This is a genomic window from Chitinophaga sp. RAB17, assembly GCF_052114225.1.
Classification (GTDB): Bacteria; Bacteroidota; Bacteroidia; order Chitinophagales; family Chitinophagaceae; genus Chitinophaga.
The window spans coordinates 115,343-173,013 of the sequence record NZ_JBFREI010000014.1; the positions used below are offsets into that span (position 1 = coordinate 115,343).

A 57,671-nucleotide genomic window follows, 5' to 3' on the forward strand; every position below is an offset into this window, starting at 1 on the left:
GCTTCCTGGTCAATATTATAATCGCCCTTACCGGTAAGCATAATTACCGGCAGCTGACTGGGCATTTGCTGTATGCGGTGCAGAATGTCTATACCGGTGTTCGGCCCCAGGCGGTAGTCCACAAGGAATACATCATGTGTATTAGTTTCAAGTGCAGCGATACCTTTCTGGTAGGTAGATGCCCATTCCAGTATGTATTGTCCGGGTGAAATGTCGTGCAGCAATTCCGTTACGAGAAAGAAATCATCTTCGTCATCATCTATCATTAAAATGTGTATCGGGCGCTCGCTCATCGCTTAAGATTAGTAGTTAGGCAATAAAAGACAAGAGTCACAGCAATAAAGATGCTAGGCTTTTAATCGTTTTCGTGATCCGCCGTTTTGGGCTTTTGTTTCAGAGGTAATATGATCACAAAGGTTGCACCTTTGTCAGGCTCGCTATAAGCCTGTATATAACCATTATGACTATCTACTATCTTTTTGCAGATAGCCAGGCCTATTCCTGTTCCTGAATATTCGCTGATGCCATGCAGTCGCTGAAAGATGAGGAAGATGCGCTCGGCATAGGCCTGTTCGAAACCGATACCGTTGTCATCAAGACTGATACGGCAAAAAGCCTCGTTTCCGCGGCTTTCCTTCGCTATGCCCAATTCCTTCCCTGTAAGGATCTGATGATGGATATTGATGTTCAGTGGCCGGTCTGGACTGGCAAATTTAATGGAGTTGGCCAGCAGGTTTTGAAAAAGCTGATGGAAAGAAGTATCACTGCCTTCAATTACGGGCAGCTGATCATATTTAACCTGTACATTCTTTTCTTCCAGTGTTACTTCGAGGTCACTGAGAACTTCCTGTAGCAGTTTATTCATATTTACAGGTGTAATGCTTTCCGGTGTAATACGGCCTGCCCTGGAAAAAATGAGCAGATCGTTGATGAGCACCCGCATCCGTGACACGGCAGATACCATGCGATCTATCAGTTGCGTGGCATCCGGAGGGAGTTGTTCCTTATATTTCATTTGCAGCCGGTCGCTGAAAGTGGAAATTTTCCGCAGGGGTTCCTGCAGGTCATGTGAAGCCACGTAGGCAAATTGCTCCAGTTCCTGGTTGGTTTTGTTCAACAGGGAAATGTTTTGTTGCAGGTCCCGTTGATAGGACTTCATCCGGCTTTCGATATGCAGCTGTAGTTTGAATTCTCTTGTAAGGGTAATATAGGAGTAGATGCCGATTAAAATGGCTACCAGCGAGGAAATGAAGATCATGGGCACCCACATTACAGCAAAGAAATGAAACAGTTCTGATTTTTCCTGTACCAGGTTTTCTTCAATGCGGATCATGTCCCGCACCTTATTGTCGATGAGGTCCATTGACTTTTCCCCTTCTTTTACAGACAACGATTGCTTCAGTTGCGTAGCGTTTTCTCCTCCCGCTTTCAGTTGCTGATACTTGATTTCCAGCAATCGCCGGAGCGTATCCAGGTGCCGTTGTTGCACCGGGTTATCGGCGGTGATTTTTCTTAGCAGCAGGTATTCCTTTTCGATCCGGTTACTGCGTTCCAGCATACTGGGGTCCAGAAAGGAGCTGTCTTTGGTAAGGCCATAACCACGGATGGCAGCTTCGGCCTCTTTCAGCTGACGGGTAATGACTTCCAGCCTTTTAGACACCTCTATTGCATGATTAAGTCTGCCCGCATTGTCCAGCAGGTTCTTGGCCACCAGGTAAGAGAACACCGAAGCGGCAACGATTACCGTGAATGCAATAAAAAATCCAAGTCGTATTTTCTTGTGTACTGAAAAATGCATCTGATTGTATGGGATGTTGAGAAAGCATTTCAAGTTACTATTTATGTATGAAATTTAAGATTAAAAAAGAGAGTTTTTTCCCGCAATGTGATGCTGAGCAACATATTCCACAGAATGCCATTTAATTCTACAAGCGTTACGAACCCTGCAGGATGAGAACATGAACAACATTACCGCAGAGATAGAAGCACCTTGTAATGCTTGTCTGTATTGGATTTTATGAAGATGTATTACACAGTGGCCATGCCGGTTGTCCGTCATTGGAATGAACTTTGGATAACTAACAGTAGTTCTTTACCAATAAAAAATTGAGTTATGAATAATCCGGATAAAAATAAACAGCCTATCACTGATCCTGCAGCTCCAGACAAACAACAGCCCGGAAAAGAAGATCCAACACCGGTACAACCACCACCGGATAAACCCGAAATAGCACCCATTCCAGAAGAGTTGCCGGAGAGGGATAATCCCCGGAAACCTGCAGATCCGCAGGCGGGAGAAGAAAAAGAACAAGCTTTTAAAAGACAATCACCTGGTAATCATTAACCATTCTTAAAAAAATCTGTTACAATGCCTACTACAAAAACAGCCACCAATGGCACTGCAAAGAAAGCCGGCAGCGAAAAAATGTCTGGTTCCAAATTTCATGAACTTTTTATGGATGAACTGAAAGACATTTATTGGGCTGAGAAAAATCTTGTGAAGGCACTGCCTAAGATGCAGAAAGCTGCTACCTCCGCTGAATTAACAACCTGCATAGGTAATCACCTGGCAGAAACGAAAGAACACGTAGTAAGGCTGGAACAGGTATTTGAACTGTTGGGCAAAAAGCCGCAGGCAAAGAAATGCGAAGCCATGGAAGGTCTGATTGCAGAAGGACAGGAAGTGGTGGCAGATACAGAAGAAGATACCGCTGTTAGAGATGCAGGTATCATCATTGCTTCCCAGAAAATTGAGCACTACGAAATATCTGCCTACGGCAGTTTACGAACACTGGCCAATGTAATGGGGCATACCGCAGTAGTGAAATTACTGGAGCAAACTTTAAAAGAAGAAAAAAATGCTGACAGCTTACTCACAGAAGTAGCTGAATCTACGGTGAATGAGGCAGCGGCAGCAGAATGAGTGAATGAAGACTCTATAATTGTTAATGGAAAAACTGCAAAAAGGTCCCTGGTTTTTCGGGGGCCTTTTTTAAATCTGATTGTATGCAAAAAACAAATACTAAAAAGGCAGTAAGACCCGCCCGCCAACAACCCGTGCAACCCGGACTGGAAGAAGAAATGGACCCTTCACCGGTATTTGAAAGGGCAAATGAAAAAAAGGGGAAGCTCTATAATAAAGTTGCCCTGATCACCGGCGGAGATAGCGGCATCGGTCGCGCGGTGGCGGTTGCATTTGCCCGGGAAGGCGCCGATGTAGCCATTGCCTATTTTAATGAGCATACAGATGCGGAAACTACCTGCGAGCACATTACCCTTTCCGGAAGGAAATGTATGCTCATTGCAGGCGATATTGCGAAAGAAAAGCATTGTACAGACATTATCACACAGGTAATAAAGAAATTCAAAAAGATAGATATACTTGTTAATAATGCAGCGGTACAGTATCCGCAAAAAGGTATTGAAGACATTACGTCCACACAGTTGCATAAAACATTTGAAACCAATATTTACCCGCATTTCTATCTGACAAAGGCAGTATTGCCACATCTCACCAAAGGAAGCAGTATCATCTGTACCACCTCTGTTACCGCTTACCGCGGAAGTAGTCATCTGATAGATTACAGCGCCACCAAAGGGGCCATCGTTTCTTTTGTCAGATCATTATCCGCATCACTGGCGGACAAAGGTATACGGGTAAATGGTGTTGCGCCCGGGCCAATCTGGACGCCATTGATACCAGCTACCTTTACCCCTGAAGAAGTGGCCACATTTGGAACAGATGTACCATTGAAACGTGCCGGACAGCCGGTAGAAGTGGCACCCTGCTACGTATTCCTGGCCAGCGATGACGCCAGTTACCTCACCGGACAAATCCTGCATCCCAATGGAGGGGAAATCGTAAATGGTTAGCATTGATCAGATCACAGACCCCATAGCAGTAGCCAAATCCGTAAAGCTTCGCTACGTAAAAGCAGATATGCCGGGATACACCCGCGTGCGCAAAGGAAAGGATTTTATTTACCAGGATAGCAAAGGTGCTGTGGTGAAAGATGAGGAGGTGCTGGCCCGCATCCGTGGACTGGTACTGCCTCCTGCCTGGGAAAATGTATGGATCTGCACCTGGCCCAACGGCCACCTGCAGGCCACCGGCATCGATGCAAAAGGTCGTAAGCAATACCGCTATCATACTACCTGGGGCAAGGCCCGCAATGAAACGAAGTACTATCGTCTCCGCCAGTTCGCTGAAAAATTACCTGTTATACGGAAACGAATACACGAAGATTTGAAACGACCGGCACTGGATAAGGACAAGGTTATTGCGATTGCATTATCTGTGATGGAAGAAACACTCATCCGGGTGGGAAATGCTTCCTACGAAAGGTTATACGGCTCACATGGATTAACCACGCTGCGGGATAAACATGTGAAAATAAACGGCAGCAAAGCCTTCTTCCAATTTCGGGGCAAAAAAGGTGTAGAACATAAAATTGAACTGCGTGATGCTGCCCTGGCAAAATTGCTTAAAAAAGTACAGGATGTTCCAGGACAGGTATTGTTTCAATACTACGATGAAAACGGAGACCATAAAGGACTGGATTCCGGTGAAGTAAATGACTATATCAAACAATGCTGCACGGAAGATGAATTTACCTGCAAGGATTTCCGTACCTGGGCAGGTACTGTAAATGCACTAAATCTTTTGGCAGATCTTACACCCTTTGAATCCGTGACGGAATGCCGCCGGAATATTGTAGCAATAATAGACGGTGTGGCGGGCAAATTGGGGAATACCCGCGCCGTGTGCAGGAAATATTACATCCACCCGCAAATCCTCGACAGTTACGAAAAAGGTGATCTGGAGCCCTGGCTGCAACAGCTGCGTGCTAAACGCAGTAAACCCGCCAGTGGCGGGTTACATGCGGATGAAAAAGTACTCTTGGAATTTCTTAAGAATGCCTGATCAGGCTTCCGTAAAATAAGCGTAAAACAAGCTATGAAAATAGGAGCTGTTCCTCTCTGTCTTCGACTTTAATCTTCTGAATAAATTCATCAAATCCTGCCTCTTCGTGCATACTGTAAGCGCCGTAAGCGTCCAGTACGTAGCCCTTCTGCCCGTCTTTGTCTTCCAATACATACAGAATAGAGGAATCTGATGGATCTGACTCTCCTTCAAAACGATACGTTTTAATGATAGTCAGGTCTTCCGGATTATAAATCTTCTGCGCATCCTTATTCTGTAATCTGCCATGATCACTCATATTTAATTCATGATCAAAGCCTCTCTCATGCAGTTTTTCCATCACTCTTGATAAAGTTGTCATTTCACCTGGCTTTTCCATAAAAAAAGGGTTTTAGTTGAAATGTCAAAAACCAAAAGTTATGCCGCGATGTTTTATGAGAGTGGTACTATTTGTGTTAACTTTTTATTAATACCAAAACTATTACATCATGCGTGCAATATGGTCAGGATCTATAGGATTTGGACTGGTAAATATTCCAGTGAAACTATTTAGCGCTACGCAGGACAGCCGCCTGGACCTGGATATGCTCGACAGCAAAGACGGAGCGCATATCAAATTTAAACGCGTAAATGAAAACTCAGGTAAAGAAGTCCCCTGGGAACAGATCGTGAAAGGATATCTCTACAAAGATGAATATGTAGTGCTGGAAGATGAAGACTTCGAAGCGGCCAGCCCGAAGAAAAGTAAGATCATAGAAATCGAATCCTTTGTGGAAGAAACAGATATAGATGACATCTATTTCGAATCTGCTTACTTTATTGAACCGGCAAAAGGAGGAGAAAAAGCCTATTCTTTATTGCTGCAAACCCTCGAAAAAACCGGCAAAGCAGGCTTAAGCCGCTTTGTACTGCGCTCGCAGGAACACCTCTCTGTTATCCGTCCACGCGAAAATTACCTCCTATTACAGCAGCTCCGCTTTGAAGAGGAAGTAAGGTCATCCAAAGATCTCACACTTCCGGCTAATGTTAAATTCACCAAGAAGGAGCTGGATATGGCCATGGAACTGGTAAAACAATATACCGCCGACTTTGATATTACACAGTATAAAGATGAATATAAGGCAGAGCTGCTTAAAATAATCAAAGCCAAAGCCGGTGGTAAGAAAACAGTTGTGAAGAAAATGCGGGTAGTGCATACCAAGAGCGATGACCTCTTTGATCAGTTGAAAGCCAGTCTCGGGAAACCAGCGGCTAAAAAACGTGCATCATGACCCTGTCTAAATACAAACAAAAAAGGAACTTCTCTGAAACCACAGAACCCACCTCCGGCAAGGCTGTGCAAGGGAAACATATTTTTGTGGTGCAACGTCATCATGCCTCCCGTTTGCATTATGATTTCAGACTGGAAGTAGACGGAGTACTCAAAAGCTGGGCAGTGCCCAAAGGACCTTCCATGAATCCGGCAGATAAACGTCTGGCTATGGAAGTGGAAGATCATCCGTATGATTATAAAGATTTTGAAGGCACCATCCCGGCGGGCAACTACGGCGCCGGTACGGTATACATCTGGGATAAAGGCACCTTTGAGCTGATGAATCCCAATGGCAGCAGCTTTGATAAGGAAGCACTTAAAGAATTAAAATCCGGTGACCTGAAAATAGTGATGAAAGGTAAGAAGCTGAAGGGCGAATTCGCGCTGGTGAAAATGAAAGGGAAAGAAGAAAACGCCTGGCTGCTGATTAAACACAAAGATAAGTACGCTGTAGAGGGGTATAACAGTGAAGACTATACGCCGGAAAAAATAAAAGCCCAGGGATTAAAAGAAAAGGCCGCTGCTAAGCAGGTGGCAAAAAAAAAACCGGTAGTACGCTTAAGCTCTTCCGTTGAAGCACCTGCATCTTCCCGAAAAAAAGCAAAGAAAACTGCCATTAAAAAAGTATACAAGCCCATGCTGGCAACACTGGTAAGCGATGCCTTCGATGGCGCTGAATGGCTGTTCGAAACCAAATGGGATGGCTATCGTGCCATTGCCAGTGTGAACAATCATAAAGTAGCCCTTTACTCCCGGAATGAGAAATCCTTCCTGAAGGATTACCCTCCGGTAGTGGTTGCCGTGGAGAAAATTTCGCACAATGTGGTACTGGACGGAGAGATCGTTGTACTGGATAAAAAGGGGAGCTCCAGCTTCCAGTCGCTGCAAAATTATAAGACTACGGGCAAGGGTAATCTCGTATATGTAGTGTTTGACCTGCTGCACCTGGACGGCCACGAATTACAGCAACTTACGCTATTGGAAAGAAAAAGTTTATTGAAAGACCTGGTAGCCGGTCTGGATGATAAAACAATCCGCTTTTCAGCACATGTATTAAAAAATGGACTGCGCTTCTTTAAAAAGGCACAGGAGAAAGAATGGGAAGGCATCATCGCTAAAAGAGCGGATAGTATTTATGAAGAAGGCAGGAGAGGAATGTCGTGGTTGAAAATTAAGATCGTTAATGAGCAGGAAGCATTGATCTGTGGCTATACGGCACCCCGCGGCAGCAGAAAGAAAATAGGCGCCCTGGTACTGGGAATGTATGAAGGCAAAAAGCTGAAGTACATCGGGCATTGTGGTGGAGGCCTGAATGAAGCCACTATCGGAGATCTCTACGACAAGCTACAGCCATTGGTCGCCCAAACCTCACCATTCGAAGAAAAGGTAGCTACCAATATGCCGGTAACCTGGGTGAAGCCAAAGCTGGTATGCCAGGTGAAATTCCAGGAATGGACCGGCGACGGACATTTAAGACAACCCATTTTCCTTGGATTACGGGAAGATAAACCAGCAAAGGATGTACATCCGGAAACGGCTAAAAAAATTTAACCATGGCAACACCTGAAAAAGAACGCATACTGACTTTAAACAGTAAAAAAGTAACGCTGACAAATCAGTCAAAGCTGTACTGGCCGGACGAAAAAATTACCAAAGGGCAGTTGATTGATTATTACCTGTCGATATCGAAATATATTTTACCGCATCTGAAAGACCGTCCTTTATCGCTGCATCGCTTCCCCAATGGCATCGATGGGCCTTCTTTTTATCAGAAAGACCTGGACCTGACGCAAACCCCCTCCTGGATTAAGAGTGTACCGTTGCTGGCCGATTCTACCGGTAAAAATGTGGATTACCTGGTGTGTAATAACGAAGCTACGCTGGCATATATGGTAAATCTGGGCTGCATAGAAATAAACCCATGGCTGTCCAGGGTGAACACCCTTGACAATCCGGATTTTATCATACTGGACCTCGATCCTGAAAATATTGATTTCAAATATGTGGTGGAAACTGCACTGCATATTAAGGCTATGCTCGATAATTTCAGTATCACTTCCTTCTGTAAAACTTCCGGCTCTACTGGTTTACATATTTATATCCCAACGGGAACGGCTAAAGTGAGTTACGACAGTAGCCGTTTGTTTGCGGAATATATTGCACGGCATGTTAATGAGGAGTTGCCTAAAAGCACCAGCGTAGTCAGGGCAAAGGCTGCCAGGAATAAAAAAGTATACATTGATTTTTTACAGAACAGCCGTGGTCAAACGGTAGCGGCTCCTTATTCCGTTCGTCCCAAACCTGGTGCCACCGTATCTATGCCGTTATTATGGAAAGAAGTGACAGAGAAATTAAGCATCAGTGATTTTGAGATATTCAACTCTCTGACACGTATAAACGAAAAGGGTGACCTGTGGCAGGATATCAGGAGTGTAAAGAATGATTTGCGTAAAGCCATTAAGGAAATAGAAAGCCAGGTAAAGGTATAACTTCAAAAAACGACCTTATCCAACGAGCCATAGGAACTATTATCTTTGCAGGGCTATGTCTAAAGGCCACATTTTAATTATCGATGATGAGGACCAGCTCCGGAAGCTTTTAAGCCGCCTGCTGGCCCTCGAAGGATATACCCTTCATGAAGCCTCCAATATAAGGGCTGCCATGAAGATCCTGGAAAAGGAAGAAATACATGTTATTCTTTCTGATGTAAAGCTACCGGATGGTAATGGGGTAGAACTAGTGGGCAATATACGCACCAGGTACCCCGAAATTGAGACGATTGTACTCACGGCATATGGTAACATCGCCGATGGGGTACAGGCCATTAAAAACGGCGCATTTGACTATATTACAAAAGGAGATGATAACAACCGTATCCTGCCGCTGGTGAGTAAGGCGATGGATAAAGCTCATCTCCAGGTCCGCATCCGTGATCTCGAAAAGAAAATTGGTGGAAAGTACCAGTTTGATAATATTCTGGGAGAATCTCCCGAAATACGTGCTGCCATTGCTTTGGCCGAAAAAGTAGCGCCATCGGATATGACAGTGTTGTTATTAGGGGAAACCGGTGCCGGAAAGGAAGTGTTTGCCCAGGCCATTCACCAGGGCAGCCAGCGCCGGCAGCAACCATTTGTGGCAGTGAATTGCAGCGCCTTTGGCAAAGAAATACTGGAAAGCGAATTATTCGGACATGTGGCAGGCGCCTTCACCGGCGCAGTAAAAGATAAAAAGGGCTTTTTCGAAGAAGCCCGTGGAGGCACCATCTTCCTGGATGAAATAGGAGAGATGGCCATAGAGCTACAGGCCAAGATGCTGCGGGTACTGGAAACACAGGAGTTCTATAAAGTAGGGGAGTCCAAACCCACTAAAACAGATGTTCGCATTATTGCCGCTACTAACCGGCTGCTGGAACAGGAAATTGCCGCAGGGCATTTTCGGGCCGATCTGTACTATCGCCTGTCTGCTTTCCAGATATCGTTGCCTTCCCTGAATGAACGTCGCAAAGATATTCCCCTGCTGGCGGCCTGGTTTCTGCAACAGATAGCACCCAAAATGAATAAACGGATTACCGGCATGACCCCGGCTTTCCTGCAGGCGTTGCAGCAACACAGCTGGAAAGGAAACATCCGTGAACTACGTAATGTAATTGAAAGAGCCGCCATTCTAACGGATACGGATATATTGGATACACCGGTATTACCGCTGGATTTTCAGCAGGGAGGCGCCGAAGAACATTCATCATTACGACTGGCAGATATGGAAAAGAAGCATATTATCCGGGTACTGGCACATGCCAAAGGAAATAAAACAAAGGCGGCAGAGCTGATGGAGATCGGTCTAACCACCCTTTATAATAAAATTAAGGAATACAATATCATCACGTCATAGTAACCAGCCCAACAACAGGCACGCCAGTACGATAAAGGGAGAAGGCACCCTTGTAAGGCATAACAATGCCAGCGTACTGGCCATAATCAGCAGGTTATACCAGTTGATGGGTATCACAAAAAAGAGGATCATCGTAGCTGCCCACATAATTCCCACCACTACAGCATTGATGCCTTCCAACGCACGATATATCACCACATATTTCTTCAGGTTATTCCAGATAGGGAAGAAGAATAATACCAATAATAAGCTGGGTAAAAAAATAGCGATAGGCGCCAGTATACAGCCCAGAAACTGGTAGCCCATGCCCAGGTTACGCATAGCCATACCGCCTACATAGGCGGAAATGGAAAAGGTAGGACCAGGAAGTGCCCGCATAATACCGGCCCCGGTGAGCAATTCTTCTGCAGAAAGGTATTGCGATTTTGCGCGCGTAACATACTGTTCCAGCATCATGGCGATGAGGATATCGCCGCCGCCAAATACAAGGCTGCCGAATCGGTAAAAGTTCTCAAATAAGTTAAAAGGCCGCCTGGTGATCCATTCATGGGAACGGGCCAGCTCAGAAAAGATACCTGCGAGGATAAACAGGGATACAAATAACCAGATATTTCCCCACTGTATCTTCCGGGGCTTTTCAGCTACGCCGGGAATACGTTTGTTACTGAAATTGGACACGATGCCCCCAAGGATAATCAGGGCAGGAAATGTCCAGGGTGATTTAAGATAAAAGGCAGTAAACATAGATACCACCATGATGGCAAAGGTGGCCACATTGTTAATACTGATACGAAAAGCACGGATACCTCCATAGGCCAGAAAGCCTACCGCCATCGGCTGTACATATTTGAATATGTCTGTATTCAGTGCATTCCTGCCGAAATACTGTAGTAAGAAACTCAGCGAACCCATAATCAGGCAGGCCGGCGTTATCCATATCAACAGGGTAATGATGGCCAGTATGGCACCACCCCGTTTATAGCCTATTAAGGTAAGGGTTTGGGAAGATGACGCCCCCGGTAGTAACTGGCAGAAAGCATTGTACTCCATCAGTTCCTGTTCGGTTACGTCCTTACGTTGCTGTACAAATGTTTTCATCATCATGGCCAGGTGGCCTTGCGGCCCTCCGTAGGCGGTGATGCTATGTAATAGCACAGCTTTTAAGAAAGGAATATGACGTAGAAGCACAGTGAATTTAAGTGAATTCCGATTGGACGAATTTATAAGGTAATCAAATATCCGGACAAAATACAACCATGTTGCTAATATTGAGCATCCCCTGAATTAATAAAGGCACAATACTTGTAATATCGGTATCCGTTATAACGAATATGGCCTTTTGTCCGTTGTGATCAGTTTTGTTACTAGATAGGTTAATCACCCACCAACATCGAAGAATGTTCGGATCTAAAGAATAACCATATTGAGAAAACCATTAAGGAATGACTTGCTTATACGCAGGATATTTGTAAAGTCCCGGAGACGTTAGTTTCCCGGGACTTCGCTATTTTTAGCCTATTTCTTTAACCCTATTTCACGTAAACGCTCATCCAGGTATTCACCGGCTGTAACTGGCTCATAAGCCAGCGGATTCGCTGCAGTTATACAGCTGTCCAGACAATCCAGTTTCACATTTGATTTGGGGTGCAGAAAGAAAGGGATGGAATAACGGGAAGTATTCCACTTTTCGCGGGGAGGGTTCACCACCCGGTGAGTAGTCGATTTCAGGCGGTTATTGGTTAAGCGTTGCAGCATATCCCCAACATTTACCACAATTTGTTCCGGCAGGGAAGTAACCGGTACCCAGTTGTCCTGCTTGTCCAGGATCTGTAAACCGTCTGCAGAGGCGCCTACCAGTAAGGTAATCAGATTGATGTCTTCATGTTGTTCAGCCCTGATAGCGGATTTAGGCTCCTGTGTAATAGGAGGATAGTGGATCGCTCTCAGGATAGAATTACCATTGTGTATTTTATCGTCAAAATAGTTTTCGTCTAAACCCAGGAACAGGGCAATTGCCTGCAACAGGTATTTCCCCGATTGTTCAAACCCACGATATGCTTTGAAAAAAGTAGGCGTAAATTCAGGCACTTCTGCCACCTGCACATTTTCCGGATATTCAGCACTGATAGGATCATTATCTTCCACTGTTTGTCCGAACTGGAAAAACTCTTTCAGATCTGGTGCATCATAGCCTTTGGCGTGTTCTTTTCCAAAAGAGGTATAGCCACGCTGACCGGCCAGTTCCGGAATCTCGTATAAATGTTTGGTGTCAAAAGGAAGCTTAAAAAATTGTTGTACATAATTGTAGAGGTCTGCAATCAGCTCGTCAGGAATCCCATGATTCTTTACCGCTACAAAACCAACTTCTTCATAAGCCTTACCTAACTGCTGCACAAAGGCAGCTTTTCGTCCTGCATCTCCGGAAGTGAAGTCTGCAAGATCCACTGAGGGGATAGAGTGGGTTGTTGCCATATCTTGAATTGTTGTTTTGGAGCGATAAAGGTAGGGAAAAATAGCGAGCCAGCTTGATTCAGCAGTTAGCCATTAGCTTTTAGCTTTTAGCAAATGCAGCGAAGAACATCATCTATATGTTTATCACCGCTGCATTTGCTAAAAGCTAAAAGCTAATGGCTAACTGCTGAATCAAGCTGGCTCGCTATTTAAAGTACTGTTCCTCAGCAGGGGTGATATCCACCATAGCATAGCGGTCTACCTGGCTGATCAGCATCTCATCCATGATATCCACCACATTTTTGTAGTTCGAACTTTTATCTGCTTTGATCAGCACCATCAAATCATTTTTATGAAAAGCCTGGAGTACAGCATTCTTTTTATCAATGATAATGTCACGGATGCCTGCATGATTTGAATAGCTACTATAGTGCACCTGTGGGGGGATGGCAGGGTCATTGCCTATACCTTCATACCAGGCAATACGATTGTCGGGACCCAGTATTACGGTGAGCGCTTTTTTTGCGGGCAATGACATAGAATCGCCGTCATCTTTCGGCATAAAAAGGTCCATGGTTTTAGGCTGCGCCATGGTGGTGGTTAACATGAAAAAAGTAATGAGCAAAAAGCCCAGATCCACCATGGGCGTCATGTCTACGCGGGTAGATTTTTTATTACTATGGGTGCCACGGCTACCGCTTTTTTCAGAAGTATTTATTTCAGCCATCATTAACGGTTTAGGTTAAACGAAAAGTGGTTGAAAGCGCTTTCAGATATTAGATGCAGCCGTGAAGAGATTCCATACGCGAATTTTTGTCTTGATCAGGATTATACTGATTTAGATGATTATCCCGATATTGTTTTTCCGGATTAAAAAAAGATTAGCGAAGATCGATGTGGATATCCGCATTAATCTTCGCTAATCTTTTTAATCTTATAAAATCCCAAAAAAATATCGGGATAATCATCTAAATCAGTATAATCCTGATCAAGGCAAAAATCGTTTAAAACTCAGCACTCTTCGGTGTTCTCGGGAATGCAATCACATCGCGGATATTCGTCATGCCGGTAACGAACAGCATCAGGCGTTCAAAACCAAGGCCGAATCCGGCGTGTGGTGCAGTACCATAACGGCGGGTATCCAGGTACCAGCTTAATTCATCTGCCGGCACGTGCATTTCCCCCATACGTTTTACCAGTTTGTCGTAGTCTTCTTCACGTTGGGAACCACCCACCATTTCGCCAATGCCCGGGAACAGGATATCCATTGCCCTTACGGTTTTGCCGTCATCATTGAGCTTCATGTAGAAAGACTTGATTTCTTTAGGATAGTCGGTTAAGATCACCGGTTTCTTAAAGTGTTTTTCTACCAGGTAGCGTTCGTGTTCGCTCTGCAGATCAGCGCCCCAGTCTTCAATCAGGTACTGGAACTTTTTGTTTTTATTATGCTTGCTGTTCTTTAGAATGTCGATGGCTTCTGTATAGGTAATACGTACAAACTCGTTGTGCAGTACAAACTCCAGTTTTTCTATGAGTCCCATTTCACTGCGTTCGAGCTGTGGTTTCTGTTTATCTTCTTCTACGAGGCGGCTGGCCAGGAAGTCGAGGTCATCGCGGTTGTTATCCAATACATATCCTATCACAGATTTAATGAATGCTTCCGCCAGATCCATATTGTCTTCCAGTTCATAGAAGGCCATTTCCGGTTCAATCATCCAGAACTCAGCCAGGTGGCGGGCTGTATTGGAATTTTCTGCACGGAAAGTGGGGCCGAAAGTGTAAATATCTCCGAAAGCCATCGCTCCCAGTTCTCCTTCCAGCTGTCCGGAAACCGTTAGGTTAGTGGATTTTCCAAAGAAATCTTCTTTGTAATCAATCTCGCCATTCTCTGTCCGTGGCGGGTTTTTCATGTCCAGCGTGGTTACGCGGAACATTTCGCCCGCACCTTCTGCATCAGATGCAGTAATAATAGGTGTATGCAGATACACAAATCCACGCTCATTAAAGAAGCGGTGTACGGCAAATGCAAGGGCATGACGTACGCGGAAAATGGCGCCGAATGTATTGGTACGGAAACGCAGATGTGCTATTTCACGCAGGTATTCCAGGCTGGGCTTGTTTTTCAGCTGTAATGGATATTTTTCCGGATCACAGTCGCCCAGTATTTCCAGGGTAACCGCCTTCAGTTCTACTTTCTGGCCTTTACCCAGGGATGGAATAATTTCGCCGGTAGCGCTGATAGCTGCTCCCGTGGTGATGCGCTTCAGCAGTGCTGCATCTGTATTTTCGGTATTGATAACTATTTGTAAATTATTATTGGTAGAGCCATCGTTCAACGCTATAAACTGATTGTTGCGGAATGAACGCACCCAACCTTTAACCGTTACTTCGTAATGCGCCTTGTCGTCTGACAAGATTTGCTTGACTTTCACCCTTTGGCTCATAATATATTATATTTTAGGACTGCAAAAATAAGCGGAAAACTTCATAGTATATAGTCCGGGGTCCCGCCTTTTTCCGTGGCAGGTATGCCAATGAAATGTTAAAAATGGCTGGATAGGTTGGTCAGAATCAATAGAAACAGGGTTTTGAGCGTCCCGCTGACAGTCTTTTACAGCCCGGGGAAGACTGTATTACAGGCCGCTTTGGGGCAATTCAGCCCTAAATATTTTTGGATAATAGTAAAACTTGTTTTAATCTTGCGGTATATTCTGCCTGATTAAGTTCATTTTCACATCTTCATCAGCAGTTCCTAAACTCAATCATTCCCTATCAAATTTAATAAGCTAATTAAATTTATTGACTCAAAAACAATTATTTGTAATTGGTGTATGTTGGTATGCAGTGGTACCCGCCTCACAACACTTCTAAAATTTGACAACACAGATGATGTACGACATCTTACAACTGAACGACATGCTCGTTCCTGAGCTGCTTGATATTGCAGAGAAACTGGACGTTCCCAACGCAAAAAAACTGAACAAACAGGACCTTATCTACAAAATTCTTGATAAACAAGCAGTATTAGCCTCAGAAGATAACCAAGCCAACGGAGACGAAAAAAAAGCACGTAAACGCAAACCTGTAAAGAAAGAAGACGGTAACCACGGTGCTGAAGAACCTGCTCACGCTGAAGAAAAACCAGCTGCTAAAAAACCAGCTGCCAAAAAAACTACCGGTACTAAATCAAAAGATCATGATGCGGATGAAACCCCGGTGAATACTAATTCTGCAAAACCTAAGATTAAAGATTTTGAGATAGACCTGGACAGCATTCCTTCCCTCACCTTCGATGATGATGATGATATCATCATCCCTTCTTTTACAGAAGATGAAGAAGCAGAGGAGGAAGAAGAAGTGGTAACAATACCTGCCGCAGAGGAAGATGAACAGGACGATGATGATTTTGTAGTGCCCGGAGAAATTCCAATTGCACCTGCAGCGCAGAAGAACCGCTACCCAAGCAAGAAAGAACCAGTTTTTAATATAGAATTTGATGGTGTAATAGTAAGTGAAGGCGTACTGGAAATGATGCCCGATGGCTACGGTTTCCTCCGCTCTTCCGATTATAACTACCTCAGTTCACCGGATGATATTTATGTATCTCCTTCCCAGATAAAACTCTTTGGTCTTAAAACCGGTGATACCGTGAAAGGCTCTGTACGTCCACCTAAAGAAGGAGAGAAGTACTTTGCTTTATTGAAGGTAGAAACCATCAATAACAAATCACCGGAAGAAGTACGCGACCGTGTACCTTTCGACTACCTGACCCCACTGTTTCCTTTTGAGAAACTGCGATTAACTACTACTTCCAATAACTACTCTACGCGTATCATGGATATGTTTACGCCTATCGGTAAAGGACAGCGTGGACTGATTGTTGCGCAACCTAAGGTGGGTAAAACCATGTTACTGAAAGAAGTAGCAAATGCGATTGCCACTAACCATCCTGAAATTTACCTGATGGTAGTATTGATAGATGAGCGTCCGGAAGAGGTAACAGATATGGAACGTAGCGTAAAGGCAGAAGTAATTGCTTCTACTTTCGATGAACCAGCTGAAAAACATGTGAAAGTATCTGCTATCGCACTGCAAAAAGCAAAACGCCTGGTAGAATGTGGTCATGATGTTGTAATCCTGCTGGATTCCATTACCCGTTTGGCAAGAGCTCACAATACCGTGGCACCGGCTTCCGGTAAAGTATTGAGTGGTGGTGTGGAAGCAAATGCGATGCAGAAACCTAAACAGTTCTTTGGTGCGGCCCGTAAAATTGAACATGGTGGTTCATTAACCATCCTGGCTACCGCATTGATTGATACCGGTTCTAAAATGGATGAAGTTATCTTTGAAGAATTCAAAGGTACCGGTAACATGGAACTGTTGCTGGATCGTAAACTGGCTAACAAACGTATCTTCCCGGCTATCGATGTTTCTGCATCGTCTACCCGCCGTGATGATCTGTTGCTGGATAAAGATTCTCTCAAACGTATCCACATCCTGCGTAACCACCTCGGTGATATGAACACAGATGAGTCTATGCACTTCATGCTGCAACATATGCGCGGAACAAAAAACAACGAAGAATTCCTGATCTCTATGAACAGCTAGGATCGGTTAAATATTATAAAATAAGAAATCCCGCTATTTAGCGGGATTTCTTATTTTATAATATTTAACCGGATACCTTAAAACTGCTTATAGGTAACAGTCAATATGCCGCAGTCTACTGGTACAAGAACATCTAAGTCTTTATGCCCTGGATAAGAAAGTGCAGGTAAGTCTGCATTGATAACTTTGGAGAACCCCATTGAGGTGGTTATTTCTATAATACCATTAACTCCGGTGGAAGAGGAGGGATAATCAATACGAATGCTCATCTGGTAATATCCAACAGTAATGATATCGGGATAATTAAATGATCCAATTTCCGTGCGTGCAGTAAATAATAACGGAGAACTGGGCCCTCCCGTGAGAAGGACCGAACTGATATACGCCCGGCCAAACATGTTGTTATTTAGCGTTAAAACAGCTCCACATCTTTTGGCGGGAATATAATTTTTGTGTGTAGCGGAATTTTCTTTTACAGACGCAATTGAGCAGAAAAAGGATACGCAGAGAAATACAATTAAACAAAGTGATTTTTTCATAGATTTTCAGGATAAGTTACTTAAACAAAAAAACAATTGTACTCCGATAAAGGAATACAATTGCCTGATGTAATTATTTTACGCAATTCATATTCGAAGCAATTAGAATATCCAGTTAACTCCCAGAGAGAATTCTTTAGGGAAGTTAAAGTCAAATTTGCTAGTGTTTGCTTTAGCACCGTTTGCTTCCAGTTTAGTTTGGTCGTAGCCATAGCTTAAACCACCAAATGCTCCTTCAACCATGAAGTGTTTGGTAACAAAGTAAGTGATACCGGGAAGTACATTCACTTTAAAACCGTTAACAGTGCTGATTTTGTTGTCATTAATTTTTGTATTACCAAAATGGTAACCAGCGTTGGCTTCTGCGAAGAATGCAAATTTGCTCTGACCAATCATGTGGTAGTTACGAACAAATATACCTGGGGTGATATCCAGTGTTTTGGTTTTAACACCTTCAAAAGTTTTATCGGAACCAAATTTTGATTCTGCAAAAATACCGATTACCCAATTGGAGTTCAATGCCACACCTACTTTAGGGCTGATACCAAATTTAGTATCTGTTTCTTTTTTGTCAGTGTCTTTTGCTTTTGTGTTAGTGGTAGAAACATTCAGATTACCGCCTAAAATTACATCGCCTTTCGAAAACTGAGCCTTTGCTACTTGTGTGCCGAACAGTGCTACTGCGGCCAATACAATCAACTTTTTCATCTGTCGTTAAATTTAAATATTCATTAAAACTATTCCTGTGTTATTGATTCTTCTACATACGTTCTAGCAATCCAGGTTGATGTTTGGTCGATATCTTAGTCCATTAAAGAAAATGGTCAATACTTGTTTTTCACGTGCCATGAAGCATTTCAGCGCGTTCCGGTCGTGAGGATCAAAGCCTGCCGCCTGCCACTTGCACCATATTACCCATAAACCGAATAATACATTTACCAGTAGCTGCGCGGTTAGTTCCGTATCCGTGTCTTTGTGGAGTTCTCCGCTTTCTATCCCTTTGGAAATAGTAGCTGAGAGAAAAGCAATTTCTACCTGCTGCAATAACTCAATGGTTTGCCGCATCAGGCTGGAAGGAACATCTTTAATCCATTCGTTTACACCAAACAGAAAGTGATATTCCAGCAGCATCTTCTCTTTTAACTCCAGGTAACGGTCCATGATAGCGGTGGTAGACGGTGCTTCTTCTACATATGCAGACATATCCAGGAAGCATTCGGCTATCATACACTCCACTACCGCTACGTATATGGATTCTTTATCCGAAAAATAATAATACAAAGAGCCTTTTGAAATCTCCAGATCCCTGGCGATTTCCTCCATGGTAGTTTTAGACAAGCCAAACCGCTTGAAGCGCTTTAATGCCGCTTCCAGAATCATAGTTCGTTTCTGGTCCTGTTCTGCCATAAAGTATCATGCTAACAAAATCTGACTGTTTGACTATTTTGTTTTGCGGGTCAAATGTACAACCAAAAGTAATTCCACCAAATTTTTTTGTTAAGAAATTGTTACGTACCCTTCGCGCAAAAGATTAAAAAGGAGGAAATGGAAAGGAAATACGCGTCTTAATAAAAAACGCAGGCATAAACATTAAATAAATCGAAAGCAGGACCCCGGAAAATTTGAAAATGTATAATTACCGGGAAAGGGTACACGTAGTTCCCTGTTTTATTTATGATTCATTTTGAGTAACAAATCACGTTGTCTTCTTTCCGTAATATCCAGTACTATACCGCTTTTCAGCACTACTTTGCCGGCAGCAGCATCCAGGTGACTGATATTGGAAATCTGAATCATCTGGCTATTATTGATCTGGTAGAAACGAAGAGAGCCGAAAAGATCCGCATAGTACCGGAATGACTGTACGGCAGTAATGAGTAGCCCGGTGTTTAAACGGAACAGGCAATTTTCGGCCATTGCTTCCAGGTATTCGATGGCAGGAATATTTATAGTGTAAGCTTCTCCGTTAGTTGCCGGTATAAGCAGCTTCCAGGCTACCGGCTTGCTATGATTGAAATTTTCAAGGAGTACATCATAGCGGTCTTTTTTGCTGCCGGAGTTAATACGTGCTGTTACCAGTGCAACTGCCTGTAATAAACTTTCCTTATCTATCGGTTTTAATATTAGTTCCACATCACTGAAACGGATCACGTGCAGGAATTTTTTTTCAAATGCGGTAACAAACACCGCTTCAAAAGGAATGTCGGGCATGGTACCCGCCAATACATCAAACCCGGTGCCATCAGGCATTTCAAGGTCCAGGAATACCAGCTCCGGCCGGTGCGTTTTTATTTTTTCAATTCCATCTGTACAGTCCGAGGCCGTACCGGCAATGGTGATCTCCGGACAATATTTTTCCAGCATTAACGCAATAATATCCCGGCTGTTTCGCTCGTCGTCTATAATAATAGCCTTTATCATAAAATAACATTAACGGATACACTAATTATAACTGCGGGATCAGTATTTTAACTATCGTGCCGCTATCCGATTCATCTTCTGATGATCTGTCTATAATTTCTATTTGAATTTCTGTGTTATACATTTTGTTCAGCAACTCAGCGCGGTTCTGGCTGATCTCCATTCCGGACGACTGGTGATGTTTTGGCAGCATACGCAGGGATTTGGAGCGGGCAATGCCGATGCCGTTATCTGCTATGATGCACTCCAGCATGTCGGAGGCTACCTGGTTAAAGAAGATAGAAAGCTTGCCGGTAGGCTGTTGGGGATTCGTCATCCCATGTTTTACCGCATTTTCTACATATGGTTGTAACAGCATGGCCGGGATTTCCAGTTCTGCGGTGGCGATCACCGGATCTACCACTATCTCATATTCCATCCTGTTTTCAAAACGCATCTTTTCCAGTCCCAGGTAAGTATTCAGGTAAGTGATTTCATCTGCCAGCGAAATAAAATTACGCCGGGAGAAATCAAGTGTTTTGCGGATCAGGTAAGAGAAGTCAGACAGGTATTTCTGCGCATATTCATAGTCGCGCTGCATCACAAACAGCTGAATGGAGTTCAGACAGTTGAAAATGAAATGAGGATTTATCTGTGCACGTATCGCTTTCAGCTCAATCTCCGTCAGCTTCTTATCGTATTCTGTTTCCAGTTGTTTCTTGCGTTGTTCTTCCAGTTCCTGCTTTTTGCGCAGGATTTCGGTGGTCTGTTCTTTTACCAGTTCTTCCAGTTGCTCATTCAGTTTACGTTGCAGCTCTTTATTTTTATTTAGTTGTTTGATGAGCAACTCCTGTGTACGGGTTCTTTCGAGATGCACCAGTTTGTTACGATAGCTTAATCCTGCCAGGAAAAACATGGCTTGTAACAATACGCCGCCGATCAGCAGCATAGTAGGGGCGGCCAGCTCTCCCAATGCACTGAGCAGGCCCAATGGGCGCACATGCATTAAAAAGGAACCGAAACAGGCCAGGTACAGGCACACAGATCCATAGAGGAAAAACCGGACCAGCGGATGATGCCTGGAGCGCCTGGCCAGGGCCACAAATACCGCCAGTAAAGGCACGAGGGTGATGAAATATACATAGCTGTATATAATAGTGGGCAAATGATATTGTTCTTCTGCAATACAATACATACACAGAATAATCAGGCCGCCCACTACCGCGGCTACCCAGGTAAATACCCGCTCCATAAAGGGATAGCGCTCTGTCAGGTTGAGGAAGGTATTACCGAATAACAGGTACATCAGGTAAAAACAGAACAGCAGCCCTGGAATGTCCCAGTAGTATTTCAGCATCGGCCACCGGTGAAAGAACGACAATTGATAAGGCTTGCTCTCCAGTCTTAGTGCAAAAAAAAGAATGAGCCCCAGCACATAAGCGGCAAAGTAGATGTAGGATCTGTCCGGTAGCTGTATATAATTAATAATAGAAATACTGAAGAAGACCATCAGCATACCGAGTAGTACCTGTATGATGACTGCTTCTTTACGATAGGTATCCAGTTGTTGGTCCCGGAATGCGGCATACGCTACTGTGCTGAAGAGCATAGGCATCAGGGCATTTTCATTATATGATTTATTGATAATATGCAGGTAGAAGGTGCGGATCTGACCGGAGGGTACATTTACATTGAAAGCGTAGTGATTCCATCTTTCCACACCACCATTGTCTAACATCAGGCCGGTTTGCATGAGCAGTTGCGGGGTATCTCCGGGGGCCTGCATGTACCAGTACATATAGTCGTGCCAGCCTGAAAACAGCTGGCAGGAAAGGATTTTATTGCTTTGGTTTTTGATGGTAAGCCGCAGCCAGCAATTGTTTACACGGCCATTGTTTTTAGGATTATTATGGAATAATTTTTCCTGGTGTATGAATGGAAGTTGACTCACCTGTGCCATGGTCAGGTGTTGATTGTCGTCTGTAAGGATGTTGATATAGGGGCGCAGATCCATATTCGCAGGTGCGAATGTAGTATCTGTAATCAGTGTATCTACTGGGGTACGATCCGTATTGGCAAAGGATTCTGCAGTGTAACAGTACAACAGCAGCATTAAAATAATGCGCTTCACAAAGTGTTATATAAATTTAGTTAGAGCAATTTGTCAATAGCTTTTGCCATTGCCTCATCCTTAGCAGTAACAATATTTCCTGCATCATGTGTGCTCAGAAATATTTCTACTTTATTATAAACGTTGGTCCAGTAGGGGTGATGATCCATTTTTTCCGCGACCAGTGCGACTTTTGTCATAAACGCAAATGCATCCCGAAAATCCTTGAATTCAAATGCCCGGTAAAGCTGTTTATTTTTTTCTTCCCACATAAAATAACAGGGGTTTTAAAATGTAAAACTGGGGTCCGTCACTGAATCTGGTCAAATTATTAAGCGCTGCTGTGCTGTGCCTATCCTAAAAAATAAGGTTCATCTTATTTTTGATCTCTCTGATATCCAGTAAAGATACTAATTGTACAAGCGGAACAAGGCGTAATTCTTCCAATAATTTTTTTACATCGTTCGGTTGGTAGTAATCTCCCTTGATCATCCACAAAAAATCAATCTGTTTTAGTTCTGGTAGCAGGAATTCTGCCTGGCAATGATTGTTGTAAATATAGTGTGCTACTGAATTGGTAGGTTCATGAAACTCAAATATGGGGAAATGGAAGGACCTTGTCTTCTTGGAAATCGTGATTTCCAGGTGATTATTCACCCGGAAATTGGTGTGCAGCTGACGATTGATATGCCAGCACAACTGGTAATCACGCGAAGAAGCAGCGATGCCAATCAGGTGAGTGTTCTCAAAGAAATCCTCCACCAATTGCTCCTGGTCCAGCTTTAACTTGAGTATTGTCATATAGAAAAGTAACGCTACACCCTGCCTGGATGTTGAAAAAATAATTATCCTTTCTTCTTAATGCTCTTTTTGGAAGAAGGTTGTCCCGGGTCCCAAAATACAGCTTTAAAATTTTCTATTTTATCTTCTTTTACAATTACGCCTTCCTGTTCCAGTAATTCCTGCATCAGGGTTGGGGTGGCGAAATGGCTTCTGCCACTTAATTCACCTTTGCTGTTTACCACCCGGTGGGCGGGCACAGGAGGCTTGGCGCTGCCGGCGGCATTCATGGCCCAGCCTACCATACGGCCTGTCAGCTTTAAGCCGGAGGCATCTGCAATGGCACCGTAAGAGGTGACCCGGCCGCGTGGTACGGTGCGTGCTATTTTAAATACAGTTTCGAAAAAGGAAACCTTTTCACTGGTCTCCTTTTCCTTCTTCCCTGCGCTGGGCAAGGAGGGTAGTTCTTTTGGGTTCAGGTACTTTTTCATAATCAAAAGGACAATGTCTGCAGCCGTTGCCACAACAGAAGCCACGGTCGAGGTGAAACTTTTCGGTAAATACCATATAGCCCTGGGCGTTATAGTAAAAATCAATCTTCTCCACCAACGGTTGCTTCATCTGAAGGCAGTTTTATGCTTTGCCAGTTCAGCGGAGCGGCAGGCAGTTGAAATTTCAGATAACGGATTGTTCTGCCATCTGCCAGGTGCATGCCTTCATAAAAGGTCTGAATCTTTAACAGTGGTGGAACCTCCGGTAATGCGTATACATCAGGAATATCTTCTATGAGGATACATCCCGCGGCGCTGATTACTTCCTGGGTGAAAGCATAGAGCTGCGGAGAATCTGTTTTCAGGTTAATGGTAGCTCCTGGCGCCAGCAATGGCTGAAACAATTGCAGGAACTTCGGGTGTGTTAACCTTTTCTTTGACTTGGAATTGCGCAGGAAAGGGTCCGGAAAGGTAATCCAGATGTCTTTTATTTCTCCTGGTGCAAAGTAGTTGTTGAGTTTGTCTATTTGTGTGCGTAAGAAGCCGGCGTTGGTCAGCGGTTCTTCGAGTGCGGTTTTGGCGCCTCTCCAGATGCGGTTGCCTTTAAGATCTACGCCTAAAAAGTTCTGATCCGGGAATAACCGGGCCATACCCAGGGTATAATCTCCCTTACCACAGGCCAGCTCTAATGTAATAGGGTGGCTGTTTTTGAAGAATTCATTCCATTTTCCCTGCATACCTTCCGGGTATATCAATACGTTGGGGAAGGTTTCGATTTCAGCAAATCGTTCTAATTTTTTTTGTCCCATTTGCGGCAAAAATACTGGGATTTTTTGAATGGGGAGAGGATAAATAGGTAGATGTGGCTGGCAGTGGTGACTGGTAGGGCTGGTAGCTGGCCAGGTCCAGCTATAAAAAACAGCTGCCCCGGAAACCCCGGCAGCAGCTGTTTTTTTTATAGCCTGAAAAATTAATAGACTCCCTGTAAACTCAGATAACCATCTGTACTGGCCTCGGTAATCTTTTTAACATTGCTGCCGTCTGCATTACAGGTATAAATGCCACCATCGCCCCATGTGTTGGCTCCGCCAGTGGTATTCAGCAATGTGCTGAACACAATTGTTTTACCATCCGGGCTGAGTTTGGCCTCATCTGACACCCGCATATTAGCTGGTAAGGTGAGGTTTACTTTGTGGTTATTAGTGCCATCCAGTTTAGATATCCAGATTTCTGCCAAATAACGGTCTGCTGTAAAATGTTTCAAATAAAGGATCTGATCCAATTGAGCGATGGTTGTTCCGGTTGGTGCAGGTTCGGCTTTCGCTTCTTTTTTACAACTCATCTGGGTTAAAATAACGGCTGCATTGAAGGCCAGAAGGACTACGGTGCCAAGTAATAATTTCTTCATGATAAGAATATAGGTTTATTATTTCAAATATATAATATATTGAAATTAAATAATAAAATACTGTAAGCATGATAACTTATATCATATTTTACCAGTTAGATGCCGGGAAGAAAGGGTAGGTAGACTCCGATGATCCTATGCCTGAAACAGGCTATGCACCTATAGTAACACTACAATAGAGGTGGACTTGAGGTGGACTTGATGCGGGGATGACGTCCGAATGTATAACTATGGATGGGAGGTCGGAAGTGGCCATGGTAGCGGTGGTGGGCATAAAAAAAGCCCGTAAGCATGATAACTTACGAGCTCTTTAAACCAATTAAGCTGTAGGAGGAGGAGTCGAACCTCCACGGGGCAGTTAGCTGTAGCACAAGTAAGATTAGTGGTCAACCCAATTATACTACGTTTATCCTGTGATCCCCACCCTCGAGACAAGAGGGCATGTCTGCCAATTTCATCATCCCACAAAGTGTTAAAACCGTTACCTGTTATTGCTTTCCGTTAACCTGTTTGGTAATGATTATGATGCAAATCTAAAGAGAAGGGTACTTTTTTGCAAATTTTTTAAGAGAAATTTTGGAATTTTCGATATTTTTTAAATATTTGCATATAACTTTAAAACATTCAAAAACAAATTGTAAAAATGAGCCACAATTTGAATATTGACAAACTCGATTTGCAGATTATCAGCGAAATGATGTCTAATGCCGAGATCTCCTACGCCGACCTGGGGAAGAAATTGTTCGTTTCCGGCGGGACTATCCACGTGAGAATGAAGAAATTGCAAGAACTGGGTGTAGTTAAAGGTACTAAATTACATGTAGATTTAAAAATGATCGGCTATGACGTAATCGCTTTTATTGGTATTTATCTGGAAAAAAGCTCCATGTATGATACCGTTGCCAAAGAATTAAGAAAGATACCGGAAATGGTACGTCTTAATTATACTACCGGAAGCTATAGCATGTTCGCGGAAATCATCTGTAAAGATATTACCCAGCTTCGCCGTATCCTTCACGATGAATTGCAGAAAATCAAAGGCATTGAAAGGACTGAAACCCTGATTTCCCTCGAAGAAAGCTTTTACAGAACAATTAACGTGGTGGAATAATCTAGTTTTTAGGAATGGAAGGGCGTAGCCCTGTTGCTTTTTCATTCTTAATTATTAATTTTCGCCATGGTTACAACAGAAATTGCCGAAAAAATTCAACGGCTGGAAGAAAAGTATGCCGCCATGGGTCAGAACCTGTCATCCTACCTGGATGGCCTTCTGTACGCGGACTACCTCACATATTGGGACTATATTCAGTTGGATGTGTTGCTGAATCTGCAACATCCGCGCACGCCGATTCCTGATGAAAGAATATTCATCATTTATCATCAGATCACGGAATTGTACTTTAAGTTATCACTGCAGGCAATCGAACAAATCAGCCTTGCACCCGTACTGTCAGCTGAAATTTTTATTACCCAGCTAAAAAGGATCAACAACTATTTCCGCAGTCTCATCAACTCATTTGAAATAATGGTAGATGGGATGGATAAGGAACAGTTCCTGCAATTCCGTATGGCACTGTTACCTGCCAGCGGCTTCCAGAGCGGACAATTCCGCATGATCGAAATTTGCTCTACCCGGTTAAACAACCTGGTATATGAACCTATGCGCCCCGATATGGAGCACCTGGAATTAAAAGGTGTGCTCGATAATATCTACTGGAGAAGTGGGGCCACAGAACTGGCTACAGGTAAGAAAACACTGACGCTGCGCCAGTTTGAGCTGAAATACATGGATACTTTCCTGCAACTCGCTACCCGCTATAAGGATTGTAACATACAAGCCAGCTTCCAGCAACTCACGCCGGAAGCACAGGCCGAAGTAATGCCCCTGTTAAAGGAATATGACCTCAATATCAATGTGCGCTGGCCATTGATGCACTATAAGTCTGCCGTAAGGTACCTGCACAAAAGACCGGAAGATATTGCTGCCACTGGTGGTACTAACTGGCAACAATACCTGCCTCCAAAAAACAAGCGCATCGTCTTTTTCCCGGAACTGTGGACAGAAGAAGAACTTGATAATTGGGGTAAACTGGCCATGGGCGAGTAGTTAAGATCAGATATTCTGCGTTGTAAATCTTCTTATGTAATATGCCAGCAACGGTACATCTGCTTTTTCCAGCGGATGTGCCGTATCCGGTAAAATCGTCAGCTGTGCCAGTGGCAAGGCTTTATACACTTCAATTGTCTCCTGGAAAGACACCATATTATCGTGGTCGCCCATCATCAGCATACAGGGTGTAACGATCTGTGCATAGTCGGCATGCTTCAGCAAAGATTGATGTCCTAACTCTTCAATGAGCGAAGCGGTGCGGGTTACCACCGTTTTCCAATCACTGGCAGTATGCCTTTCTTCCAGCACCCGTGCAAATGCCGGCACTTTTTCTTCAATCAATACCGGGTTCAGCTGCCTTACTTCCTTACTGGCCGTGGCTTCATTCCAGTTGTACTTGGTGGCCAGTGTAATCACACGCCCGGTCTTTTCTGGATAATGACGGGCCAGGTACATAGCTACATATCCGCCCATGCTATATCCGAAAATATGTACAAAGTCCAGCCCATGGCGCTCCAGGTAGGATAATACTTCAGCCGCAAATACCTGTACACTGAATCCCTGTTCTGAAAAAGGAACGTCACCATGCCCGCTGAAATTAAGCAGATGCACATCGTAATGTTCCGATAATTCGGCCGCCAGCGGTTGAAATTGTGAAGTGGCGCCTAATGCACCATGTAAAAAAAGTATGGGGAGTTTATTTGTTTGCATTGACTAAAACTAGCAAACATTTTGGATTCGGCAGGGTGATTATTCAATTATTGGGATATTTTATTGTGATTTCTTTATAAAACATCCTAATAAGTGAATAACCAAATCATCCGGCCATCAACAGGATAGTAGCTGCCGGCCTTTTCATCAATATTACTTGGTACCACACTGGCGCTGCCCTTTGCAAACTGTTCTGCCACATATTTGCCAATGCCCGAACCTGCGCCTGTAACCAGCGTAACCTTGTTTTTCCATCCTTCCATATCAAACATTTTGGCGCTTAGAAACAATACACCCTTATGAAATGTTCCTCATATTTTTTTATTATGTTTGCATAGATGTTGCCGATTAATTTTCTTCACTTAAGATGTCCCATCATCAAATCATGTTTTTTTAAATACTAGTAATGGAATACAATACCACGCGTAATTACCTGATAATGAAGGAATATGGCAGGAATATCCAGAAAATGGTGGAGTACCTGGTAACCATAGAAGACGACGATGAGCGTCAGCGTAATGCTATGGCGGTAATAGAGCTCATGGGTACGTTGAATCCGCATTTACGTAATGTGGAAGACTTCAGGCATAAATTATGGGACCATATTTTTAATATCTCCAGCTTTAACCTCAAGGTGGAATCCCCTTATCCAATCCCCACTATTGAAAAGCTGAGAGCAAAGCCCGATAAACTTCCTTATCCAAAAAAATATCCCAGGAACCGCCACTTCGGTAAAAACCTGGAAATGATCATAGACAAAGCCCTGCATGAGGAAAATCCTGATAAAAAAGAAGGATTTACCCAATGTATCGGTAACTATATGAAACTGGCCTATACCAACTGGCACAAGGAAAGTGTACACGATGATGCTATCAAGGCGGAGTTGCTGGCCATTACCGATAACCAGCTGGAATACCATCCGGGTCATACTTCACATGTAGCCAGCCCTGCCAGCTTTGGTGGTGGTGGCGGTGGTAATGTGGCCGGAGCAGCTGACCAGTTCCGTTCTACCAAACGCAAAAGCTTCCAGCAGAATAAATTCAAAAGCAGCAATAATAGCGGCGGCGGCGGCGGCAAAAGCAGAGATAATAACAATAAGCACAATAACAAATACAACAAAAACAGGAACAAGTGAGTAGTGCTTTTGAAGTAAGAGGCGGCAACCGCTTAAAGGGGGAAATTATACCCCAGGGTGCCAAAAACGAAGCTTTACAGATCATCAGTGCAGTGATGCTGACCCCACAAAAGGTTACCATCACCAATATTCCGGATATAGTAGATGTGAATCTGCTGATAGAGTTGTTAGGAGATGCAGGTGTAAAAATAAATCGTATAAGTCGTGATACATGCGAGTTCCAGGCAGATGCAGTAGATCTGAAATACCTGGAAAGCCCGGAGTTTAAAAAGAAATCAGGTAAGCTCCGTGGTTCCGTAATGATTGCAGGCCCCCTGTTAGCCAGGTTTGGTCGGGCATTTATTCCAAAACCAGGCGGCGATAAAATCGGTCGGCGCAGGTTGGATACTCATATTATCGGTTTTGAAAAGTTGGGCGCCCGCTTTGTATATGATGCGGATGATAACTATTTCCGTCTGGAAACAGCAGGAGGGCTGAAGGGCACTTATATGCTGCTGGATGAACCTAGTGTTACCGGTACAGCCAACATTGTAATGGCAGCTGTATTGGCCGAAGGAACGACCACCATTTACAATGCGGCCTGCGAACCTTATCTGCAGCAGCTTTGTAAAATGCTCAACCGCATGGGAGCACGTATCAGCGGGGTAGGATCCAATCTCCTTTCCATTGAAGGTGTAAAAGAACTTGGTGGCTGCGAACACAGCATGCTGCCGGATATGATAGAAATCGGCTCTTTTATTGGCCTTGCTGCGATGACGCAAAGCGAGATCACCATTAAAAATGCCGGTGTTGAAAATCTGGGTATCATCCCGGAAAAATTCCGCCAGTTAGGTATCCAGCTGGAAATCCAGGGGAATGATATATATATCCCTTCCCAGGATTCCTACGAAATACAGACTTTCCTGGACGGTTCCATTCTTACCATTTCAGATCATCCATGGCCGGGCTTTACACCGGATCTCCTGAGTATTGTGCTGGTAGTAGCCACACAGGCAAAGGGTAGTGTAATGATTCACCAGAAAATGTTTGAAAGCCGCCTGTTCTTCGTGGACAAGCTGATAGATATGGGCGCACAGATTGTTTTATGTGATCCTCACCGTGCAGTGGTGATTGGTTTGGGCCGGCAGCACCCGTTGCGCGGTATTACCATGTCATCTCCGGATATACGTGCGGGTGTGTCTCTCCTGATTGCCGCACTCAGTGCAGAAGGAAAGAGCACTATCCAGAACATAGACCAGATAGATCGTGGCTATCAGTATATCGACGAAAGGTTGAGAAAGCTGGGAGCAGATATAAAAAGAGTATAACAAAGAAAAAGAACGGAAATATAAGCTCCGCTGCATTTCTAATAGCTAACAGCTAACAGCTGATAGCTGGCACAACCCAAATTCCAGTAAAACATTTTACCGGTTTTTGGGTTTTGCATTTGAAGTCATCAGCGACATTGATTCTGATATAATAATGGAAAAAAAGATCATCATCGTTACCGCACCTTCCGGGGCCGGCAAAACTACCATCGTAAAAAAAATACTGGCTAATATGCCGGTATTGTCTTTTTCTATCTCCGCCAGCACCCGTACCCCGCGTGCCAATGAAGTAGATGGAAGGGACTACTACTTTCTGTCTGCCGATGAGTTTCATCGGCAAATAGAGGAAAATGCGTTTGCAGAATACGAAATGGTATATGCCGGTAAATATTATGGTACCCTGAAAAGTGAACTGGAACGTATCTGGAATAGCGAGCAGATCCCAATGGTAGACATCGACGTAAAAGGTGCCTTATCTATCAAAGAAAAATATCACAACAGCGCACTGACTATTTTCATACAGCCCCCATCGTTAGATGCCCTGCGGGTAAGGCTCAGCGAAAGAGGTACAGAAACCCAGTCTTCCCTGGAGGAGCGCCTGGCAAAAGCCCGCTACGAGCTGTCTTTCTCGCATGAATTTGATCATATTGTGATAAATGACGAACTGGAACAGGCTTATGAAGAAGTAAAAAAGCTGGTAACAGATTTTTTAAATATAAAGTAGCGGCTTGATTGTTGGTTTTCCTAATTCGTTATTTTTGTTAGGATGGACGGATACACAATAATTATTTTGATTTTCCTGGTATTGCTGGCAGGCTTCTTTTCAGGTATCGAAGCTGCATTTGCCAATGTTAATAAACTTAGCATTGAGCTCAAAAAGAAGCAAGGCCGGGCTACTGGTAAAATTTTAGCCGGTTTAAATGAAAATCCCAGTCGTTTTCTGGCCACGAGCCTGGTTGGATTCACGATCACTGTTGTCATTTATGGCATCATGGTAGCAGGTGTTTTTCAACCTGCATGGGATTCCCTGATGAAGCAACAATCAGAGGCTGCAGGCATGCAACCCCTGGTGATCTTCCTCGAAGTGATATTGGCTACCCTGATTATGCTGTTCATGGGCTTTTTTGTGCCCAGGGCCATTTTCAGATCCCGGCCTGAAACATTGCTTGGTTTCTTTGCCTTACCGATATCACTGATTGCAAAGCCTCTTTATGTAATTGGTAATGTACTCGCATCAATATCCGAATGGATGTTGAAATATCTTTTCAATGTAAGGTTGGTAGAGAATGGTGAATCCTTTACCCGTGTGGATGTAGAGCATTTTATCCGGCAATCACAACAGCATTTCGGTGAAAACAACCAGGAGCTGAATACAGAGTTATTCGAAAATGCACTCTCACTCGCGCATGTAAAAATTCGTGGCTGTCTTATTCCACGCAAAGAAATAGAAGCGTTGGAAATACAGCGCCCTATTGGTGATGCCAGGAAGAAATTCATGGAAACAAAGCTTTCAAAAATCGTTATTTATGAAGGCTCCATCGATAATATCCTCGGATATATTCATCAGCTGGACATGTTCAAGGATCCGAAGGAAATCAACAGCATCATTCATCCTATTCTTGCTGTACCGGAAACAATGAGCGCCATAGACCTGCTCAGCAAGTTTAATAAGGAACGCAAAAGTATTGCATGGGTGGTAGATGAATTTGGTGGTACTGCAGGTATTGTGACTATTGAAGATGTATTGGAGGAAATATTCGGAGAAATAAAAGATGAACATGATGAAGAAGAATTTGTAGAAAAGCAGATTGCTGAAAAAGAATACATTTTCTCCGGCAGATTGGAACTCGATTACTTGAATGAAAGATATGGCCTGGATTTTCCTGAAGATGAAAGTGAAACGTTATCAGGATATATCATCAACCATCACGAGACTATTCCAAAGATCAAGGAACGCATTATAATTGACGATTATGAGTTTGATATTCTGAATGTTACGGATACCAGGATCGAAATGGTGAAGATGAAGATGTTGGTATAGACATGACCGTTAAATTGGTTGACTTATCGGATATTAATATGATATAATTATTTCTATAATGTTTGAATTAACGATACAATAACAATTTTGCTAAAACGTTTTTAAAAAAAGTAGTAGGAATTTAACACGGATTGTATACATTTGCTTCAGATGATGTAACACAATGATTTGATTTTTGTTAAAAGGTTGTAAAAAAAGTGTTCCAACATTGATAATAAAATAATTCTTGTTATTTTTGTATTACAATATAAAACGCAACCAGGGATTCTTACTTATTCTGAACGCTTGCCATCAATTAGGTAGGTAGTTTAACTGGAAGCTAAAGACATTCTCGAATTCAACTTTTTTGGGGTTAACAAACAATGGATGAAAGGCCGGCTCTTGATTCTTCTCGGGCTGGCTCTTTTTTTTTCTCTACTGCTCCATTCCTCTCTTCCTTATTTTTTTCTTTTTACTTACCGGATCCTGCTTTTTTACGTACCTACTTCTTCGAAGGACGAATAACTACTTAAAGCCACATTAAAATAGGTTACTTTATCATTGCCTACTCTAATTTGTAGTATTCAACCGCTATATTTGTGATCCTTAAGAAGAAACTGTATTCAACATCGTTCGACCGTATAAAGTATGTTAAAGAAATTTTTCGCAAATAATGAGGATAAGGCAGAGATGTCTTTTTTCGACCACCTGGAAGATCTAAGGTGGCACCTCGTCAGATCCGCCCTGGCACTTGTTGTATTTAGCACGTTCGGCTTTATATATACACAGGAAATTCTTGACAATGTTATTTTCGGGCCAACCAACGCAGATTTTCCTTCTTATGTAGCGCTGTGTAAAATCAGCCATTGGGTAGGACTGGGAAATCAGCTCTGTATTACCCCTGTAAAGGTCACATTTTTGAATTACAAGATGGTTGGGCAGATTATGCTGCAATTTAAACTGGCGTTTATAATCGGCTTTATTTGTGCCTTTCCTTACATTTTCTGGGAGTTCTGGCGCTTTGTTAAACCAGCCCTCAAGGAGAAAGAGTTGAAAGGAGCCAGAGGCGTTATTTTTTGGGTATCTTTTCAATTCTTCCTGGGAATATGTTTTGCCTATTTCCTGATGGCACCTTTCACCATTAACTTCCTTGCATCTTACACCGTAACTACCAAAGCGGTTAACCAGTTTTTTATAGATGATTACTTTGATCTGATGACACAGATCGTGTTAGGTATGGGATTGTTGTTTGAATTACCTATCCTGGTATTTTTCCTCACCAAATTAGGCATCCTCACGCCGGATTTCCTGCGTGCTTACAGACGCCATGCGATTGTGGTGATCCTGATCCTGGCGGCAATTATTACCCCTCCTGATCTGGTAGATCAGCTGATCGTATTTGTGCCATTATACTGTCTGTATGAAATCAGTATCTTTATATCCAAAAAGGCGCTGAAAGATCGTGAAGACAAGATGACTAAAACCGATGTAGAAGAGTGGTCTTAATTATCTCTAACTGTAAATAAGTAACTGAAATGGAAAATACTATATTTAATCTTACACTGCCTGTGGCTATTGGCTCAGATCACGCAGGGTTTGAGTATAAGGAAGAAGTGATTTCATACCTGGAATCAAAAGGCTTGCAGGTAAAGGATTATGGTACCCATTCCAAAGATTCTGTAGATTATCCGGATTATGCACACCCGGTATCTACTGCAGTTGAAAGAGGTTTTGCCGCTTTTGGTATCCTGGTTTGCGGAAGCGCAAACGGGGTAGCTATTACCGCCAACAAACACCAGGGCATCCGCGCAGCCATCTGCTGGGGTGCGGAACTGGCAAGACTGGCCCGCTCTCACAACAACGCAAACGTATTGTGTATACCCGCCCGATTTGTAGATATTCCGGTAGCTACGGAGATGGTGGAGATGTTTATCAATACCCCTTTTGAAGGTGGACGCCACCAGGACAGGGTACGTAAAATGGCCTGCCTGTAAAGGTTTAAAGCCACATATCATTTTTTACTGTAACGAATACACGAAAATGTAGTAATATTAAAGAGCCGGCTATCAACCGGCTCTTTTTTTTATTTCAAGGCATGTGATCTGTCAATTAAAAAATGCTCCATGAGAGTTGTTCTTACCGTCATCTGTTTACTCTTTATCATAGCTGCGCAGGCGCAGCAAACCACCGTTGTGGAAAATAATACGGCAGCAGCCAGGTATGGCGAAACCATTACACCCGCTGCCCTGAGCAAACAGCTGCATATTATTGCCGGACCAGCCATGGAAGGAAGAGAAACCGCTACACCCGGACAGGCAAGAGCAGCCGCTTATATTATCAGCCAGTTTGAAGCAGCAGGTTTAAAACCAGGCGCAAATGGTAAGTGGGAACAGCATTATCCATTGTATGAAGACAGTCTTCTCAAAAGCACTATCACCATACAAGACAAAACCTTTTTATACGGGCGCGATTTTCTGTCAGATCTGCGCTCCGGCCAGCCGCAGGACATCAGCGCTGCCCAGGTCATCTATGCAGACATGGGGATTGTGAGTACTGATCGTAACGATTACAACCACCTCGATGTAAAAGGCCAGGTAATCATGATCAGAGATGCCGTGAGAAAAGGGCTGCATCGTGATAAAGGCAGCCTGGAGGATAAAATAAGAACCGCGAAAGAAAAAGGAGCAGCTGCTGTACTCATTATCTCACCATCTGCCGGACGTTTCAGCGCATTAAATCAGCAAAAACTCCGGACAACAGGCCTGTACTGGCAAAAAGATACAACGGCGCGTCCGAACGTATACTTTATTACACCTGCGTTGGCATCTGCCATTATGAGTATTGATAATAGTGACAGCCTGCTGGAAGACCTCGATAAAGGAAAAAAGATCCCCGCGGAACTTAAAACAAATATTCATATTGTATTTGATAAAGCTGCCACTGTACTGCATCCTTCCAATGTGCTGGCTTACCTGGAAGGCACTGATAAAAAAGAGGAAGTGGTGTTTGTGACAGCGCATTATGATCATCTCGGAAAAGAAGGGGATAAGATTTTTTACGGGGCAGATGATGATGGATCAGGCACCAGTGCGGTAATAGAGATCGCCACGGCATTTGCCCGTGCCCAAAGGGCCGGTAATGGCCCCCGCAGAAGTATGGTATTTATGACAGTGTCCGGAGAAGAAAAAGGATTGCTGGGATCTCAGTATTATACAGAGCATCCGATTTATCCACTCACACGTACGGTAGCAGACCTGAACATTGATATGATCGGACGCATAGATCCGGCACATGAAAAAGACACCAATTACCTGTATATCATTGGTGATAATAAACTCAGCTCTGAGCTGCGGCCTATTAACGAAAAAGCAAATGATACCCATACCCATCTTAAACTGGATTATAAATATAACGACCCCAACGATCCGGAAGGCTTCTACTACCGGTCAGATCACTACATGTTTGCACAACATGGCATTCCCATTATTTTCTATTTCAACGGCACACATGCCGACTATCACGCACCTACAGACACGGTAGAAAAAATCAGCTATACACTGCTGGCAAAACGGGCCCGCCTCGTTTTTTATACTGCCTGGGACATTGCTAACCGGGAGCATAAACTGGTGGTGGACAGGCATGAAAAATAGGAAACAGCGTGCGCTGCAATAAGCAAAAACGGCTGCAAAATAGCGACAGCACTGGCTTTAGGTCTACCGGAAAACCTTTTTGTTTATTTTAACAAAATTTTTTAAATTGTGTATAGAGTCTTTATTGTTTAGGAATCAATACATAATTCTTTTTTTGTATTAGTAGAATCGGTGAATGTAGGGATCAGCTGGTAAAGTGTTTTCAAACCATTATTTTTTCGAGAGTCGGGCTCCCCATTAAACATTTTTAACTAAGCTGTTGTTGTTCAATCGGTATTTATAGGATCATGCGATAATTTTTCACTGGTGATGAGAAATCATGCCGGTATTCGCTATCTGTAACCATATAAACTTACCAGTATGAAAACACCTGCCACCTTTTCGATTGAAAGTAAATGCTATTCCACAAGGAGAGCACCCTTGTGTCCTATTGACCGATGTTGTGACGGAAACACCTAGTATACATGCATTTTTAGAGACCTAGTTTATAGTCCTGGTTGTTCAGAATGATGGAAAACGGAAACGCTTATTGCACGCAATGGTAAACCCTGCCATGATACAGCTACTCTTTGTGAAACCTTAAACTGAGAATGCATGCATAATTTTTATAACGCTTATTGGTGGATCTTTTTATTGAGAGGAATTTTTGCCCTGGTATTGGGTGTACTGGCTGTTGGTTGGCCGGGCGCTACCTTTGCCACACTGATTGTTTTCATTGGAGCATATCTTTTTATTGCGGGATTCTTTGCCATCATTGGCGCTATTGCTGCCCGCAAAACAACTGAAAACTGGGGCCTCTTTTTATTCTCTGGATTACTGGGCGTTATATTAGGCATCCTCACATTTTATAATCCGTTTGCTACGGGCGCTGCACTCATTTACCTGATCGCTTTCTGGGCCATGTTGGCCGGTTTATTTGAATTGATTATTGCTATCAGGTTAAGGAAAGTGATTACCGGTGAAGGCTGGTACATGGCTGGTGGCCTGCTGACAATTATTTTTGGAATTCTCCTGGTTTCAAATCCAGTAGCAGCTGCCGTAACGCTTACCTGGATATTTGGAATATACGCCATTATCACAGGTATTATGCTCTTATCATTATCATTCAGACTGCGCAGCAGGCATTAAAAACGATAGCTAAAAACTAAGATAAGACACCCTGTTTACTATTTTAAAACCACCCCATATGCAAGCTTATTCTTTAACTAAAACTATTCCTGATGATTATTGCAACACCTGATTAAGGCACCTGTATCTGCTGCTTTCAGGGTGTTGATACCTCCCTGTTGATTTAAAGCGTTGCAGGTGCCTGACAGTACTCACCGGTTGGAGATCCGGTGACCTGCCATTACTGTCTGACTCTTTTCTCCCGGCCCTTCAAAAGGCTGTCGCCGTAGCTAATTGTGAATAATTTAAAGTTAACCGTTATGTCATCCACCGAATTTAATAACTTATTACTTGGAAACGCCGATTTTCTGCGTCCGTACGCAGTTACCCTGACTAAAGACTCAGAATCAGCCAAGGATCTTTACCAGGAAACACTGTTCAGAGCACTGTCGAACCGTGATAAGTACCTGGCAGGCACTAATATCCGTGCCTGGCTGTATACGATCATGAGAAATATTTTTATTAATAACTATCGCCGCGGCAACCGGCAATACAGATTGCTGGATAATGCGGTAGGAGATTACCTGTTGAGTCATCAGCCATCAGCTATCGGGAATTTTGCGGAATCAGATCTGCGGGTAAAAGATGTACAAATGGCCGTATACAATCTGCCTGTCATCTTCAAACAACCATTCCTGTTATATTTTGAAGGCTATAAATATTATGAAATAGCGGCTATCCTGAATGAACCTTTGGGAACCGTAAAAAGCCGTATTCACTTTGCCCGTAAAATGCTGAAGACGCGTATTACCAGACACTGATGTTCTGTATTGAATAATATTATTTAAACTTTTCAGATTTTTGGATAGCAGAAGTCTGCAAACTCTCAGCAAGACCGTTGTCAGCTGCTGCTAAAAGTACTATGAACACCCGGTAGTAAGCTTAAGATTGTTAGTAATACCATGCTGTATTATCTGTCTGTTTCCGCAGATAAGCGGCATTTATGCTGTATGCTCGTTTGCGGACTTCCGTTATCCGGTCCCTTCAGGAAAACCCCATGTATCTTCTCCCTAATTTCGCCTATACACCCAATTCTTTGTTAAATAACCATTTATTATTGAGGAAAATGTACAATTACCGGTTTTAAACCGTTATTTAGCATACACATATTCAAAATATTTCCGGATATCCTACACTATCTGTATGCCGGGTCCAACAATGCTTATATGCCGAAAGTAACTTTTAACAACAAGAATGCTATGTTCTTTCCAGCGCTGAAATCCGCTGTGGAGGACTATTTTAAGTCAAATAACATCAAGAAAACGGGTAATTGGAAATTATATCTTAAAACGGCTATCCTTATTCCGGTAGCCATTCTGTTGTATATTTCGGTATTATTTATAACAATGCCAGCGGCTATCTCGGTAACTTTATGCGCTTTACTGGGCTTTGTACTGGCAAGTATCGGTTTTAATGTGATGCACGATGCCTGTCATGGCAGCTATTCTACCAACAGCAAAGTAAATGATACATTGGGCCTTACCCTGAATGCACTGGGGGGTAACGCTTTCATCTGGAAACAGAAACATAACATTATTCACCATACCTACACCAACGTAGACGGTTTGGATGACGATATCGCAAAAAGCCCGCTGATGAGACAATGCAGCTCCCAGAAATGGGTGCCTATGCATCGTATCCAGCATATTTATGTAGTACTGGTATATGCCATCTCTTCTTTTGCATGGGTGTTTATCATGGACTTTGTAAAATACCTGGGTCGCAAAGTATATACTACGCCACTGCAACCTATGAACCTTACCGATCATATGATTTTCTGGGGTAGCAAAGTATTATACCTGATATTTTACATTGCACTCCCTATCTACCTGGTAGGCGTGCAAGCCTGGGCTATTGGTTTTGCAGTAATGCACGTAGTAATGGGCTTTACCCTCGCGATTGTATTCCAGCTGGCGCACGTGGTAGAAGAAACCGAATTTGAAGCAGTAGGAGAAGACGCTAAAATGATTGAGAATGAGTGGGCTATCCACCAGATCAAAACCACCGCTAACTTCGCACCCGGTCATAAACTGATTTCCTGGTTCGTAGGCGGACTGAATTACCAGGTAGAACACCACCTGTTCCCACGTATCAGCCATGTACATTATCCTGCCCTCAGTAAAATAGTGGCAGCAAAATGTCAGGAACATAATTTGCCTTACAACTCCATTCCTACTATGCAGGGAGCCGTTGTATCACACTTTCGCTTTATGAAAGCACTGGGCGCAAAACCATAAAGCGATTAGCGTTTAGCAGTTAGCTTTTAGCAAAAATGCAGCGAAGAACATAGGTTCTTCGCTGCATTTTTGCTAAAAGCTAAAAGCTAAACGCTAACTGCTATTTGTAATTTATTCCTTTGCTCCTTTTTCGTACTTTTACACCCTTCTGGAATACTACATCTTTCTACATATAAATAAAATATAAACAGCAGTCGTGATGAAGGCAAATTATTTAGACGAGCTTAACGAACAACAGCGGGAAGCAGTAATACATATCAACGGCCCTTTGATGATTGTAGCAGGCGCCGGTTCGGGAAAAACCAAGGTGCTTACCACCCGTATAGCACACCTGATGCGGAATGGCGTGGATGCGTTTAATATTTTATCACTCACCTTTACCAATAAGGCTGCCCGTGAAATGAAAGAACGTGTGGAAAAGATACTCGGCGGCAGCGAAGCCCGTAATCTTTACATCGGTACCTTCCACTCCGTGTTTGCCCGACTGCTCCGCGCAGAAGCACACCGGCTCGGCTACCCGAACGACTTCACCATCTACGATTCCGATGATGCCAAAAGTGTAATCAAAACAATTATCAACGAGCTTAATCTCGATGATAAACACTATAAACCCACCTTCGTATACAACCGCATCTCCGCTGCCAAAAACAGCCTGATGGGACCGGATGAATACCAGCTGGACAACCTGGTACAACAGGAAGATATGCGCGCCAACAGGCCGCTTATCGGCAAAATCTACGATATGTACGCCAAACGTACATTTAAGAACGGCGCCATGGACTTCGATGACCTGCTGTTTAAAATGTATATCCTGCTTAAATCATTCCCGGAAGTACTGCATAAATACCAGCACAAGTTTAAGTACATCATGATCGATGAGTACCAGGATACCAACCCTGCTCAGTATGAAATCATCAAATTACTGGGTGCTGTAAACGAAAATATTTGTGTAGTGGGAGATGATGCACAAAGTATCTATTCCTTCCGCGGCGCTACGATAGAAAATATCCTCCAGTTTGAAAAAGATTATGATGATGTGAAAGTGGTGAAACTGGAACAAAACTATCGCAGTACAAAATCTATCCTGAATGTAGCCAATGAAGTGATTGCGCACAATAAAGGACAAATAGAAAAAAATCTCTGGACAGATAATACAGAAGGTGATACCATCAAACTGGTACGCACCATGACAGATAACGAAGAAGGTAAATTTGTAGCAGATACCATTGCAGAACAAAAATTGCGGAATCATTATGATAACCGCGATTTCGTTATCCTTTACCGCACCAACGCCCAGAGCCGTTCCTTTGAGGAAAGCCTGCGCCGTAAAGCCATTGCATACCGCATCTTTGGCGGTTTGTCGTTCTACCAACGTAAGGAAATCAAGGACTTCGTTGCCTATCTCCGCGTTACCATGAACACCCGTGATGAAGAAAGTCTGAAAAGGATCGTCAATTATCCGGTGCGTGGTATTGGTAAAACAACTATTGAAAAAACAATCATCCTGAGCAATGAACACAACATCACCATGTGGGAGGTGCTGGAAAGAGCCAGGGAGTTTGGTTTCAAAGGAGGTACTGTAGAAGCCATCGAGGCTTTTGTGATCATGATTAAAAGTTTTCAGGCATCACTTGCCAATCATAATGCGTATGATGTAGCAGTGATGGTAGGTAAATCCACCAACTTAGTAAAAGAATTATTCAACGATAAAACTACGGAGGGGCTTGCCCGTTATGAGAACGTGCAGGAATTACTGAACTCCATTAAGGAGTTTACAGAAACCCCCGATGAAGAAGGTGAGTTGCTCGATAAAAGCATGGGCTCCTATCTCCAGCAAATTACCCTGCTGACAGATGCTGATCAGGGAACCGACGAAAACAGCGACGTGGTGAAACTGATGACCATTCATGCGGCGAAAGGACTGGAGTTCCCGGTTGTATTCACCGTAGGACTGGAAGAAACATTGTTTCCAAGTGGTATGTCTATCAATACGCGGGAGGAACTGGAGGAAGAAAGACGTTTGTTTTATGTAGCCATTACCCGTGCAAAAGCGCGCTTATGGCTTACTTATGCTAATAGTCGTTACCGTTTCGGGAACCTGGTGCAAAATGAGCCCAGTCGCTTCCTGGAAGAAATGCCGGAGAAATTTATAGACCGCAGTTATGCCGGTGGAGGTAGTGTGCGCAACGCCTTTGGTGGTGGCAATACTTCAGGCTGGAGTAACAGCAATAATATGTTTGACCGCATTCAGAAAAAAACGCCTGCGCAACAATCGCAGCCTGTTGCTCAGAAGCCTGCCGCCAAACCTACTTTTTCAGGGGCTACCACCCACGTGCCTTCGGATAACTTTACGCCGGATGATCCGGCAGGCATGGAACCTGGCATGCAGGTAGAACACCAGAAGTTTGGTTTTGGTACCATCGCTGCAATGGAAGGTGCACCCAACAACAGGATTGCTACTATCATATTCCCTAAAGGCGGCGGCGAAAAGAAAATCATGCTTAACTATGCTAAGTTGAGAATTGTGAGATAGGATGGTTATTAGCCATTAGCGGTTAGCTGTTAGCATTTTGTGCCAGGGCTGACTTAATGCTGATGGCAGATTTTTCTCACTAATCTTCTGGTTAATCACTAAAAGCTAACAGCTAAATGCTAAGCGCTATATTAAAACTCCGGCAGTTTTGTGCCTACCAGGAACGGAGTCACCAGGAAACCAAATACAAATGCCTGGAGCTGGGATTGAGGGGGAATGAGGTAGACGAAGCCATTGCCGAATTGATAGCCGAAAATTTCCTCAATGAAGAACGATTTGCCAAAGCCTATGCCGGCGGCAAATTCCGTATCAAACAATGGGGGAGGAAAAAAATCCTCATGGAGCTGAAGCAGAAGCAAGTGTCCGCGTATTGCATCAAGAAAGGGATGGAGGAAATTGATCCGGATGACTATGCCGCAGTTCTGCTGAAGCTTACGGAGAAAAAATATGAGTCGCTGAAGGGTGAAATCCCGATGAAGCGTAAGTATAAAACAATGCAATACCTGTTGCAAAGAGGCTTCGAATCTGAGTTAATAAATGATGCGCTTGAACAAATCGCAAATAAAGCCGTGTAAGCAGGCAATAATTTGAAAAGTTTCTAATCAGTCAGGCCGTAATTTTGTGATCACAATAACCGACAATGTCAGATCTGAAAGTAACACTCATACAGTCGCAATTGCACTGGGAAGATAAGGAAGCCAACCTCCGCATGTTTGATGAGAAAATCAACAGCATCAAGGAAAAAACTGAGGTGGTTTTTTTACCGGAAATGTTTAGCACCGGCTTTAGCATGCAGTCATCACTCCTGGCTGAAACTATGGATGGTAGCGCCGTACAGTGGATGAAGAAAAAGGCGGCAGAGAAACATATTATTATCACTGGTAGCCTGATCATTGAAGAAAACGGTCAATACCTGAATCGCCTGGTGTGGATGCTTCCTAACGGCACTTATGGTACTTATGATAAGCGGCACCTGTTTGGTTATGCCGGTGAGCAGGATCATTATCAACCCGGTGATAAGCGCCTGATAGCACAGGTAAAGGGCTGGAAAATCAATCTGAGTATCTGTTATGATCTGCGTTTCCCGGTATGGGCCCGCAATAACATCCAGGCGGATACCAACGAACCGGCTTATGATGTGCTGGTAAACGTAGCCAACTGGCCGCAAAGACGTAAAACTGCCTGGACCACCTTGTTGCAAGCCCGCGCCATTGAAAATCAATGCTTTGTGATTGGTGTCAACAGGGTCGGTAACGATGGAAAAGAGATCTATCACAGCGGAGAATCAAGCCTGATTGATCCAATGGGGGAGATCATTTACCGCAAGTCTGATGACGAAGATATTTTTACGTATACCCTTCAACGTGAACGTCTCACAGAAGTAAGGAAGAACCTTCCATTCCTGAAAGATGCGGATGCCTTCACGATTTTGCCAAAAGGATAAGCCAATGCGGCCCTTAACAGGGCTGCATACTCCGGTATGGTAAACCCATCCACATGAGTCCATCCGCTTTAATCTAACAGCTGGAAAGGCGATAAATTATATAAAAATGCTTCTGCAATCCGTCCATCACATCGCTATTATTTGTTCCGATTACACCCGTAGTAAAACATTTTATACCGATGTGCTGGGGCTGCAGGTAATACGTGAAGTGTACCGGGAAGAACGGGATTCCTGGAAACTGGACCTCGCATTGGGCAACCAGTACATAATTGAATTATTTTCTTTCCCCGATCCACCAGCAAGGGTAAGTCGCCCGGAAGCTGCCGGTTTACGCCACCTGGCCTTTGCAGTCGCCGATATTGACAGCGCGGTGGCACAGCTACTGCAAAATGGGGTTACTACAGAACCTATACGCATTGATCCTCATACCCAGCAACGATTTACATTTTTTGCAGATCCCGACGGGCTGCCTTTAGAGCTATACGAAGTTAATTCACATCTGTAAAATTTTATTGTATGTCAGTCACCTTCATCAACGCAAGGATATTTACCGGCGAGGAGATATTGGAAGATCATGCTGTGAGCACCCGCGAGGGTAAAATTACCAGCATCAGGCCGTATGCAGAAAGAGAGGCGACAGGAAATGAAATTGACCTGCAGGGTGCATTACTGGCACCAGCTTTCATTGACTTACAGATTTACGGTGGAAATGCACATGTATTTTCCCTGTACCCTTCCGTTACTTCCCTGGCCGCTACGGTAGCCTACAGTAAAGGAGGGGGAGCTGCCTGGATCATGCCTACAGTGGCTACTATTGGTCCTGAAGTAATGCTGGATGCCATGAAGGCGATAAGGGCATATTGGGAGCAGGGGGGACAAGGAGTACTGGGCTTACACCTGGAAGGCCCTTTTATGAATCCGGCCAAAAAGGGCGCGCACCTGGAACAATATATACATTCACCTACGCAGGAAGATATTAACTGGATACTGGAAAACGGAAGAGATGTGGTGAAGATCATGACGCTGGCGCCGGAATGCTGTGACCCGGAGCTGGTAAGACAATTAGCTGCTGCGGGCATTGTTATATTTGCCGGTCATAGTAACGCTACTTACGCCCAGGCCTATACGTCATTTGATAACGGCATTCACCATGCCACCCATCTTTTTAATGCCATGTCGCCGCTGGAAAGCCGTGCACCGGGAATTGTGGGGGCTATTTATGATCATCCGCTTGTATCCGCCAGCATAGTAGCTGATGGCGTACACGTAGACTTTGCATCTATCCGTATCAGCAAAAAAATAATGAAGGACCGCCTGTTTCTGATTACAGATGCAGTAGAGGAAAATAAGGATAAGGAAGCCGGCTACATCTATATCCGGGAAAAGGATCGTTATGTAAGTGCTGGCGGGGTATTGTCCGGATCCTGCTTAACTATGACCAAAGCGGTTCGTAATTGTGTGGAACAGGTAGGTATTCCGCTGGAGGAGGCATTGCGTATGGCTTCCCTGTATCCGGCGCGTGCAATAGGCCGTGAGCAGGCTTTAGGCCGCATTGCTGTGGGCTACGATGCGGCACTGGTGGCAATTGACTCAAACTGGGATACTACAGTATACTGTTAATAGCGCTATCTTCGCAGGATTAATAATACTGTATATCCACATGAGTGCACTAACTCGCTTCTTTAGAAAAGACCGGTATAAAAATCTGTTCCTGCTAACCTGGCTGGTGCTGGGCCTTTTACAGGCCTGCTTCTCCGAGTTATGGGATGATGAAGCCTATTATTGGGTGTATTCACGTCACCTCGACTGGGGTTACTTCGATCATCCGCCTATGATTGCCCTGCTGATCAAAATAGGATACGGTATTTTTCATAACGAACTGGGTGTGAGGTTGCTGATCGTATTTGTGAATACACTCACCCTGTGGATTACGGCGCGGCTCATTGCTTCCAAAGACAATAAACTGTTTTACCTGCTCATAGGTAGTATGGGCGCCATGCAAATAGGTGGAATTCTGGCAGTGCCGGACGTGCCGCTGATATTTTTTGCCGCCATTTATTTCTGGGTATACCGCAACTTCGTAAATGAACAAAACTGGAAGAATACCATCTTGCTGGGGCTTTCCATGGCATTGATGTTTTATAGTAAGTACCACGGTATATTGCTGGTCTTCTTCACATTATTATCCAATATCAACCTGCTGAAGGTATTTAAGTTTTATGTGGCGGTGATCATTACTACGCTGCTGTTCCTGCCACATATCTACTGGCAGTATACACATGGTTTCCCTTCTCTGCAATATCACCTGGTAGACCGCAATGCATCTTCCTATGATATCAGTTTTTCGCTGGATTACCTGGGTGGGCAGCTTTTGCTGTTCGGGCCTTTACTGGGCTGGCTGATATTATACTATGCTTTCCGTAGTCCTATTCAGAACTCATTTGAGCGGGCGCTTAAATTCTGTGTGATAGGAGTGTTGTCATTTTTCCTGCTTAGCACCTTCAAAGGCAGGGTAGAGGCCAACTGGACGGTGATGCTCTTTACGCCGGTGGTCATCCTGGCGCATCAGGCGATTGTAAGAAAAGGCTTATCGCAGAAATGGTTGCTCTATACGTTGCCGGTTACACTATTGCTGGTATTTGTGGTAAGGGTGTATATGGTCTGGGACTTTATGCCCGGAGTGGAAATAAGACCGGAAATACATCATAACCGCGAATGGACGTCAGCTGTAGCCGCGCGTGCACAGGGCAAACCGGTAGTATTTGTAAATAGTTATCAAAAGCCTTCGAAGTATATGTTTTATACCGGGCAGCTGTCCTATAGTCTTAACAGCCGGTATTCCCGCAGGAGTCAATATAATTTCTGGAATACTGAAACCGAGTTATGGGGTAAGCCGGTGATGGTGGTATTTGATCCTGGTACCGGCATTCCGATTACCGACAGCCTGAAAACCACACAAGGCACCTGGGACTATAATATCCAGAACGATTATTATTCTTACTCACTTATACAGTTAAAGCCGGCATTGAAAACCATTAAGGCAAAGCGTGGTGAACATGTGAATGTAATCCTGCAACCTACTAATGATTATCATCAGCCCATCCGGTTAGACAGAACCAACGAGCCGGTGCTGGGTTATGGGTTTATGATGAAAGATGAAGCCCTGCCTCCGGTAAAGTCTGCTATGACGCTGGAAAAGGCTGTGCTGCGCCGATTAATTAACCTGGAAGTGGTGATGCCGGATAAACCGGGTAAGTACCAGCTGAAATTTTCTGTTTTTGCAGGAGATATGCCGCCTACGCACAACAGTCCGGTGATACCCGTAGAGATAGTGAGATAGCGGTTAGCTTTTAGCCATTAGCTTTTAGCTTTTAGAAAAATGCAGCGGAGATCTTCGCTGCATTTTTCTAAAAGCTAAAAGCTAATGGCTAACCGCTACTGTTGAAATGCGTTCCATCCTTGTGCAACCAGTTTAAACTTGTTGCCTCCTTTGGTATGGATATGTGCTCCTTCTGTGATATCGGTCATGTAGCCAATTACGCTGATCTGTTCATTGAGTACAATTTTATCGTAGTCCTGTTGTTTCATGGTAAACAGCAGTTCATAGTCTTCTCCGCCACTCAGTGCGCAGGCAGTAGGATCGAGGCCGAACTTCATCGCTATTTCCTTGCTTTCCTGTGCAATAGGAATTTTATCTTCATACAGTACTACGCCAAGGTTGCTTTGTTTGGCGATGTGGAGTATTTCAGAGCTGAGGCCATCGCTTACATCCATCATGGCGGTAGGCAGAATATCTTCCTGTTGCAGGAATTCTATAATGTCTTTACGGGCTTCCGGCTTCAGTTGGCGGCCAATGATATAGGTTTGGTCTTCCAGGTCTGGTTTTACTGTGGGGCTTTCGAGGTAGATTTTTTTCTCTCTTTCCAGCAGGGTAAGGCCCAGGTATGCAGCACCGAGGTCGCCGGTAACGCAGAGCAGATCACCTTTTTCAGCGGTAGATCTTTTCACGAAAGTATCCGGGGTTACTTCGCCGATGGCGGTAACGCTGATCACGAAGCCTTTTTGTGAGTTGCTGGTATCGCCGCCCACCAGGTCTACGCCGTATTTCTCGCAGGCAGCGTATACGCCTTCGTAAAATTCGTTGAGCGCTTCCAGGGAGAAACGGTTGGAGAAAGCAATGCTCATTGTAATCTGGGTGGGAGTGGCGTTCATCGCATAGATGTCTGAGATGTTCACCACTACTGACTTATATCCCAGGTGTTTCAGCGGGGTATACATCAGGTCAAAGTGGATGCCTTCTACCAGCATATCTGTGCTGATGACGGTTTGTTTGCCAAAATGGTCAATAACAGCCGCATCATCGCCCACACCCAATACAGTGCTGGCATTTTGTATTTCTATGTTCCTGGTCAGATAGTCGATTAATCCGAATTCTCCCAGGTCCTGTATTTCTGTTCTTTCCTCTTCCATCTTTATTTACCGTTAACAAGGTCTTGTAATGCACTATGGATATGGYCGTTGGTGGCCAGTATTTCTTTCTGATAAGGGGAGTATGGGTTACCGGAGAAGTCGGTGACTTTGCCCCCTGCTTCTTCTACGATGAGGTAGCCGGCTGCGGAATCCCAAGCCTGGAGGGAATGTTCATAAAACCCATCGAACCGGCCGCAGGCTACCCAGCAAAGGTCTATAGCTGCAGATCCCAGGCGACGCACGGGGATTCCCTGTTTAATGATATGCTCCAGCACCTGTAATGGGTTATTGGGCATATCCTGCCATTGATAGGCAAATCCTGTTACGAGGCAGGAAGTAGCTACCTGGGCTTTGGTGGAAACATGAATGGGTTTATCATTCAGGGTGGCTCCTTTTCCTTTTTCTGCCACAAATAATTCGTTCATAAAAGGATTATATACTGCACCCAGTATCATTTCCCCGTCTTTTTCCACTCCTATGGATACGCAACAGATGGGGATACCATTTGCGTAGTTGACAGTACCGTCTATAGGATCTATGATCCATTTAAAAGGGGAGTCTGTCTTTATCTCACCTACTTCTTCACTCAGGATAAAATGATCTGGATAAGTTTCCCTGATAATGTTGATGATAGCCGTTTCCGATCTTTTATCCACCTCTGTTACCAGGTCGTTAACGGAACTTTTACTGCTCACCTCGAAAGGGCCATTGAAATATTGTTGCAGTATTTTTCCGCTGGCTTCAGTAGCTTTGAGTAAAGTTGTTTTTAACATGCCGCAAAGGTAATTACGAATTACGAATTATGAATTGCGAATTATAGCCTACATCTTTGGATATTTTGTATGTATAGAGGACTTATTGATAACTCATAACCTGTAATTCCGAATTATCAGTCAACTTATATTCAATATTCCACTTATTTTTGTAGTTCAATTAAAGAGAGGGAAAGTTAATGGCCATTATAGGTAATCTTATTTCCAGGTCACTACGCATCAGGAAGAAGTTCACGTTTAAATTAGGAACACCTCGCCAATACCAGCTGCAGGTACTGCATCGTTTGCTGGAGAAGGCCAAGGAGACGGAGTTTGGTAAACACTATCAATTTCAGGAAATTCTGGATAGTCCCAATTTCATAGGACAATACCGTGAAAAAGTCCCCGTGCATAACTATACAAAAATGCACAATGAATGGTGGTATCGCTGTCTGGAAGGTGAAGCTAATGTGAGCTGGCCGGAGAAAATCAAATATTTTGCATTGAGTTCAGGTACCTCGGAATCTGCCAGTAAGCATATACCCGTTACCAAAGCAATGCTTAAAACCGTGAAGAAAGTAGGTGTGAAGCAGCTGTACTCCATGGCTAACTTCAACATACCACCCCGTTCCTTTGAGAAAGGGATTCTGATGCTGGGTGGAACTACTTCATTATATGAGAAGGGTGACTACTATGAAGGTGATATGAGCGGCATTCAGGCCAAAAATATTCCCAAATGGTTTCGCCGCTTCTATAAGCCGGGGGGCAAAATTTCCCGTAAACCCAATTGGGAACAGCGTATTAAGCTGATCGTACGCAAGGCCCGTGAATGGGACGTAGGTACTGTTTGTGGGGTGCCTGCCTGGGTACAGATTGTACTGGAAGAAATCATCAAATATCATGGGGTGAAGAATATCCACGAAATCTGGCCTAACCTGGCGGTGTATATTCACGGAGGGGTATCCTTTGAACCTTACCGCGACAGCTTCCAGAAGCTGCTCGGAAAGCCTATAGCGTTCATCGAAACGTACATGGCCTCCGAAGGATCTTTTGGGTTCCAGGCCCGTCCGGGTACCAAGGGTATTAAACTGGTGCTGAATGCAGGGATCTTCTACGAGTTCATTCCTTTTAATGAAGAGAACTTTGATGCAGAAGGAGAGGTAAAGCCTAATCCTAAATCTTACATGATCAACGAGGTGGTGGAAGATGTGGAGTATGCGGTGATGTTGTCTACCTGCGCCGGCGCATGGCGTTACCTGATTGGTGACGTAGTGAAATTTACCTCTGTAAAAGAGCATGAAATAGTGATTGTTGGCCGTACCAAGCAGTTCCTCAGTCTTTGCGGGGAGCATATGAGTATCGACAACATGAACAAAGCCATCGATAATGTACAGAAGAAACTGGGTATCACAGTAAGAGAGTTCACAGTGGCCGGTTTCCCTTATCAGAACCTGTTCGCGCATCGTTGGTATGTGGGTACAGATACACCTGGTGTAGATGCAGAAAGCGTACGTGAAATCATTGATCAAACCCTCAGCGAGGTAAACGATGATTATGCCGTAGAACGTTCTGCTGCATTGAAGGAAGTATTTGTAGAAATATTGCCGAATGATGTGTTTATAGATTACCTCCGTTGCAAAGGCAAGGAAGGTGCCATGAACAAGTTTCCACGTGTAATGAAAGGTGAGAAACTGAAAGACTGGGAGAAATTTCTGGTCGGAAAAACCGTTAAGAATTAAGTAGCACCTGTGACACGGAAATTATAAGCATGATAGCAGCAATTGTAGCGGGATTAGGACTGGGATTGGTTCTATCATTATCGGTAGGCCCGGTTATATTCGCAATTATAAAATACAGTGTTAATAATGGCTTTAAAGCAGGCATTAGTTTCGCATTGGGCGTGTCTGTGAGCGATATCATGTTCGTACTGGTTGGTAATCTGTCTACCGCCTTTATCAGTGGCCTGGAAGGATACAACCATACTATCGGAATAGTAGGCGGTATATTACTCATCTGTATGGGTATTTACGGGTTACTTTTTAAGAAGGTGAAGATCAGCACCGGGGAAGAAAAACCGGAAATGTTCGGCACGCATGATTATCTCAAAATATGGCTGGCCGGGTTTTTAATGAACACCCTGAATCCGGGTGTGGTTATTTTCTGGTTGCCTGTGTGTATTGGTTACAGTGCCACCTCTATAAGCCACCGCGTGGTGATGTATGGGGTATGTCTGAGTATGGTTTTATCTGCAGATATTCTTAAAGTATTCGTTTCTGATAAGATCCGCCATAAGCTCACCCTTACCAATGTAGAATGGCTTAACCGTATTGCCGGGGTAAGTATGATTATTTTTGGGGTGGTGTTACTCTACAAAGTATTGTTTGATGTAGGGTCATTGGGACACTAAATAAATAATTGCCAAAGCATAAAAAAGCCTTCCGTGATAAACGGAAGGCTTTTACTTTATAGGAAGATGTTATTATCCGTTGATAGTCCAGGTTTCGTTACCAGCCAGTAACTTATCCAGATCGCCAGGACCTTTTTTCTCCAGGGCTTCGGTCAGCTGGAACTGCATGATATCTTCGTAAGTAGGACGGTTCGCCTGATAGAAAACACCAAAAGGACGTGGTAAATGACCTTCAATACGCACATCATCAAACATGCGGGTCAGTATCTGCGCTTTATAGAAATCGCTTTCATCATGTATCCACAGGTCACTTTCTGAGTATTCACCACCCAACTCCACTACAACCGGTTTTAATCCATCCAGGCGGATACCTTTATTTTTCGTTGCACCAAATACCAGTGGTTTACCCTGTTCTACGAAAACGGTTTCATCCAGTTTGCTGCTTTTTTCTGTAAACGCTTCAAAAGCGCCATCATTGAAGATGTTACAGTTCTGGTATATTTCCAGGAAAGAAGCGCCTTTATGTGCATGGCTGCGTTTCAGCATTTCCTGCAGGTGTTTGGGATCGCGGTCCATGCTGCGGGCAATAAAAGTGGCATCTGCACCCAGAGCAAGGGCCATTGGGTTAAACGGATGGTCAATACTACCCATTGGGGTAGATTTGGTCACTTTATTTTCTTCTGAAGTAGGAGAGTATTGTCCTTTTGTTAAACCATAGATCTGGTTGTTGAACAACATGATGTTCACATCAAAGTTACGGCGTAGCAGGTGGATGGTATGGTTACCACCAATAGACAGGCCATCACCATCACCGGTAACGATCCATACGCTCAGCTCGGGGCGGGTTGCCTTCAGACCGGACGCAATAGCGGTAGCACGACCATGAATCGAGTGCATACCATAGGTATTCATATAGTATGGGAAACGGGAAGAACAGCCGATACCGGAAACAATCACAATATTTTCGCGGGGAACCCCCAGGCCAGGCATAATTGTTTGTACCTGTTTAAGTATAGAGTAGTCGCCGCAGCCAGGGCACCAGCGTACTTCCTGGTCCGTTGCAAAGTCTTTTGCCGTAAGGGCTGCCTGCGGAGCTATAGTTGCTGTTGACATTAGTATGAGTTAAATATAATTTTATAGAGTCTGTAAAGTTACGATAGATACCTGTAAATTAAGATCATTGGGCCTGTAATTCTTCCCAATATTCTGCCGCCCTGCGTGTATGCGGAATCACAATCGTTCCACCCACGATATTGGCCACTGCAAAGATTTCATACATCTCGTCCGTAGTTACTCCCTGCTCAAATGCTTTACCCAGGTGATATTTGATACAGTCGTCACAGCGCAATACCATAGAGGCCACCAGCCCGAGCATCTCCTTGGTTTTGGTACTCAGCGCGCCTTCTGCATAAGTATTCGTGTCCAGGTTAAAAAGACGGTTGATGACTTTATTCTGTTTTCCCAGTATTACTTCATTCATTTTACCACGGTAGTCGTTAAACTCCTGAATCGCATTAGCCATATAACTGCTGTTTATGTTGTTACGTTAATCGTTTCACACAATAAAGCTATGAAAGGATTTACAAATATAGACTAATCTACTGGCTAAGTAGACTATTTGACCTATAACCTGTATTTATGGATCATAACCAAAAGTTATTACGTTTATTAATGCCAATAAAATAGTCTATTGGTATTATAGACTATTTGTATATTGAGTAGATAAACCCTCTTTAACAACAAGATCTGCATCACTTATGACTACAACCAACTTTGTTCGTTTGCTGGCGCTCCTGTTATGCGCCGGCGGGACTACTCAGGCGCAGGATAAGAAACTATTTGGATATACCGACAGCGCCGCCATAAAGCAATTACAACTGGAAAAACAATTCGACAAACAGCTGAGCAGCAGCCATATAGGCCAAACTATTCAGTCACTATCTTCCAAACCACATCATATTAGCTCCGCAGGAGGCAAAGCCGTAGCAGAAGATATTCTGCAGCGCTTCAAAAGCTATGGCTGGGATGCTGAAATCGTGACCTACCAGGTACTGTTCCCCACGCCTAAAGAAAGAGTGCTGGAACTGAAAGGCCCTACTACCTACAAAGCCCTCCTGAAAGAACCAGCCCTGAAAGAAGATGCAACCTCCGGCCAGGAAGGACAACTGCCTACCTACAACGCCTGGAGCGCAGACGGAGATGTAGAGGGAGAGCTGGTATACGTTAACTACGGCCTTCCGGAAGATTATGAATACCTGGACCGTGCCGGTATCAGCGTAAAAGGCAAAATAGTGATCGCCAAATACGGCCGCTCCTGGCGGGGAAGCAAGCCCAAGGTAGCACAGGAACACGGAGCTGCCGGCTGCATCATCTACTCTGATCCCAAAGATGATGGCTACTATAACGGAGACGTATATCCCAAAGGAGCTTTCAAAAATGAATATGGTGTACAACGTGGTTCTGTGATGGATATCGTGATATACCCCGGTGACCCGCTGACTCCCAATGTAGGTGCTACTGCTGATGCCCAGCGGTTGGACCGCCTGCAGGCACCTAACCTGTTGAAGATACCCGTATTGCCCATCAGCTATCACGATGCCACTCCTTTGCTGAAAGCATTGGAAGGCCCTGTAGCACCGGAAGAATGGAGGGGTGCTTTACCACTTACTTATCATATTGGTGGTGGAAAAGCCAGGGTACACCTGAAACTGGCCTTCGACTGGCAGATACGTCCCTGCAATAACGTAATTGCGAAGCTGAAAGGCAGTGAGCAACCCGACCAATGGGTGATACGTGGTAACCACCACGATGCCTGGGTAAACGGTGCCGCCGATCCCATCAGCGGTTTAGCTGCCCTGCTGGAAGAAGCCAAAGCCATAGGCGAACTGCATAAACAAGGCTATCAGCCGCGCCGCACACTGGTGTATTGCGCCTGGGATGGCGAAGAACCCGGCCTGCTCGGCTCTACAGAATGGGTAGAAGACCACGCAGCTGAACTGAAAGAAAAAGCGGTTGTGTACATCAACTCTGATGGTAATGGTCGCGGTTTTCTGAATGCCAGCGGCTCACATGCACTGGAAACCCTGGTGAATGAGGTGGCCCGCGATATTACTGACCCTCAAACACAGGTGAGCATTCTCGCCCGCAAACAGGCGGCAGATGTGCTCAAAGCCACGACGCCGAAAGCAAAGAAAGAAAAACTTGCTAAACAAGGTATTGCTATCGGCGCCATGGGCTCCGGTTCCGACTATTCTTCTTTCCTGCAGCACCTGGGGGTGCCTTCTCTTGATTTGGGTTTTGGGGGAGAAGACGCAGGCGGAGAATATCACTCCATCTACGATTCTTACGACGACTACTCCCGCTTCAAAGATCCCAGCTTCAGTTATGGTGTGGTACTTTCTCAAACCGCCGGACATACTGTACTACGTTTAGCCGATGCCGTTAATCTGCCATTCGACTTCCGCAAACTCTATGAAACCGTAAATGGATATGTAAGCGAATTAACCGAACTGGCGGGCAATCTGAGGGAATCTACTGCTATAGATAATCAGCTGATCCGCGAGCGTAAATATCAGCTCGCCACAGATACGGCAAAGCATTTATTGCCACCCGCACAGAAGTCTGAAGTGCCTTACCTGGATTTCTCTCCCCTGCAGAATGCTTTGATTGGTTTAGATACAACTACCGCGGCATTGGCAGCTAAAAAGAACCTCACAGGTGCCGCTTACAATAAAGTCCTGTATCAGGCAGAACAGCAGCTGCTCAGTGAAAAAGGACTCCCTGCCCGTGCATGGTACAAGCATACATTATACGCTCCTGGATTTTATACCGGCTACGGTGTGAAAACAATTCCTGGTGTGAGAGAAGCTATTGAACAACGCCGGTGGACGGAAGCGCAGGAGCAGATCAGCGTTGCAGCGGAGGCAATCAAAAGGTTGTCTGTCTATTTAAATGCCCTAACCCACGCGTCTTAGGCTTACCCAGGATGATGTTGATGATTACCGCGAGTTTTTGTCTTTGTTCATGATTATACTGATTCAGATGATTTTCCTGAATTTTTTCAGGATTAAAGAAGATTAGCGAAGATGAATGTGGATATCCGCATTCATCTTCGCTAATCTTTTTTAATCTTATAAAATCCCAAAAAAGCATCGGGAAAATCATCTGAATCAGTATAATCATGAACGAAGACAATATCTGCTGCTATCTCCCTACAGCAGCCTGTTTCAGGTAGTCCTTCACACCTTCCATGATCTTCTCTGCCATCTGTTGCTGAAACGCAGGTTGCAGCACCTTTTCTTCATCTCCGGGATTGCTGAGAAACAGGGTTTCTATCAGCGCATCCGGAAATTCAGTAGGGTTATTCAGAATAAAATTAAAGTCAGGATTGTTCCCGAAATCACGCAAACCTGTTTGCAGTAAACGCTCATGGATAGCGGCATTCAGCGGTTCGCAGAAAGGTTGTTTATAGTAAGTGGCCGTACCATTTACATCTACCGGATTCACGGATGAATTCAGGTGAATGCTGAGTAGCAAATCGGGGTTGGCGCTGCGAAAGAATGATAACCGGTCTTCGTTGGCTACAAATTTTTCTGTGTAGCGCGACATGATCACGGTACCGCCTTCTCTTTCCAGCATGGCTTTCAGTTGCAGCGACAGTGCCAGGGTAAGGTTTTTTTCCACTGCGCCGGTAAGGCCGGTAGCACCGGGATTGCTACCTCCATGGCCCGGGTCAATGCCGATAACGATATTTTTCAGCGATAGTTTTTCAGGTACACGTTTAACCTTTACCGTTATACGGTTATTGTCGTAGTATACCTGGTAGCCCCAGGGCGCATGTTGCAGCGAAATTACCAGGCGGCAAACATCCGGGGAGGGCTGTCCCCAGGCGATGGAAGTAATTTCTCTGGTGTTTTGCAGCAGGGTATTGAGTCCTTTTTCTGCATAGGCACCATGTATATCCAGTATTATTTTTTTAGAAGAAACGAGTTGGGTGGAAGTATAAGGCAATTTGTCTGACAAGGCCACAGAAACGTAATCGTATCTGTCATCGCCCCATATTTTAGCATCGTCTGCAATGCTGATGGGGAGCTGCTCCTGTGGGATTTCCGTGTCTACCAAAGGCTCCGGTATAAAGGCGGTTGTTTTGGAAGATAGTTTTACTTTATAGTAGTCGCCTTGCTTACCAACAATGTGCAGTAGCACATCCTTATCAAGATACCCAATCTTATCAGGACCAAGGCGATCGCCATGCGGGCTGGAAGTAAGATAGGTCATGTTGTCGATGGTACGGCCGGTCAGTGGTATTTCATTGCGCATAACACTGTAGCGGTATGGGCTGCCAAGTATAGCCGTTTCTCCACTGCGCTTACGCAACCGTACTAATATTTTGCCATTCAACAGTGAGTCGGATGGTTGTATAATGTAGTTGCCACTGTAATAGCCGGGTACTCCACCTGTTTGGGAGGTGGGCATTTCGCGGAGGGGGGCGTTATTAAACCAGCTGGCTTCTTCACCCGGATAGCCCTTCATTTTTATCCGCAATGTGTCGCCTTCTGATAACTGAAGGTTCCCGGAGGGTGATATCTCTATAAAATCTATACGGAAAACACTGGTAGCACCTGCTGCCGGCGGCTGGTTGTAATAATAGGTGATGTTTTTCGTGTATGTTTCACCGTTAGGTGTTTCGCTGGTAACGACAAAATTGCTTCTGCCGGTGGGCAGTTCATATTTAGCAGCGAAAGTACCGGTAGCGTATACGTGTACGGTATCATTATTAATGCGGACAGTACAGCCAATACAGGTGCGACCGGCAATAAACTGTTTGGAGGTGCTTACATTATTTTGATCCCTTGAAGGCTGGCTGAGACGCAGAGATGCCTGGCTGCTGGCTATAAAGGGGATACAAAGTACAACAACAATCTGAGGAAAAAACTTCGCTGATAGCATAATAACCTGTCATCAATATCTTGAAAGAGTGTAAAGATAAGCAGGTGAGGGGAATAGGAAAAAAAGCTTTTAGCCATTAGCTGTTAGCTTTTAGTAAATGCAGCGAAGATGATGTAATGTTGATCTTCGCTGCATTTACTAAAAGCTAATGGTTAACAGCTAAAAGCTGTATTTATTATCTGCAATGAGTTTGTCCGCAATTCTTCTGCGGGCGTCTTTTGCATTAAAGGAAGCTGCTTTGGTGAAGCGTTTGAGGCCTAATAGCATCATGCGTTGTTCATCTCCTTCTGCGAAGCCATTGATCGCATCTTTACCTGATTTATTGATACGGTCTGCTGCATCATAAATAAAGGTGCGTACAATATCGGCCTGTAGTTCAGCGGCGCTTTCGCCTTTGCTGTTGGTGAGTTTGATTAAACGCAGGAGGGCACTTTCCGCCACAAATGTTTCAATGGCCATGTCAGCGATATCCATGAGGATTTCCTGTTCATTTTCCAGTTTTGCCATCAGCTTTTGAGCGGCAGCGCCGGCAGCCATGAGTATCGCTTTCTTGAAATTTAGGATCATTTTTCTTTCCTGGCTGAAAGGAGTTTCGTCATCGTTGCCGAAGTCTGGAATGCTTACCAGTTCCTTCATCACATTCATAGCCGGTGTCATCAGGTCCAGCTTACCTTTCAGTGCACGTTTCAGTGTCATGTCGATGGTAAGGAGACGGTTGATTTCATTGGTACCTTCAAAGATGCGGTTGATGCGGGAATCACGGTAAGCTTTTGAGATGATGTATTCATCACTGAAGCCGTTACCACCGTGAATCTGTACGCCTTCATCCACTACATAGTCCAGTACTTCAGAACCATTTACTTTCAGG

56 protein-coding genes (2 of these 56 running past the window's edge) are annotated in these 57,671 nt (G+C 44.1%); 30 read left to right on the forward strand and 26 right to left on the reverse strand.

What is annotated here, in order from left to right:
• Together AB4Z08_RS31250 and AB4Z08_RS31255 are read right to left on the reverse strand one after the other, a co-directional pair.
• Positions 1-293 carry the 5' end (the start) of an ATP-binding protein gene (locus AB4Z08_RS31250; protein ID WP_441577715.1) on the reverse strand. Its footprint begins 1,156 nt before the window's first position, so the window shows 293 of its 1,449 coding nt (coding positions 1-293); it begins with the start codon at positions 291-293; the stop codon falls past the left edge of the window.
• A gap of 62 nt (positions 294-355) precedes the next feature.
• Positions 356-1,798 (reverse strand): sensor histidine kinase, encoded by a 1,443-nt coding sequence (locus AB4Z08_RS31255; protein WP_441577716.1) that lies wholly within the window; start codon positions 1,796-1,798, stop codon positions 356-358.
• A gap of 315 nt (positions 1,799-2,113) precedes the next feature.
• On the opposite strand from AB4Z08_RS31255, the gene AB4Z08_RS31260 reads away from it, so the two are divergent.
• The 4 genes from AB4Z08_RS31260 (at position 2,114) to AB4Z08_RS31275 (ending at position 4,924) form a co-directional block, all read left to right on the forward strand.
• Positions 2,114-2,344 carry a hypothetical protein gene (locus AB4Z08_RS31260; RefSeq protein ID WP_441577717.1) on the forward strand — a complete coding sequence of 77 codons (231 nt, stop codon included), beginning with the start codon at positions 2,114-2,116 and terminating at the stop codon, positions 2,342-2,344.
• A 24-nt stretch (positions 2,345-2,368) separates the two neighbouring features.
• A complete protein-coding gene (locus AB4Z08_RS31265) occupies positions 2,369-2,923 on the forward strand; it encodes a YciE/YciF ferroxidase family protein (RefSeq protein WP_441577718.1) in 555 nt (184 codons plus the stop codon).
• An 83-nt stretch (positions 2,924-3,006) separates the two neighbouring features.
• Positions 3,007-3,873, forward strand: coding sequence for an SDR family oxidoreductase (locus AB4Z08_RS31270; RefSeq protein ID WP_441577719.1), 867 nt, complete (start codon positions 3,007-3,009; stop codon positions 3,871-3,873).
• The gene (locus tag AB4Z08_RS31275; RefSeq protein ID WP_441577720.1) at positions 3,866-4,924 is read left to right on the forward strand and encodes a DNA topoisomerase IB; all 1,059 of its coding nucleotides are present in this window, start codon (positions 3,866-3,868) and stop codon (positions 4,922-4,924) included. The genes AB4Z08_RS31270 and AB4Z08_RS31275 overlap by 8 nt, the downstream gene beginning before the upstream one ends.
• Positions 4,925-4,955: 31 nt before the next feature.
• Here AB4Z08_RS31275 and AB4Z08_RS31280 read toward each other — a convergent pair whose 3' ends face one another.
• Positions 4,956-5,303 carry a hypothetical protein gene (locus AB4Z08_RS31280; RefSeq protein WP_441577721.1) on the reverse strand — a complete coding sequence of 116 codons (348 nt, stop codon included), beginning with the start codon at positions 5,301-5,303 and terminating at the stop codon, positions 4,956-4,958.
• Positions 5,304-5,412: 109 nt separating this feature from the next.
• On the opposite strand from AB4Z08_RS31280, the gene ku reads away from it, so the two are divergent.
• From ku to AB4Z08_RS31300, 4 genes are read left to right on the forward strand one after another with little or no spacing between them, the layout of a single operon-like run.
• Positions 5,413-6,195, forward strand: a complete 783-nt coding sequence (gene ku, locus AB4Z08_RS31285) for a non-homologous end joining protein Ku (RefSeq protein ID WP_441577722.1) — start codon at positions 5,413-5,415, stop codon at positions 6,193-6,195.
• The gene (gene ligD / locus AB4Z08_RS31290; protein WP_441577723.1) at positions 6,192-7,787 is read left to right on the forward strand and encodes a non-homologous end-joining DNA ligase; all 1,596 of its coding nucleotides are present in this window, start codon (positions 6,192-6,194) and stop codon (positions 7,785-7,787) included. Before ku ends, ligD (AB4Z08_RS31290) begins: the two co-directional genes overlap by 4 nt.
• Positions 7,788-7,789: 2 nt before the next feature.
• The gene (gene ligD / locus AB4Z08_RS31295; protein ID WP_441577724.1) at positions 7,790-8,725 is read left to right on the forward strand and encodes a non-homologous end-joining DNA ligase; all 936 of its coding nucleotides are present in this window, start codon (positions 7,790-7,792) and stop codon (positions 8,723-8,725) included.
• Positions 8,726-8,780: 55 nt separating this feature from the next.
• Positions 8,781-10,124: a sigma-54-dependent transcriptional regulator gene (locus AB4Z08_RS31300; protein WP_441577725.1), complete on the forward strand. Its 1,344-nt coding sequence runs from the start codon at positions 8,781-8,783 to the stop codon at positions 10,122-10,124.
• On the opposite strand, the gene chrA is transcribed toward AB4Z08_RS31300, so the two are convergent.
• The 4 genes from chrA to asnS all read right to left on the reverse strand — a co-directional run bounded on the left by chrA (position 10,119) and on the right by asnS (position 15,019).
• A complete protein-coding gene (gene chrA, locus AB4Z08_RS31305) occupies positions 10,119-11,312 on the reverse strand; it encodes a chromate efflux transporter (protein ID WP_441577726.1) in 1,194 nt (397 codons plus the stop codon). The genes AB4Z08_RS31300 and chrA overlap by 6 nt on opposite strands.
• Positions 11,313-11,639: 327 nt before the next feature.
• Positions 11,640-12,596 carry an isopenicillin N synthase family dioxygenase gene (locus tag AB4Z08_RS31310; protein ID WP_441577727.1) on the reverse strand — a complete coding sequence of 319 codons (957 nt, stop codon included), beginning with the start codon at positions 12,594-12,596 and terminating at the stop codon, positions 11,640-11,642.
• Positions 12,597-12,780: 184 nt separating this feature from the next.
• Entirely contained in the window at positions 12,781-13,302 is a 522-nt protein-coding gene (locus AB4Z08_RS31315; RefSeq protein ID WP_441577728.1) for an ExbD/TolR family protein, read from the reverse strand.
• A gap of 277 nt (positions 13,303-13,579) precedes the next feature.
• The gene (gene asnS, locus AB4Z08_RS31320; RefSeq protein WP_441577729.1) at positions 13,580-15,019 is read right to left on the reverse strand and encodes an asparagine--tRNA ligase; all 1,440 of its coding nucleotides are present in this window, start codon (positions 15,017-15,019) and stop codon (positions 13,580-13,582) included.
• A 445-nt stretch (positions 15,020-15,464) separates the two neighbouring features.
• Here asnS and rho point away from each other — a divergent pair, with 445 nt between their 5' ends.
• A complete protein-coding gene (gene rho, locus AB4Z08_RS31325; protein ID WP_441577803.1) occupies positions 15,465-17,183 on the forward strand; it encodes a transcription termination factor Rho in 1,719 nt (572 codons plus the stop codon).
• Between the two features lie 77 nt (positions 17,184-17,260).
• Here the strand turns inward: rho and AB4Z08_RS31330 are convergent, their stop codons facing one another.
• From AB4Z08_RS31330 to AB4Z08_RS31380, 11 genes are all read right to left on the reverse strand, one after another.
• Positions 17,261-17,722, reverse strand: a complete 462-nt coding sequence (locus tag AB4Z08_RS31330; RefSeq protein WP_441577730.1) for a hypothetical protein — start codon at positions 17,720-17,722, stop codon at positions 17,261-17,263.
• 102 nt (positions 17,723-17,824) lie between these two features.
• Positions 17,825-18,430, reverse strand: a complete 606-nt coding sequence (locus AB4Z08_RS31335; RefSeq protein WP_441577731.1) for an outer membrane beta-barrel protein — start codon at positions 18,428-18,430, stop codon at positions 17,825-17,827.
• Between the two features lie 63 nt (positions 18,431-18,493).
• On the reverse strand, positions 18,494-19,129 hold the full coding sequence (locus AB4Z08_RS31340) for a TetR/AcrR family transcriptional regulator (protein WP_441577732.1): 636 nt from the start codon (positions 19,127-19,129) through the stop codon (positions 18,494-18,496).
• Between the two features lie 261 nt (positions 19,130-19,390).
• Positions 19,391-20,143, reverse strand: coding sequence for a LytR/AlgR family response regulator transcription factor (locus tag AB4Z08_RS31345; protein WP_441577733.1), 753 nt, complete (start codon positions 20,141-20,143; stop codon positions 19,391-19,393).
• A 25-nt stretch (positions 20,144-20,168) separates the two neighbouring features.
• Positions 20,169-22,253: a histidine kinase gene (locus AB4Z08_RS31350; RefSeq protein ID WP_441577734.1), complete on the reverse strand. Its 2,085-nt coding sequence runs from the start codon at positions 22,251-22,253 to the stop codon at positions 20,169-20,171.
• Positions 22,254-22,273: 20 nt separating this feature from the next.
• Positions 22,274-22,504 carry a 4a-hydroxytetrahydrobiopterin dehydratase gene (locus AB4Z08_RS31355; RefSeq protein ID WP_133807589.1) on the reverse strand — a complete coding sequence of 77 codons (231 nt, stop codon included), beginning with the start codon at positions 22,502-22,504 and terminating at the stop codon, positions 22,274-22,276.
• 85 nt (positions 22,505-22,589) lie between these two features.
• Positions 22,590-23,033, reverse strand: coding sequence for an IPExxxVDY family protein (locus AB4Z08_RS31360; protein ID WP_441577735.1), 444 nt, complete (start codon positions 23,031-23,033; stop codon positions 22,590-22,592).
• A 44-nt stretch (positions 23,034-23,077) separates the two neighbouring features.
• A complete protein-coding gene (locus AB4Z08_RS31365; protein WP_441577736.1) occupies positions 23,078-23,503 on the reverse strand; it encodes an MGMT family protein in 426 nt (141 codons plus the stop codon).
• The gene (locus AB4Z08_RS31370; protein ID WP_441577737.1) at positions 23,430-23,633 is read right to left on the reverse strand and encodes a DUF5522 domain-containing protein; all 204 of its coding nucleotides are present in this window, start codon (positions 23,631-23,633) and stop codon (positions 23,430-23,432) included. Before AB4Z08_RS31370 ends, AB4Z08_RS31365 begins: the two co-directional genes overlap by 74 nt.
• Positions 23,605-24,312, reverse strand: coding sequence for a tRNA (guanosine(46)-N7)-methyltransferase TrmB (gene trmB / locus AB4Z08_RS31375; RefSeq protein WP_441577738.1), 708 nt, complete (start codon positions 24,310-24,312; stop codon positions 23,605-23,607). Before trmB ends, AB4Z08_RS31370 begins: the two co-directional genes overlap by 29 nt.
• Before the next feature lie 161 nt (positions 24,313-24,473).
• Complete coding sequence (locus AB4Z08_RS31380) at positions 24,474-24,911, reverse strand: TolB family protein (RefSeq protein WP_441577739.1); 438 nt, start codon at positions 24,909-24,911, stop codon at positions 24,474-24,476.
• A 643-nt stretch (positions 24,912-25,554) separates the two neighbouring features.
• Here AB4Z08_RS31380 and AB4Z08_RS31385 point away from each other — a divergent pair.
• Both AB4Z08_RS31385 and AB4Z08_RS31390 read left to right on the forward strand, forming a co-directional pair.
• On the forward strand, positions 25,555-26,022 hold the full coding sequence (locus AB4Z08_RS31385) for an Lrp/AsnC ligand binding domain-containing protein (RefSeq protein ID WP_079471223.1): 468 nt from the start codon (positions 25,555-25,557) through the stop codon (positions 26,020-26,022).
• 66 nt (positions 26,023-26,088) lie between these two features.
• Positions 26,089-27,018, forward strand: coding sequence for a tryptophan 2,3-dioxygenase family protein (locus AB4Z08_RS31390; RefSeq protein WP_441577740.1), 930 nt, complete (start codon positions 26,089-26,091; stop codon positions 27,016-27,018).
• A 6-nt stretch (positions 27,019-27,024) separates the two neighbouring features.
• On the opposite strand, the gene AB4Z08_RS31395 is transcribed toward AB4Z08_RS31390, so the two are convergent.
• Together AB4Z08_RS31395 and AB4Z08_RS31400 are read right to left on the reverse strand one after the other, a co-directional pair.
• Complete coding sequence (locus tag AB4Z08_RS31395) at positions 27,025-27,732, reverse strand: alpha/beta fold hydrolase (RefSeq protein WP_441577741.1); 708 nt, start codon at positions 27,730-27,732, stop codon at positions 27,025-27,027.
• An 86-nt stretch (positions 27,733-27,818) separates the two neighbouring features.
• Positions 27,819-27,995: a hypothetical protein gene (locus tag AB4Z08_RS31400; RefSeq protein WP_441577742.1), complete on the reverse strand. Its 177-nt coding sequence runs from the start codon at positions 27,993-27,995 to the stop codon at positions 27,819-27,821.
• Between the two features lie 143 nt (positions 27,996-28,138).
• On the opposite strand from AB4Z08_RS31400, the gene AB4Z08_RS31405 reads away from it, so the two are divergent.
• The 16 genes from AB4Z08_RS31405 (at position 28,139) to AB4Z08_RS31480 (ending at position 46,565) form a co-directional block, all read left to right on the forward strand.
• Positions 28,139-28,867 carry a DUF4290 domain-containing protein gene (locus AB4Z08_RS31405; protein ID WP_441577743.1) on the forward strand — a complete coding sequence of 243 codons (729 nt, stop codon included), beginning with the start codon at positions 28,139-28,141 and terminating at the stop codon, positions 28,865-28,867.
• Complete coding sequence (gene murA / locus AB4Z08_RS31410) at positions 28,864-30,174, forward strand: UDP-N-acetylglucosamine 1-carboxyvinyltransferase (RefSeq protein WP_441577744.1); 1,311 nt, start codon at positions 28,864-28,866, stop codon at positions 30,172-30,174. Before AB4Z08_RS31405 ends, murA begins: the two co-directional genes overlap by 4 nt.
• A 154-nt stretch (positions 30,175-30,328) precedes the next feature.
• Positions 30,329-30,898, forward strand: a complete 570-nt coding sequence (gmk, locus tag AB4Z08_RS31415; protein ID WP_441577745.1) for a guanylate kinase — start codon at positions 30,329-30,331, stop codon at positions 30,896-30,898.
• Positions 30,899-30,940: 42 nt separating this feature from the next.
• Positions 30,941-32,215, forward strand: a complete 1,275-nt coding sequence (locus AB4Z08_RS31420) for a hemolysin family protein (protein ID WP_441577746.1) — start codon at positions 30,941-30,943, stop codon at positions 32,213-32,215.
• A 627-nt stretch (positions 32,216-32,842) separates the two neighbouring features.
• Positions 32,843-33,700: a twin-arginine translocase subunit TatC gene (tatC, locus tag AB4Z08_RS31425; protein ID WP_441577747.1), complete on the forward strand. Its 858-nt coding sequence runs from the start codon at positions 32,843-32,845 to the stop codon at positions 33,698-33,700.
• 29 nt (positions 33,701-33,729) lie between these two features.
• Complete coding sequence (gene rpiB, locus AB4Z08_RS31430; RefSeq protein WP_441577748.1) at positions 33,730-34,188, forward strand: ribose 5-phosphate isomerase B; 459 nt, start codon at positions 33,730-33,732, stop codon at positions 34,186-34,188.
• A gap of 129 nt (positions 34,189-34,317) precedes the next feature.
• A complete protein-coding gene (locus AB4Z08_RS31435) occupies positions 34,318-35,844 on the forward strand; it encodes a M28 family peptidase (RefSeq protein WP_441577749.1) in 1,527 nt (508 codons plus the stop codon).
• Positions 35,845-36,438: 594 nt separating this feature from the next.
• Entirely contained in the window at positions 36,439-36,972 is a 534-nt protein-coding gene (locus tag AB4Z08_RS31440) for an HdeD family acid-resistance protein (RefSeq protein WP_441577750.1), read from the forward strand.
• Between the two features lie 299 nt (positions 36,973-37,271).
• Entirely contained in the window at positions 37,272-37,772 is a 501-nt protein-coding gene (locus AB4Z08_RS31445; protein WP_079471211.1) for an RNA polymerase sigma factor, read from the forward strand.
• A 405-nt stretch (positions 37,773-38,177) separates the two neighbouring features.
• Positions 38,178-39,248 (forward strand): fatty acid desaturase family protein, encoded by a 1,071-nt coding sequence (locus tag AB4Z08_RS31450; RefSeq protein WP_441577751.1) that lies wholly within the window; start codon positions 38,178-38,180, stop codon positions 39,246-39,248.
• Positions 39,249-39,447: 199 nt separating this feature from the next.
• Entirely contained in the window at positions 39,448-41,781 is a 2,334-nt protein-coding gene (locus AB4Z08_RS31455) for an ATP-dependent helicase (protein ID WP_441577752.1), read from the forward strand.
• A gap of 116 nt (positions 41,782-41,897) precedes the next feature.
• Positions 41,898-42,356 carry a regulatory protein RecX gene (locus tag AB4Z08_RS31460; protein ID WP_441577753.1) on the forward strand — a complete coding sequence of 153 codons (459 nt, stop codon included), beginning with the start codon at positions 41,898-41,900 and terminating at the stop codon, positions 42,354-42,356.
• A gap of 65 nt (positions 42,357-42,421) precedes the next feature.
• The gene (locus AB4Z08_RS31465) at positions 42,422-43,225 is read left to right on the forward strand and encodes an amidohydrolase (protein WP_441577754.1); all 804 of its coding nucleotides are present in this window, start codon (positions 42,422-42,424) and stop codon (positions 43,223-43,225) included.
• 106 nt (positions 43,226-43,331) lie between these two features.
• Complete coding sequence (gene gloA2, locus AB4Z08_RS31470; protein WP_441577755.1) at positions 43,332-43,730, forward strand: SMU1112c/YaeR family gloxylase I-like metalloprotein; 399 nt, start codon at positions 43,332-43,334, stop codon at positions 43,728-43,730.
• A gap of 11 nt (positions 43,731-43,741) precedes the next feature.
• Entirely contained in the window at positions 43,742-44,845 is a 1,104-nt protein-coding gene (gene nagA / locus AB4Z08_RS31475; RefSeq protein ID WP_441577756.1) for an N-acetylglucosamine-6-phosphate deacetylase, read from the forward strand.
• 40 nt (positions 44,846-44,885) lie between these two features.
• Entirely contained in the window at positions 44,886-46,565 is a 1,680-nt protein-coding gene (locus AB4Z08_RS31480) for an ArnT family glycosyltransferase (protein WP_441577757.1), read from the forward strand.
• Between the two features lie 95 nt (positions 46,566-46,660).
• Here AB4Z08_RS31480 and thiL read toward each other — a convergent pair whose 3' ends face one another.
• Both thiL and AB4Z08_RS31490 read right to left on the reverse strand, forming a co-directional pair.
• A complete protein-coding gene (gene thiL, locus AB4Z08_RS31485) occupies positions 46,661-47,695 on the reverse strand; it encodes a thiamine-phosphate kinase (RefSeq protein ID WP_441577758.1) in 1,035 nt (344 codons plus the stop codon).
• A gap of 2 nt (positions 47,696-47,697) precedes the next feature.
• A complete protein-coding gene (locus AB4Z08_RS31490; RefSeq protein ID WP_441577759.1) occupies positions 47,698-48,468 on the reverse strand; it encodes an inositol monophosphatase family protein in 771 nt (256 codons plus the stop codon).
• 179 nt (positions 48,469-48,647) lie between these two features.
• Here AB4Z08_RS31490 and AB4Z08_RS31495 point away from each other — a divergent pair, with 179 nt between their 5' ends.
• Positions 48,648-50,186 (forward strand): GH3 family domain-containing protein, encoded by a 1,539-nt coding sequence (locus AB4Z08_RS31495; RefSeq protein ID WP_441577760.1) that lies wholly within the window; start codon positions 48,648-48,650, stop codon positions 50,184-50,186.
• Positions 50,187-50,215: 29 nt separating this feature from the next.
• Positions 50,216-50,854 carry a LysE family translocator gene (locus tag AB4Z08_RS31500; protein ID WP_441577761.1) on the forward strand — a complete coding sequence of 213 codons (639 nt, stop codon included), beginning with the start codon at positions 50,216-50,218 and terminating at the stop codon, positions 50,852-50,854.
• 72 nt (positions 50,855-50,926) lie between these two features.
• Here AB4Z08_RS31500 and AB4Z08_RS31505 read toward each other — a convergent pair whose 3' ends face one another.
• Together AB4Z08_RS31505 and AB4Z08_RS31510 are read right to left on the reverse strand one after the other, a co-directional pair.
• A complete protein-coding gene (locus AB4Z08_RS31505) occupies positions 50,927-51,967 on the reverse strand; it encodes a 2-oxoacid:ferredoxin oxidoreductase subunit beta (protein WP_441577762.1) in 1,041 nt (346 codons plus the stop codon).
• A gap of 64 nt (positions 51,968-52,031) precedes the next feature.
• Positions 52,032-52,376, reverse strand: a complete 345-nt coding sequence (locus AB4Z08_RS31510; RefSeq protein WP_133807561.1) for a carboxymuconolactone decarboxylase family protein — start codon at positions 52,374-52,376, stop codon at positions 52,032-52,034.
• 235 nt (positions 52,377-52,611) lie between these two features.
• On the opposite strand from AB4Z08_RS31510, the gene AB4Z08_RS31515 reads away from it, so the two are divergent.
• Positions 52,612-54,828 (forward strand): transferrin receptor-like dimerization domain-containing protein, encoded by a 2,217-nt coding sequence (locus tag AB4Z08_RS31515; RefSeq protein ID WP_441577763.1) that lies wholly within the window; start codon positions 52,612-52,614, stop codon positions 54,826-54,828.
• A gap of 229 nt (positions 54,829-55,057) precedes the next feature.
• Here AB4Z08_RS31515 and AB4Z08_RS31520 read toward each other — a convergent pair whose 3' ends face one another.
• Together AB4Z08_RS31520 and AB4Z08_RS31525 are read right to left on the reverse strand one after the other, a co-directional pair.
• Entirely contained in the window at positions 55,058-56,803 is a 1,746-nt protein-coding gene (locus AB4Z08_RS31520) for an N-acetylmuramoyl-L-alanine amidase (RefSeq protein WP_441577764.1), read from the reverse strand.
• 159 nt (positions 56,804-56,962) lie between these two features.
• On the reverse strand, positions 56,963-57,671 hold the final stretch of the coding sequence (locus AB4Z08_RS31525) for an acyl-CoA dehydrogenase family protein (RefSeq protein ID WP_441577765.1). 1,085 nt of this gene lie beyond the right edge of the window; the window shows 709 of its 1,794 coding nt (coding positions 1,086-1,794); its start codon lies off the right edge, out of view — the gene reads right to left on this strand; it ends in the stop codon at positions 56,963-56,965.

Coding starts and splice junctions, on each gene's coding strand:
- AB4Z08_RS31330 (WP_441577730.1), bottom strand. CDS start 17,722: ATGAAAAAATCACTTTGTTTAATTGTATTTCTCTGCGTATCCTTTTTC.
- AB4Z08_RS31270 (WP_441577719.1), top strand. CDS start 3,007: ATGCAAAAAACAAATACTAAAAAGGCAGTAAGACCCGCCCGCCAACAA.
- AB4Z08_RS31435 (WP_441577749.1), top strand. CDS start 34,318: ATGAGAGTTGTTCTTACCGTCATCTGTTTACTCTTTATCATAGCTGCG.
- AB4Z08_RS31365 (WP_441577736.1), bottom strand. CDS start 23,503: ATGAAAAAGTACCTGAACCCAAAAGAACTACCCTCCTTGCCCAGCGCA.
- ligD (WP_441577724.1), top strand. CDS start 7,790: ATGGCAACACCTGAAAAAGAACGCATACTGACTTTAAACAGTAAAAAA.
- AB4Z08_RS31370 (WP_441577737.1), bottom strand. CDS start 23,633: ATGAAGCAACCGTTGGTGGAGAAGATTGATTTTTACTATAACGCCCAG.
- AB4Z08_RS31495 (WP_441577760.1), top strand. CDS start 48,648: ATGGCCATTATAGGTAATCTTATTTCCAGGTCACTACGCATCAGGAAG.
- AB4Z08_RS31355 (WP_133807589.1), bottom strand. CDS start 22,504: ATGTGGGAAGAAAAAAATAAACAGCTTTACCGGGCATTTGAATTCAAG.
- AB4Z08_RS31445 (WP_079471211.1), top strand. CDS start 37,272: ATGTCATCCACCGAATTTAATAACTTATTACTTGGAAACGCCGATTTT.
- AB4Z08_RS31400 (WP_441577742.1), bottom strand. CDS start 27,995: ATGGAAGGATGGAAAAACAAGGTTACGCTGGTTACAGGCGCAGGTTCG.
- AB4Z08_RS31310 (WP_441577727.1), bottom strand. CDS start 12,596: ATGGCAACAACCCACTCTATCCCCTCAGTGGATCTTGCAGACTTCACT.
- AB4Z08_RS31505 (WP_441577762.1), bottom strand. CDS start 51,967: ATGTCAACAGCAACTATAGCTCCGCAGGCAGCCCTTACGGCAAAAGAC.
- AB4Z08_RS31515 (WP_441577763.1), top strand. CDS start 52,612: ATGACTACAACCAACTTTGTTCGTTTGCTGGCGCTCCTGTTATGCGCC.
- AB4Z08_RS31345 (WP_441577733.1), bottom strand. CDS start 20,143: ATGATAAAGGCTATTATTATAGACGACGAGCGAAACAGCCGGGATATT.
- AB4Z08_RS31300 (WP_441577725.1), top strand. CDS start 8,781: ATGTCTAAAGGCCACATTTTAATTATCGATGATGAGGACCAGCTCCGG.
- gmk (WP_441577745.1), top strand. CDS start 30,329: ATGGAAAAAAAGATCATCATCGTTACCGCACCTTCCGGGGCCGGCAAA.
- AB4Z08_RS31315 (WP_441577728.1), bottom strand. CDS start 13,302: ATGGCTGAAATAAATACTTCTGAAAAAAGCGGTAGCCGTGGCACCCAT.
- AB4Z08_RS31340 (WP_441577732.1), bottom strand. CDS start 19,129: ATGGCAGAACAGGACCAGAAACGAACTATGATTCTGGAAGCGGCATTA.
- tatC (WP_441577747.1), top strand. CDS start 32,843: ATGTTAAAGAAATTTTTCGCAAATAATGAGGATAAGGCAGAGATGTCT.
- AB4Z08_RS31405 (WP_441577743.1), top strand. CDS start 28,139: ATGGAATACAATACCACGCGTAATTACCTGATAATGAAGGAATATGGC.
- asnS (WP_441577729.1), bottom strand. CDS start 15,019: ATGAGCCAAAGGGTGAAAGTCAAGCAAATCTTGTCAGACGACAAGGCG.
- AB4Z08_RS31280 (WP_441577721.1), bottom strand. CDS start 5,303: ATGGAAAAGCCAGGTGAAATGACAACTTTATCAAGAGTGATGGAAAAA.
- AB4Z08_RS31360 (WP_441577735.1), bottom strand. CDS start 23,033: ATGACAATACTCAAGTTAAAGCTGGACCAGGAGCAATTGGTGGAGGAT.
- AB4Z08_RS31380 (WP_441577739.1), bottom strand. CDS start 24,911: ATGAAGAAATTATTACTTGGCACCGTAGTCCTTCTGGCCTTCAATGCA.
- AB4Z08_RS31500 (WP_441577761.1), top strand. CDS start 50,216: ATGATAGCAGCAATTGTAGCGGGATTAGGACTGGGATTGGTTCTATCA.
- AB4Z08_RS31450 (WP_441577751.1), top strand. CDS start 38,178: ATGCCGAAAGTAACTTTTAACAACAAGAATGCTATGTTCTTTCCAGCG.
- ligD (WP_441577723.1), top strand. CDS start 6,192: ATGACCCTGTCTAAATACAAACAAAAAAGGAACTTCTCTGAAACCACA.
- rpiB (WP_441577748.1), top strand. CDS start 33,730: ATGGAAAATACTATATTTAATCTTACACTGCCTGTGGCTATTGGCTCA.
- trmB (WP_441577738.1), bottom strand. CDS start 24,312: ATGGGACAAAAAAAATTAGAACGATTTGCTGAAATCGAAACCTTCCCC.
- AB4Z08_RS31275 (WP_441577720.1), top strand. CDS start 3,866: ATGGTTAGCATTGATCAGATCACAGACCCCATAGCAGTAGCCAAATCC.
- AB4Z08_RS31420 (WP_441577746.1), top strand. CDS start 30,941: ATGGACGGATACACAATAATTATTTTGATTTTCCTGGTATTGCTGGCA.
- AB4Z08_RS31480 (WP_441577757.1), top strand. CDS start 44,886: ATGAGTGCACTAACTCGCTTCTTTAGAAAAGACCGGTATAAAAATCTG.
- AB4Z08_RS31385 (WP_079471223.1), top strand. CDS start 25,555: ATGAGCCACAATTTGAATATTGACAAACTCGATTTGCAGATTATCAGC.
- AB4Z08_RS31465 (WP_441577754.1), top strand. CDS start 42,422: ATGTCAGATCTGAAAGTAACACTCATACAGTCGCAATTGCACTGGGAA.
- AB4Z08_RS31520 (WP_441577764.1), bottom strand. CDS start 56,803: ATGCTATCAGCGAAGTTTTTTCCTCAGATTGTTGTTGTACTTTGTATC.
- AB4Z08_RS31440 (WP_441577750.1), top strand. CDS start 36,439: ATGCATAATTTTTATAACGCTTATTGGTGGATCTTTTTATTGAGAGGA.
- thiL (WP_441577758.1), bottom strand. CDS start 47,695: ATGGAAGAGGAAAGAACAGAAATACAGGACCTGGGAGAATTCGGATTA.
- rho (WP_441577803.1), top strand. CDS start 15,465: ATGTACGACATCTTACAACTGAACGACATGCTCGTTCCTGAGCTGCTT.
- AB4Z08_RS31265 (WP_441577718.1), top strand. CDS start 2,369: ATGCCTACTACAAAAACAGCCACCAATGGCACTGCAAAGAAAGCCGGC.
- AB4Z08_RS31455 (WP_441577752.1), top strand. CDS start 39,448: ATGAAGGCAAATTATTTAGACGAGCTTAACGAACAACAGCGGGAAGCA.
- AB4Z08_RS31395 (WP_441577741.1), bottom strand. CDS start 27,732: ATGCAAACAAATAAACTCCCCATACTTTTTTTACATGGTGCATTAGGC.
- ku (WP_441577722.1), top strand. CDS start 5,413: ATGCGTGCAATATGGTCAGGATCTATAGGATTTGGACTGGTAAATATT.
- AB4Z08_RS31390 (WP_441577740.1), top strand. CDS start 26,089: ATGGTTACAACAGAAATTGCCGAAAAAATTCAACGGCTGGAAGAAAAG.
- nagA (WP_441577756.1), top strand. CDS start 43,742: ATGTCAGTCACCTTCATCAACGCAAGGATATTTACCGGCGAGGAGATA.
- AB4Z08_RS31255 (WP_441577716.1), bottom strand. CDS start 1,798: ATGCATTTTTCAGTACACAAGAAAATACGACTTGGATTTTTTATTGCA.
- AB4Z08_RS31460 (WP_441577753.1), top strand. CDS start 41,898: ATGCTAAGCGCTATATTAAAACTCCGGCAGTTTTGTGCCTACCAGGAA.
- AB4Z08_RS31335 (WP_441577731.1), bottom strand. CDS start 18,430: ATGAAAAAGTTGATTGTATTGGCCGCAGTAGCACTGTTCGGCACACAA.
- AB4Z08_RS31510 (WP_133807561.1), bottom strand. CDS start 52,376: ATGGCTAATGCGATTCAGGAGTTTAACGACTACCGTGGTAAAATGAAT.
- gloA2 (WP_441577755.1), top strand. CDS start 43,332: ATGCTTCTGCAATCCGTCCATCACATCGCTATTATTTGTTCCGATTAC.
- AB4Z08_RS31260 (WP_441577717.1), top strand. CDS start 2,114: ATGAATAATCCGGATAAAAATAAACAGCCTATCACTGATCCTGCAGCT.